The following is a 45,997-nucleotide window of genomic DNA, read 5'->3' on the forward strand; positions in this document are numbered from 1 at the left end:
CAGGCGCGCCGGGCGTACCGGCTTGTGCAGGAACTGCGCGCCTTCGGCCTGGATGCGGGCGAGGGTCTCGGCGGGGGCTGCCGTGCCCAACAGCACGGCTGGGAGCGCCTCGAGGCCGGGGCGGGTGCGGATGTCGGAGACCAGTTGGAGGCCGTTGGCGGCGCCATCGAGGTCGACCAGAAGCAGGTTGGGCCCGACGCCGTCGTTGATGAGGGCGTGTGCGTCGTCCGCGCGGCGTGCGGTGATCATGTCGCAGCCCCAGTGCGTCAGCAGATCGGTCAGGGTGCGCTCGGCGGGGACGTCCTCACTCACGAGCAGCACGACAAGGCCGTCGAGGCGGCCGAGTGCGCGGGCGTCGTCATGCGCCCGGGTGGCTTCCGCTGCGGTGCCCGCAGGGACCTCGATGGCGAATACCGATCCGCGGCCGGGGGCGGAGCGCAATTCGACCACGAGCCCGAGCAGGTCGGTCAGCCGGCGTACGATCGCCAGGCCGAGGCCGAGGCCCTTGTCGCGCGCGCGTTCCGGGTTGTCGAGCTGGACGAACTCCTGAAAGATGATGTGCTGCTCATCCGCTGCGATCCCTCGTCCGCTGTCGCGGATTTCGATGCGCAGGCGGGTGCCGCGTCGGCGGCAGGCGATCAGTACGCTGCCTTGTTCGGTGTAGCGGATGGCATTGCTGACCAGGTTGGAGACGATGCGCTCGAGCAGGTGGGGGTCGGTGTGGGCACGGCACGGCGGGCAGTGCAGGCGCAGTCGCAGGCCGCGTGCCTGAGCTGCGGCCGAATAGCCGTGTGCGATGCGTTCGAGGCAGGCATGGAGGTCGAAGTGCGTGGGGGCGGGGTTGAGCACCCCGGCGTCGAGGCGGGAAATGTCGAGCAGGCTGTCGAGCAGGCTTTCCATGGCCTCTGCCGACGCCGAGATGCGCTCGGTGATCCGCCGGCTGCGTTGATCCAGGCCCTGCTGCTGGAGTTCGGAGAGGAACAGCCCCAGCGCATGCAATGGCTGGCGCAAGTCGTGGCTGGCGGCGGCGAGGAAACGCGACTTCGCGAGGTTGGCGCGCTCGGCCTCTTCCTTGCGTGCGCGCAATTGTGCGGTGGCGTCATCGATGCGCTGTGACATGGATGCATGCACGTTGGCCAGCCGTTCGGCCATCTCATTGACGCCCTCTGCAAGCCTGCGCAGGCTGCCACCGCCCTGTACGGGTACCCGTTCGTGCAGCCGGCCCTGGCCAATGCGCTGCACCGTCTCGGCCACGCTGCGGATTGGCCCGGTGACGCTGCGGCTCATGCTGCGCACGAGGAGCAGGCTGCCGAGGGCAACGACAAGGAGCCAGCCGGCACCGATCCACAGGAGTTCGATCTGGCGCTTCTGCAGGCGTTCGAGCGAGAGGTCGACCACGACCGTGCCCATCGGGGGTGGTTGCCAGCTGCTGGCGTTACCCGGTTCGAGCTCCAGGCTGGTGATGCCACCGGTAGCGGGCAGCGCACTCGAGGCGATCGGTTCTACGATGCGCAGCCAGCGTCCAGCGCCATTGTGATGGATCAAGGGGGCCGGCGCGGCCGGCGCCAGCGGCCATTCGGTGGCCGGTTTGCCCGCTGTGGCCAACAGCCTGCCGTCCGCGGCCAGGATCGCGACGCCGAGCACGTCATCGGCGGTGAGCAGGGCGTTGCCCAGCTGTTGCAGTGATTGCAGGTCGCCCGAGAAGACGGCGTACTCGCTTCCGGCCGCGAGTTGGCGGGCGTGGGCTTGCGCGCGGGCGAGCAGGGCTTCGTCGAGGTCCGCCAGCCGCAGGCTGACGTGGGTGGCGGTCATCAAGGTGGCGAGCACGATCGTCGGCATCAGGGCGACGAAGGTGACGCGGGCGCGTACGCCCCAGTTGCGCATTCGCTTCATCATGGCACATTGCGCGCTTCGATGGCTTTCAGTCCGCGGAGCAGGGCCTCGGCACTTGGCAGGTCGAGCCCCAGGGAGCGTGCGACGGTGGTGTTGACTTCGACTTCGTACAGGCCAGGCCTGGCAGGCGGTGGCAGCGCTGCGCCGGCAAGCGTGTGCAGGGCCAGGGTGGCGGCTTCGGTGCCGACCTGGTCCGGGGTCGTGTACAGGCCAATGACCGCGCCCGCGCGCACGAAGGCAGCCGAGTAGCCGAGTACGGGCGAGCGCAGTCTGAAGGCGGTCAGCAGCACGTTGTGTGCAGTGTGCATGTGATAGATGCGGGGGTCCGGCACGGTGATGAGGACGGCGGGTTCGGCCATCGTCGTGCGCAATGCGGTGTAGAGACCACGGTCGTCCTCGATCACGGCGCTGGATACCGAGAGCGCATGCGCCTGGGCGCCTTGTTCGATAGCCTTCGCGAGTTGTGCGCTGTCGGGGCTGGCGATGAGGGCGATGCGATCGTAGTCGGGGAGTGCGAGCCGGACGAGGCCAAGCTGGCGTTCGACAGGTTGGTCGAGGACGATGGCCGTGCGCGGCAGCATGCTGGGGCGTGCCGGCAAGGCTGCGAATGCCTGCTGGGACAGCAGGACGTGAAGCAGCGGGGCGGGTGGGTCGAGCGCGGTCGCAGTCTGCGCGGCGCGGCTGCCGATCGTGATCACCAGGTCGGCTGGCGGGAGCGCTTCGGCGGGGCTGTCGGCGGTGGAGAGGCGGGTCTCGATGTCGACGGCGGCAGGCGCAGCCGCCAGCGTGCGCCGCAGGGCGGCGAGCGTTTCCGCGTGGATGCCTTCGTTGCCGCTCGAGATCACGAGGATGCGCCCCGCGGCGAAGCCAGGCGCCGATAGCAGCAGGCTGCACACGACAAGCGCGGCAACGACGACGCTCGTCATCAGCGGGCGCCCGACAATGCGAATGGAATCAATGGCGCAGCCGCCTGGAGTTGCGCCTTGCGTCATCGTCGCCCGCCTTCGGAGCCCGCGGCAGGTGTCACGTGCCGCGGGCAGGACGGGGCGTTGAGGCAAACTGTCATGGTGCGGCGACGGCTGTGCAGGTAGGGTGGCAAGCTTTCGATTGTCCTCCGTTTCTCGCGTTCGGCATAGGGTTTGCCGGTATGCGGCGTGCTATCCTCGGCGCCCTTGGCCGTGGCCGGCGTAACGCTTGGTGTGGGGTGGAAAGTGACTGCGATCCTGATTGTGGAAGACCATGCGCTGGTGCGCGAAGCGATGGTGCAGGGATTGGGCAGGCTTGGAGCCGGTGTGCGCTGTATCGAGGCGGGCAGTGCGGACGAGGCGCTCGCGTGCCTGGATGCGGAGGGCAGTGTGGACCTGGCGGTTGTCGACCTGATGCTGCCGGAAATGAGCGGGTTCTCCCTGCTTGCGATCCTCGGCAAGCGCTTTCCGGACATGCCGGCCATCGTCGTGTCGGCGATGGATGACGAGGCGTCCGTCCGTCGCGCCATGAAGGCAGGGGCGTCGGGTTTCGTGTCGAAATCGAGTTCCGGCGACACGCTGCTGCAAGCCGTGCGCGAGGTGCTCGACGGCGGCGTGCCCACGCCGCCCCGGTTCGCGCCGGCGGCGCCGACGCCCAGGCGCGCCCGCCCGCTGGCAGAACAATATGGCCTCACCACGGCTCAGGCGAGGGTGCTCGAGTTGCTCGCGAATGGGTCTACGAACCGGGAGATCGCCGACTCGCTGGGCCTGTCCGAAGGGACGGTCAAGGTGCACATGACAGCCATCTTCCGCGCTCTGGGGGTGGTCAATCGGGCGCAGGCGCTGGTGGCGATCGCCCGCAGCGGAACGCGCCTCTAGCGTCGACTGCGTTCAGTGCGAGCGGCGGTCGCTGTGCGCGAGGCGCAGCGGCATGTCGGCAGCAGGCAGTTGCTCGGATGCTTGTTCGAGATCGTAGAGTCCGGTGTCGTCAACGAAGTCGATTTCCAGGACTTCGAGCACCTGGCGCGCGATTGCGCGGCATGCATTGGCAAGCGGGGTCGGCAACTGCTCGGGGATCTGCTTCTGCAACAGCAGCTTGGATGAAGAGAGCGCGTTGACCGGGCGCAGGATGCGATGCTTGTAGGCGCCCATGAGCTGCGCCACGCTGCGGTCCGCAGCCTCGCGTTGCCAGGCATTGTGCGGCCACTGCGTGGGCACCGCGTAGGCGCGCGGAAACATCTCGAGGTCGCGCGCGACGGTGCGGATGTCCTCGTGCGATTCGCGGAAGGGCAGCAGCACGATGTCGGACAGGGCGTAGAGCTTGCGGTCCATCTCCGTGCGGTTGCCGCCGCCGTCGATGACTCCGATCCAGTCCTCGAGCCCGCGTAGCTTGTCGACGACCTTCGTGAGTGCGTCGCGTGTGCGTGCGTCGGCGATCACATAGCGGCGGCCGGTGGGTACGAGGGGTTCGCGCGATGTGTCTGTAAGCACGCAGGCGGCGCGTTGGCCCAGCAGCCCGAGGCCCTGGCACAGCATGTGCGAAAGCGTGGTCTTGCCTGTGCCGCCCTTGTTGCCGATGACGCAAATGATCTCAGCCATGAATGTCCATCCTGAACTCGGAGTACCCGCGAAGGGATGAGCAGGATTATCGGCCCGCCTGTCAGCCCCCGAGCCCGGAAAAAGCATGCTTTAGTACCCCCATTTCCGCCTAAGAGGCATGTGGGCGGCTGCTGATCCGGTAGGCATGCAGTCGCGTGCGCCGCCGGTCGTCGACGTCGATGACGAAGTCCGCCTCGCAATCGGGCACCGGGAAGCTGTTGCTCACCAGCAGGCTGCCCGGGCGCATCTCGGCGCAGGCCTTGTGCCATACCGCCGCCATCGGAACAGGGGACAGGAAGGCGTACACGACGTCGTAGTGCGCCCATGAGTGTGCGAAGAGGTCGCTGCGTTCAAGCGTGACGTTGGGGATGCCCGCACACAGCGCCCTGCCGAGCAGCCAGGGGGCTGGTGCGAGCTCGACGCCGACGAAGCTGCAGTCGGGTCGTGTACGCGCAAGCGGCCGCAGCAGTGTGCCGGTACCGGCGCCAATGTCGAGCACGCGTGCAGGTTCATCGGGCAGCAGGCGCAGCACGGCCGCTGCGGTGGCGGCATTGCTCAGATAGAGCGGCACCTGCGTCCGGAAGCTGGTCCAGTAGATCAGCAGCAGTGCGACGAATGCGGCGAGATACCAGGCGGGATCGAGGGCGAATCGATGCGCCATGACGGCCATCGGCAGGAAGAGCAGGTGGATGAGCAGCCACCAGCGCGCACTGCCGAGCATGCCCGAGGCCAGCGCGGCGATGCCGGCCTGGGACAGCACCAGCGGCCACAGGCCGGTGACCAGTCCAGTCCGGGCAAGGACGTAGGCACCGGCGCAGCCGGCCAGCTGGGCGACGAGGGCCATTAGGGCTGGTGCGTGTCTGATGGGGAAGGGCACGATCGCAGGCTGGGTGAGCGCCCGGTAGCGGGCGGTGGAGCGCGGATCATAGCCCGCAGAGATCGGGTGGGCTGGCCTGGGGTAAAAAAATTTCAGAAAGTGTTTGACACTTCGTGGGGTGAGCACTATAGTGCGGGGCTTCCCGACGGAGGGATACCCAAGCGGTCAACGGGATCAGACTGTAAATCTGACGGCTCAGCCTTCGAAGGTTCGAATCCTTCTCCCTCCACCAGATGCATCGTGTTGCCAGGTGAAGTTCTGTCCTGATCAACACAAGTGGTTGTAGTGAATCGATTGCAGCTTGCTGCGGCGTGGTAAGTGCGGGTGTAGCTCAATGGTAGAGCAGAAGCCTTCCAAGCTTATGACGAGGGTTCGATTCCCTTCACCCGCTCCAGATGTGCTGCGTTTGTACTGTTTCGGAGCCCTTGTAGCTCAGTGGTAGAGCACTCCCTTGGTAAGGGAGAGGCCACGTGTTCAATCCACGTCAAGGGCACCACTCATTTTCTGCCTGGCCTGGCGCGGCGGCCAATATTGTTGGCTGCCGCACTGGTTTTTCTGGTTCTGATTTTAAGGATAGCGATATGGCTAAGGGTAAGTTTGAGCGGACGAAGCCGCACGTGAACGTTGGCACGATTGGCCACGTTGACCACGGCAAGACCACGCTGACCGCTGCGATCACCACGATTCTGTCGAAGAAGTTCGGTGGTGAGGCGAAGGCCTATGACCAGATCGACGCGGCGCCCGAAGAAAAGGCGCGCGGCATCACCATCAACACCGCGCACGTCGAGTACGAAACCGCTGCTCGCCACTACGCGCACGTTGACTGCCCGGGCCACGCCGACTACGTCAAGAACATGATTACCGGTGCTGCCCAGATGGACGGCGCGATCCTGGTGTGCTCGGCCGCTGACGGCCCGATGCCGCAGACGCGCGAGCACATCCTGCTGGCCCGTCAGGTTGGCGTGCCGTACATCATCGTCTTCCTGAACAAGTGCGACATGGTCGACGACGAAGAGCTGCTCGAGCTGGTCGAGATGGAAGTGCGCGAGCTGCTGTCGAAGTACGACTTCCCGGGCGACGACATTCCCATCGTCAAGGGTTCGGCGCTGAAGGCGCTCGAAGGCGACCAGTCGCCGATCGGCGAGCCGGCAATCCTGGCGCTGGCCGATGCGCTGGACTCGTACATCCCGACGCCCGAGCGCGCCATCGACAAGCCCTTCCTGCTGCCGATCGAAGACGTGTTCTCGATCTCGGGTCGTGGCACCGTGGTGACCGGTCGTGTCGAGCGTGGCATCGTCAAGGTTGGCGAGGAAATCGAGATCGTCGGCATCAAGGCCACGGTCAAGACTACCTGCACCGGCGTTGAAATGTTCCGCAAGCTGCTCGACCAGGGTCAGGCCGGCGACAACGTTGGCGTGCTGCTGCGCGGCACCAAGCGTGAAGACGTCGAGCGTGGCCAGGTGCTGTGCAAGCCGGGTTCGATCAAGCCGCACACGCACTTCACGGGCGAAGTGTATGTGCTGTCGAAGGAAGAGGGTGGTCGTCACACCCCGTTCTTCAACAACTACCGTCCGCAGTTCTACTTCCGTACCACGGACGTGACCGGTTCGATCGAGCTGCCCGAGGGCACCGAGATGGTCATGCCGGGCGACAACGTGTCGATCACCGTCAAGCTGATCGCCCCGATCGCCATGGAAGAAGGTCTGCGCTTCGCCATCCGTGAAGGCGGTCGTACCGTCGGCGCCGGCGTGGTTGCCAAGATCATCGAGTAATTACTCGTAATTGCCAGAAAGCGCACCCGCCTGGGTGCGCTTTGCAGTGTCTGCTGCAGGGGTATAGCTCAACTGGCAGAGCGTCGGTCTCCAAAACCGAAGGTTGGGGGTTCGATTCCCTCTGCCCCTGCCATATTTTCTCGGGTGGTTATCCGCAATGGCCGATAAGTTGAAATTCGCGCTGGCGCTGGCACTGTTGGCAGCCGGCGTGGTCGGCTTCTATCTGCTTTCCGAGCAGCCGCTCGTGCTGCGCGTGCTGTCGGTGCTGGTCGGTTTTGGTGCTGGTGTCGCAGTCGCCTCCTTTTCGGAGCAGGGGCAGCGTTTCATCGGCTTTGCGCGTGAATCGATCACCGAAGTCAAGAAAGTCGTCTGGCCCAGCCGCAAGGAAACCATGCAGACCACTGGTCTGGTGTTTGCCTTCGTGGTGGTCATGGCGATCTTCCTGTGGCTGACCGACAAGACCCTGGAATGGGTTCTCTACGATCTCGTTCTGGGTTGGAAGTGATATGACGAAGCGTTGGTATGTGGTTCACGCCTACTCGGGCTTCGAGAAGTCCGTGCAGCGCGCGCTGATCGAGCGCATCAATCGCGCCGGCATGCAGGATGGCTTTGGCCAGATTCTGGTGCCGGTCGAGGAAGTGATCGAGATGCGCAACGGTCAGAAGACCGTGACCGAACGCAAGTTCTTCCCGGGTTATGTTCTCGTCGAGATGGAAATGAACGACGAGACCTGGCATTTGGTCAAGTCGACGCCGAAAGTCACCGGTTTCGTCGGTGGTACGGCGAACAAGCCTGCGCCGATCTCCGAGAAGGAGGTCGCGAAGATCATGCAGCAGATGCAGGAAGGGGTGGAGAAGCCTCGTCCGAAGGTGCTGTTCGAGATCGGCGAAGTCGTGCGCGTCAAGGAAGGTCCGTTTACCGACTTCCATGGCTCGGTCGAGGATGCCAACTACGAGAAGAACAAGCTGCGTGTGTCAGTGACCATTTTTGGTCGCGCCACGCCAGTCGAGCTGGATTTCGCGCAGGTCGAGAAGACTTGAGCGTAAAGGCGGGCCCGCGGGCCTGCCGTAGCCCGTTCACGCGGGCGATGCGAGGAGCGTCGGGCGGCTGCCCGGTGCGCTAGCACTCATCACAGGAGCAAGCCTCAATGGCAAAGAAAATCATTGGTTACATCAAGCTGCAGGTTCCGGCCGGTAAGGCCAACCCCAGCCCCCCGATCGGTCCGGCGCTTGGTCAGCGCGGCCTGAACATCATGGAGTTCTGCAAGGCGTTCAACGCCAAGACCCAGGGCATGGAGCCCGGTCTGCCGATTCCGGTGGTGATCACTGCCTTCGCCGACAAGTCCTTCACCTTCATCATGAAGACGCCGCCGGCGACGATCCTGATCAAGAAGGCTGCAGGTATCCAGAAGGGCTCGCCGAAGCCGCACACCGACAAGGTGGGCAAGGTGACCCGCGCCCAGGTTGAAGAGATTGCCAAGGCCAAACAGCCCGACCTGACCGCTGGCGACCTCGAAGCTGCCGTGCGCACCATCGCCGGCTCCGCCCGCAGCATGGGCATCACCGTGGAGGGCCTGTAATCATGGCGAAACTGTCCAAGCGAGTTCAGGCGCTGCGCGCGAAGGTTGACCGCAACCAGGCTTATTCGGTGGCCGACGCCCTGCGTCTGGTCAAGGAGTGCGCAACCGCCAAGTTCGACGAGTCGATCGATATCGCCGTGAACCTCGGTGTCGATGCACGTAAGTCGGACCAGGTCGTCCGCGGCTCGGTCGTGCTGCCCGCCGGTACCGGCAAGAGCGTGCGCGTCGCCGTGTTCGCCCAGGGTGACAAGGCCGAGGCTGCGCGCGCAGCCGGTGCCGAAGTCGTCGGTTTTGACGATCTCGCCGAGCAGGTCAAGGCCGGCAACCTCGACTTCGACGTCTGCATCGCGACGCCCGACGCCATGCGCGTGGTCGGTCAGCTCGGTCAGATCCTCGGTCCGCGTGGCCTGATGCCGAACCCGAAGGTTGGCACCGTCACCATGGACGTGGCGACTGCGGTCAAGAACGCCAAGGCCGGTCAGGTTCAGTACCGTACCGACAAGGGTGGCCTGGTGCACGCGACCATCGGTCGTGCGTCCTTCGAGGTCGAAGCGCTGCAGCAGAACCTTGCCGCATTCGTCGAGGCGCTCGTGAAGGCCAAGCCGGCTGCTGCCAAGGGTGTCTACCTGCGTCGTATCGCCGTGTCGAGCACCATGGGTGCCGGCGTGCGTGTCGAGACGGCCAGCGTCACCGCTGCCTGATTGCCGCGAGCGGCTGCACCGGAGTGCAGCCGCTCGCAAGAACTTTGAGCCGTTGCCGCCCGTGGGCGGTTGCGGATCGTCAAAGACCGCAGGTGCGTATGCCGAGAGGCCGCGCTTAAGCATGAAGATGGCCTGCGCAGACGGTGTGCTCAGAACAGGATTTGGCCGGCAAGCCGGCCGTGCTCCTGATCCAGGTCGCCGTGGGTGCGGAGCGCGATGTGCGTTCCGCGTGTGGACTTGAAAGGAGGAAAGGCCTGTGGGTCTCAATCTCGATGACAAGAAAGCCGTAGTGGCTGAGGTGTCGGCACAAGTGGCCAACGCTCAGACGATCGCGGTGGCCGAGTATCGCGGCATTGCGGTGGGTGACCTCACCGTGCTGCGCGCAAAGGCCCGCGAATCTGGCGTTTACCTGCGCGTGCTGAAGAACACCCTGGTGCGTCGTGCCATTGCCGGCACGCCGTTCGAGGGCCTCGCCGACCAGCTGACCGGGCCGTTGATCTACGGCATCTCGCAAGATCCGGTTGCTGCTGCGAAGGTGTTGAACGATTTCGCCAAGGGTAACGACAAGATCGTCCTGAAGGCCGGTTCCTATGCGGGCGACACGCTCGACCAGGCCGGTGTGCAGGCGCTCGCTTCGATCCCGAGCCGCGAAGAGCTGCTCGCCAAGCTGCTGGGTGTCATGCAGGCGCCGGTTTCCGGCTTTGCTGGCGCGCTGGCCGCCCTCGCCAAGAAGCGCGAGGAAGAAGGCGCCGCTGCTTGAGTCGTGTGTTCCGCTACGAAAGTTTTCTGAAAAAAATCGATTCTGGAGTTATTTGAAATGGCAATCAGCAAAGAAGACATCCTGGAAGCCGTTGCCGGCATGACCGTGATGGAACTGAACGACCTGGTCAAGGCGTTCGAAGAGAAGTTCGGCGTGTCCGCTGCCTCGCTGGCCGTCGCTGCCCCGGGTGCCGCCGCCGCTGCCCCGGTTGAAGAGAAGACCGAATTCGACGTCGTTCTGCTCGAAGCCGGCGCCAAGAAGGTTGAGGTCATCAAGGTCGTGCGTGCTGCGACCGGCCTGGGCCTGAAGGAAGCGAAGGATGTGGTCGACGGCGCGCCGAAGACCGTGAAGGAAGGCGCTCCGAAGGCTGACGCCGAAGCGCTGAAGAAGCAGCTGGAAGAAGCTGGCGCCAAGGTCGAGATCAAGTAATACTCGATGACCCAGCGGGGCTGGCACTCTTCGGAGTGCCGGCCCTTTCGTGCTTTGTAATCGAGATCGCGGAATATTCTGCGATCAACGATGCCAGGCCAGAGCGTTTGCCGAATCTCCGCGCACGCGTGCAGTCATACCGCAGCGTGCAGGAAGCAGCCGAACGTTGTGTCCTGTCTTTCCGATGTTAGCCCTCTAGCCGGAGCATCCATGGCGTATTCCTACACCGAAAAGAAACGTATCCGCAAGAGCTTCGCCAAGCGCGCGGCCGTGCTCGATGCGCCTTTCCTGCTCGCCACCCAGATCGAGTCGTTTGCCGAGTTCCTGCAGGCCGACACGCCGCCCGACGTGCGGCGGAACCAGGGTCTGCAGGCCGCATTCACGTCGATCTTCCCGATCTCGAGCCACAGCGGCAACGCCCGTCTCGAGTACGTGCAGTACATGCTCGGCGAGCCCGCCTTCGATGTGACCGAGTGCCAGCAGCGCGGCCTGACCTTCGCGTCGCCGCTGCGCGCGCGCGTGCGCCTGGTGATCATGGATCGCGAAGCGCCCAAGGAGACGATCAAGGAGGTCAAGGAGCAGGAAGTCTACATGGGCGAGATCCCGCTCATGACGGATACCGGCTCCTTCGTGATCAACGGTACCGAACGCGTCATCGTTTCCCAGCTGCACCGCTCGCCCGGCGTGTTCTTCGAGCACGACCGCGGCAAGACGCACTCGTCGGGCAAGCTGCTGTTCTCGGCACGCATCATTCCCTACCGCGGATCGTGGCTGGACTTCGAGTTCGACCCGAAGGACTTCCTGTACTTCCGTGTTGACCGTCGACGCAAGATGCCGGTGACGATCCTGCTGCGGGCGATCGGCATGACGCCCGAAGAGATTCTCGCCACTTTCCACGATACCGATACCTTCCACCTGCAGGGTGAGGGCGCGCAGTTCGAGCTGGTGGCCGAGCGCCTGCGTGGCGAGGTGGCCCGTTTCGATATCACCACTGCCGATGGCCGGATCATCGTCGCGCGTGACAAGCGCATCACTTCCAAGCACATTCGCGAGATCGACCAGGCCGGCGTCAGGACGATGGCGGTGCCGGACGATTTCCTGCTTGGCCGCGTCGTGTCCACGAACGTCGCCGATCCGGAGACCGGAGAGGTGCTCGCGCGCGCCAATGACGAGATCACCGAGGACCTGCTCGACAAGTTCCGCCTGGCTGGCGTCACGGCGCTAAGCACGCTCTACATCAATGATCTCGATCGCGGCGGTTACATTTCGCAGACCCTGCGCATCGACGAGACCGCCGACCAGTGGGCTGCGAAGGTTGCGATCTACCGCATGATGCGCCCGGGCGAGCCGCCCACCGAGGACGCCGTCGAGGGGCTGTTCCAGGGCTTGTTCTATGCCGAGGAGCGCTACGACCTGTCCTCGGTCGGCCGCATGAAGTTCAATCGCCGCGCCTACCCGGAGAAGATCGACGACAAGGCGCCGGGCTGGATCAAGCGCTTCTACGAGCGCGTTGGCGCGCAGGGCGAGGATGGCCCGGGTGTGCTCACCAACGACGACATCCTTGCGGTGGTCGGCGTGCTGGTCGAGCTGCGTAACGGCCGTGGCGAAATCGACGACATCGACCACCTCGGCAACCGCCGCGTGCGTTCGGTGGGCGAGCTGGCCGAGAACCAGTTCCGCGCCGGTCTCGTGCGCGTCGAGCGTGCGGTCAAGGAGCGCCTGTCGCAAGCTGAGTCCGACAATCTGATGCCGCACGACCTGATCAACGCCAAGCCGATTTCGGCGGCGATCAAGGAGTTCTTCGGCTCCAGCCAGCTGTCGCAGTTCATGGACCAGACCAACCCGCTGTCCGAGATCACGCACAAGCGTCGCGTCTCCGCACTCGGCCCCGGCGGTCTGACGCGCGAGCGCGCCGGCTTCGAGGTGCGCGACGTGCACCCGACGCACTATGGCCGCGTGTGCCCGATCGAGACGCCGGAAGGTCCGAACATCGGTCTGATCAACTCGCTCGCCGTGTACGCGCGCACCAACCGCCACGGTTTCCTCGAGACCCCCTACCGCAAGGTCAACGACGGCAAGGTCACGGACCAGATCGATTTCCTGTCGGCGATCGAGGAGGGCCAGTACGTGATCGCGCAGGCGAACGCCGAGATCGACGAAGCCGGCATGCTGGCGGGCGACCTCGTGTCCTGCCGCCACAAGGGCGAGTTCCTGCTTGCGACCTCGGACATGGTGCAGTACATGGACGTGGCGCCGGGGCAGATCGTGTCGGTGGCAGCGTCGCTGATTCCCTTCCTCGAGCACGACGATGCGAACCGCGCGCTGATGGGCGCCAACATGCAGCGCCAGGCCGTGCCCTGCCTGCGCCCGGAGAAGCCGCTGGTCGGCACCGGTATCGAGCGCCGTGTTGCGGTCGACTCGGGTACCGCCGTGCAGGCCCGTCGTGGTGGCGTGGTGGATTATGTCGATGCGAACCGGATCGTGATCCGCGTTCACGATGCCGAGACCCTGCCGGGTGAAGTGGGTGTCGATATCTACAACATGATCAAGTACACCCGTTCCAACCAGAACACCAACATCAACCAGCGTCCGGTGGTGAAGGTGGGCGATGTGCTGGGCAAGGGCGATGTGATCGCCGACGGCGCATCGACCGACCTCGGCGAACTCGCGCTCGGCCAGAACATGCTGGTCGGCTTCATGCCCTGGAACGGCTATAACTTCGAGGACTCGATCCTCATCTCCGAGCGCGTGGTCGCCGACGACCGCTTCACCTCGATCCACGTCGAGGAGCTCACCGTCGTCGCTCGTGACACCAAGCTCGGACCCGAGGAGATCACCCGCGACATCGCGTCGCTGGGCGAGGCGCAACTGTCGCGCCTGGACGAATCGGGCATCGTGTACATCGGCGCCGAGGTCGAGGCCGGTGACGTGCTGGTCGGCAAGGTCACGCCCAAGGGCGAGACCCAGCTGACGCCGGAAGAGAAGCTGCTGCGCGCGATCTTCGGCGAGAAGGCGTCCGACGTGAAGGACACCTCGCTGCGCGTGCCCTCGGGCATGGTCGGCACCGTGATCGACGTTCAGGTCTTCACCCGCGAGGGCATCGAGCGCGACAAGCGCGCGCAGTCGATCATCGACGACCAGCTGCGCAGCTTCAAGACCGATCTCGCCGACCAGATGCGCATCGTCGAGCGTGACGCCTTCGCGCGTATCCGCCGCATGATCCTCGGTCAGGTCGCCAATGGCGGTCCGAAGAAACTGGCCAAGGGCAGCGAGCTCAATGACGCCTATCTCGATGGCCTCGAGCCCTATCACTGGTTCGACATCCGCCTTGCCGACGAGGCGCTGGCGGTGCAGCTCGAAGCAGTGCGCGAGGGTCTCGAGACCACCCGCAAGGACTTCGAGCAGGCCTTCGAGATCAAGAAGAAGAAGCTCACCCAGGGCGATGAGCTGCCCCCGGGCGTGCAGAAGATGGTGAAGGTCTACCTGGCCGTCAAGCGCCGCCTGCAGCCGGGCGACAAGATGGCAGGCCGCCACGGTAACAAGGGCGTGGTGTCGAAGATCGTTCCGGTCGAGGACATGCCGTACATGGAAGACGGCACTCCGCTGGACATCGTGCTCAACCCGCTCGGCGTGCCGTCGCGGATGAACATCGGCCAGATCCTCGAGACCCACCTGGGTTGGGCAGCGAAGGGCCTTGGTCAGCAGATCGACCGCATGCTGCAGGCGCAGGCCTCGGCGACGGAGCTGCGTGGTTTCCTCGAGCAGATCTACAACGACAGCGGTCGTCCCGAGCAGCTCGACGAACTCGACGACGGCGCCGTGCGTGAGCTCGCAACCAACCTGAAGAAGGGTGTGCCCTTCGCGACGCCGGTGTTCGATGGCGCCAAGGAGGAAGAGATCCGCCAGATGCTCGAGCTCGCCGGTCTGCCGACCGGTGGCCAGGTCACCCTGTATGACGGCCGTACCGGCGAAGCCTTCGAGCGTAAGGTGACGGTGGGCTACAAGCACGTGCTCAAGCTGCACCACCTGGTCGACGACAAGATGCACGCACGTTCGACCGGTCCGTACTCGCTCGTTACCCAGCAGCCGCTGGGCGGCAAGGCGCAGTTCGGTGGCCAGCGCTTCGGTGAGATGGAAGTGTGGGCGCTGGAAGCTTACGGCGCGGCCTACACGCTGCAGGAAATGCTGACGGTCAAGTCCGATGACGTGACCGGCCGGACCAAGGTGTACGAAAACATCGTCAAGGGCGAGCACAAGATCGATTCCGGCATGCCGGAGTCCTTCAACGTGCTGGTGAAGGAAATCCGTTCGCTCGCGATCGACATCGATCTCGACCGCAGCTGATCCCTTACCAAACAACCCGCCCGCGATTGAATCCCGGGGACGCAGTCGAGCCGGCTGCGTCCCGGATGGAGTGAACAATGAAGAGCCTGCTCGCTGACCTGTTCAAGCAAACCCTGCCGAACGAGGAAGAGTTCGACGCGATCACCATCGGTCTCGCGTCCCCGGACAAGATCCGGTCCTGGTCCTATGGGGAAGTCAAGAAACCCGAGACCATCAACTACCGTACGTTCAAGCCGGAGCGTGACGGCCTGTTCTGCGCCAAGATCTTTGGCCCGGTCAAGGACTACGAGTGCCTGTGCGGCAAGTACAAGCGGCTCAAGCACCGTGGCGTGATCTGCGAGAAGTGCGGCGTGGAAGTGACCTTGTCCAAGGTCCGCCGTGAGCGCATGGGCCACATCGAACTGGCCTCGCCGGTCGCCCACATCTGGTTCCTGAAGAGCCTGCCGAGCCGTCTCGGCATGGTGCTCGACATGACCCTGCGCGACATCGAGCGCGTGCTCTATTTCGAGGCCTTCGTCGTCGTCGAGCCTGGCATGACCCCGCTCAACCGTGGTCAGCTGCTCACCGAGGACGACTACCTGTCGAAGGTCGAAGAGTACGGTGACGAGTTCGACGCCGTGATGGGCGCCGAGGGTGTGGCCGCGCTGCTGCGCAGCCTGGACATCAACCTCGAGGTCGAGAAGCTGCGCGGCGACCTGGAGACGACCAACTCGGAAGCCAAGATCAAGAAGTTCTCGAAGCGCCTGAAGGTGCTCGAGGCCTTCCAGCAGTCCGGCATCAAGCCCGAGTGGATGGTGCTCGAGGTGCTGCCGGTGCTGCCCCCCGACCTGCGTCCGCTGGTGCCGCTGGACGGTGGTCGCTTCGCCACCTCCGACCTCAACGACCTCTATCGTCGCGTCATCAACCGTAACAACCGTCTCAAGCGTCTGCTCGAGCTCAAGGCGCCCGACATCATCGTGCGCAACGAGAAGCGCATGCTGCAGGAGTCGGTCGACTCGCTGCTCGACAACGGCCGTCGCGGCAAGGCGATGACCGGCGCCAACAAGCGTCCGCTCAAGTCGCTGGCCGACATGATCAAGGGCAAGGGCGGCCGCTTCCGTCAGAACCTGCTCGGCAAGCGTGTCGACTACTCCGGCCGTTCGGTGATTACCGTGGGTCCGCAGCTCAAGCTGCATCAGTGCGGTCTGCCCAAGCTGATGGCGCTCGAGCTGTTCAAGCCCTTCATCTTCAACAAGCTCGAGCTGATGGGGCTGGCCACGACCATCAAGCAGGCCAAGAAGATGGTGGAGTCGCAGGAGCCGGTGGTGTGGGACATCCTCGAAGAGGTGATCCGCGAACACCCGGTCATGCTGAACCGCGCTCCGACGCTGCACCGCCTCGGCATCCAGGCTTTCGAGCCGGTGCTGATCGAAGGCAAGGCGATCCAGCTCCACCCGCTCGTCTGCGTCGCCTTCAACGCCGACTTCGACGGCGACCAGATGGCCGTCCACGTTCCGCTGTCGCTGGAAGCACAGATGGAAGCCCGCACCCTGATGCTGGCCTCCAACAACGTGCTGTCGCCGGCCAACGGCGAGCCGATCATCGTGCCGTCGCAGGACATCGTGCTGGGCCTGTACTACGCGACCCGCGAAGGCGTGAACGTGCCGGGCGAGGGCATGATCTTCACCGACGTGTCGGAAGTGAAGCGTGCCTACGAGTCCGGCCAGATCGCGCTCCATGCGCGCATCACGGTACGCCTGAAGGAAGCCGACCTGGGCCCGAACGGTGAGCGCATCGAGCGGATCGTTCGCCACGACACGACCGCCGGCCGCGCCATCCTGTCCGAGATCCTGCCTGCGGGTCTGCCCTTCAGCGTGATCGACAAGGCGCTCAAGAAGAAGGAGATCTCCAAGCTCATCAACGCCTCGTTCCGCCGTTGCGGCCTGCGTGCCACCGTGATCTTCGCCGACAAGCTGATGCAGTTCGGCTACGGCCTGGCTACCCGCGCCGGCCTGTCGATCGCGGTCAAGGACATGCTTGTGCCCAACGCGAAGCACGACCTGATCCGTGCCGCCGAGGCCGAGGTGAAGGAGATTGCGCAGCAGTACACCTCCGGCCTCGTCACCGATGGCGAGCGCTACAACAAGGTCGTGGATATCTGGGGCCGTTGTGGCGACCAGGTCGCCAAGGCGATGATGGAGCAGCTCGGTTCCGAAGAGGTGGTCAACCGCGAGGGCAAGACCGTCCGCCAGGAGTCGTTCAACTCGATCTACATGATGGCCGACTCGGGTGCCCGTGGTTCCGCTGCCCAGATCCGCCAGCTTGCCGGCATGCGCGGCCTGATGGCCAAGCCGGACGGCTCGATCATCGAGACGCCGATCACGACGAACTTCCGTGAAGGCCTCAACGTTCTGCAGTACTTCATCTCGACGCACGGCGCCCGTAAGGGTCTGGCCGATACCGCGCTGAAGACCGCGAACTCGGGTTACCTTACCCGCCGCCTGGTCGATGTGACCCAGGATCTGGTGGTGATCGAGGACGACTGCGGCACCCGCGAAGGCTTCAACATGAAGGCCCTCATCGAGGGTGGCGAGGTGGTCGAGCCCCTGCGCGAGCGCATCCTCGGCCGCGTGTGCGCCGAGGACGTGGTGAATCCGGAGACGCAGGAGACGGTGATCGAGTCGGGCAGCCTGCTGGACGAGGATGCAGTCGACCTGATCGAGAGCCTTGGCGTCGATGAAGTCAAGGTGCGCACGCCGCTGACCTGCGAGACCCGCTATGGTCTGTGCGCGAAGTGCTACGGTCGCGACCTCGGTCGCGGCAGCATGGTCAACTCCGGCGAGGCGGTCGGCGTCATTGCCGCACAGTCGATCGGCGAGCCCGGCACGCAGCTGACGATGCGGACCTTCCACGTCGGCGGTGCGGCGTCGCGAGCGGCAGCAGCCAGCGGGGTGGAGGCCAAGTCCGCCGGCTCGATCCGATTCGCCGGCAACATGCGCTACGTCGCCAACGCCAAGGGCGAGAAGATCGTCATCGCGCGTTCGGCCGAGCTGGTCGTGGCCGATGACCTCGGTCGTGAGCGCGAACGCCACAAGCTGCCGTACGGTGCCTTGCTGCTGGTCGACGACGGCCAGGCGATCAAGGCCGGCACGCAGCTGGCGAGCTGGGACCCGCACACCCGCCCGATCGTGACCGAATACGCCGGTACGGTGAAGTTCGAGAACGTCGAGGAAGGCGCGACCGTCGCCAAGCAGATCGACGAGGTCACCGGTCTGTCGACTCTGGTGGTCATCGACTCCAAGCGGCGTTCGTCGACAGGCACCGCCAAGGGCGTGCGCCCGCAGGTGAAGCTGCTCGATAGCAATGGCGAAGAAGTGAAGATCGCCGGGACCGAGCATTCGGTGGCGATCACCTTCCAGGTCGGCTCGCTGATCACGGTCAAGGACGGCCAGCAGATCAACGTTGGTGACATTCTTGCCCGTATTCCGCAGGAATCGGCAAAGACCCGCGACATCACCGGTGGTCTGCCGCGCGTTGCCGAACTCTTCGAGGCCCGTGCGCCCAAGGATGCCGGCATGCTCGCCGAGTACACCGGCACGGTGTCCTTCGGCAAGGAGACCAAGGGCAAGCAGCGCCTGGTCATCACCGAGCCGGATGGCACCTCGCACGAGTTCCTGATCCCGAAGGACAAGCACCTCATGGTGCACGACGGTCAGGTGGTGAACAAGGGCGAGCTGATCGTGGACGGTCCGGCGGATCCCCACGACATTCTTCGCCTGCAGGGCATCAACGAACTTGCGCGCTACATCATCGACGAGGTGCAGGACGTTTACCGACTGCAGGGCGTGAAGATCAACGACAAGCACATCGAGGTGATCGTTCGCCAGATGCTGCGCCGCGTGGTCATCACGGATCCGGGCGATAGCCGTTTCATCCGCGAGGAGCAGGTCGAGCGTTCCGAGGTTCTGGACGAGAACGATCGCCTCGAGGCCGAGGGCAAGTTGCCGGCGCACTACGAGAACGTGCTCCTCGGTATCACCAAGGCGTCGCTGTCGACCGACTCGTTCATCTCCGCGGCATCCTTCCAGGAAACCACGCGCGTGCTGACCGAAGCGGCGATCATGGGCAAGCGCGACGAGCTGCGCGGCCTGAAGGAGAACGTCATCGTCGGTCGACTGATCCCGGCAGGTACCGGTCTTGCATACCATCGCAGTCGCAAGGCGCAGGAGCAGGGCATGGATCTGGGTGCCGATCATGCGTGGGCGCCGGCGGAAACCGTTGTGGAAACGCAGCAGGACATCGAGGCTAGTTGACTTATCGGTCTGCCTCGGACTAAACTCCGGCCTCTTTTTTGTGGACTGACCAATCGTAGTCAGTCGCAGCCGGAATAATCCGCCCGCGGCGGCCCATGGTGGGCTGCCGCGGTCTTATGGGAAATTCTTAAGCTATGCCAACAATCAATCAGCTTGTCCGCAAGCCGCGCCAGATGGAAGTTGCGAAGAGCAAGGTCCCGGCGCTCGAGGCCTGCCCGCAAAAGCGTGGTGTTTGCACCCGCGTCTACACCACGACCCCGAAGAAGCCGAACTCGGCGCTTCGTAAGGTCGCCAAGGTGCGTCTCACCAATGGTTTCGAGGTCATCTCGTACATCGGCGGTGAAGGTCACAACCTCCAGGAGCACTCTGTCGTGCTGATCCGTGGCGGTCGTGTCAAGGACTTGCCGGGTGTGCGCTATCACATCGTTCGTGGCTCCCTCGACCTTCAGGGTGTCAAGGATCGTAAGCAGTCGCGCTCGAAGTACGGTGCCAAGCGCCCGAAGAAAGCCTGATTGTTGGCCCAAGAAATTTAGCGAGAGGTTGTCATGCCGCGTCGTCGTGAAGTACCCAAGCGCGAGGTTCTGCCGGATCCGAAGTTCGGAAACCAGGATGTCTCGAAGTTCATCAACGTGATCATGCAGTCGGGCAAGAAGTCCGTTGCTGAGCGCATCGTCTATGGTGCGTTTGATCACATCACCTCCAAGTCAGGCAAGGATCCGCTCGAGGTGTTCTCGACCGCGGTTGCGAACGTGAAGCCGGTTGTCGAAGTCAAGAGCCGCCGCGTCGGTGGTGCCAACTACCAGGTGCCGGTCGAAGTGCGTCCGTCCCGTCGTATGGCGCTGTCGATGCGTTGGTTGCGCGAAGCTGCGCGCAAGCGTGCCGAGAAGTCGATGGCTCAGCGCCTCGCCGGTGAGCTGCTGGAGGCCGCCGAAGGTCGTGGTTCCGCCATGAAGAAGCGTGAAGAAGTTCACCGCATGGCCGAAGCCAACAAGGCGTTCTCGCACTACCGCTTCTGATCCTGGTTGGTGGCGGTAACTCGGGCCCTGTACAGGGCTCGATTGTTTTCTAACGCATGAAATCGTTCATCGCGTCACAGGCGCGCATAACAGAAGGCAGGTAAAACGTGGCCCGCAAGACTCCCATCGAGCGCTACCGCAATATCGGTATCTCCGCTCACATCGACGCCGGCAAGACGACTACGACCGAGCGTATCCTCTTCTACACCGGCGTGAGCCATAAGCTCGGTGAAGTGCATGATGGCGCAGCTACCACCGACTGGATGGTGCAGGAGCAAGAGCGTGGCATCACCATCACCTCCGCGGCGGTGACCTGCTTCTGGAAGGGTATGGATAACTCCTATCCCGAGCACCGCTTCAACATCATCGATACGCCGGGACACGTGGACTTCACCATTGAAGTCGAGCGCTCGATGCGCGTTCTGGACGGTGCGTGCATGGTGTACTGCGCCGTTGGTGGCGTGCAGCCGCAGTCCGAGACCGTGTGGCGCCAGGCGACCAAGTACAAGGTGCCGCGTCTGGCCTTCGTGAACAAGATGGACCGTTCGGGTGCCAACTTCTTCAAGGTCGTCGACCAGATGAAGACCCGTCTCAAGGCCAATCCGGTTCCGGTGGTGGTGCCGATCGGCGCCGAGGATTCCTTCAAGGGCGTGGTCGATCTGCTCAAGATGAAGGCGATCATCTGGGACGAGGCCTCCCAGGGTATGAAGTTCGATTACCAGGAGATCCCGGCTGACGTCGTGGCGACTGCGGAAGAGTGGCGCGCCAACATGGTCGAGGCTGCTGCTGAAGCGAACGAAGACCTGATGAACAAGTACCTCGAGGAAGGCGAGCTTTCCGAAGAGGAGGTCATTGCGGGTCTGCGTGCGCGCACCCTGGCCTGCGAGATCCAGCCGATGCTGTGCGGCACCGCGTTCAAGAACAAGGGTGTCCAGCGCATGCTTGACGCGGTCATCCAGTACCTGCCGTCGCCGATCGACATTCCGCCGGTTGCTGGCGTGGATGACGACGAGAAGGAAGTGGTGCGCTACGCCAAGGACGACGAGAAGTTCTCGGCGCTGGCGTTCAAGCTGATGACCGACCCGTTCGTAGGCCAGCTCACCTTCATTCGCGTCTACTCGGGCGTGCTGGAGTCGGGTTCGACGGTGCTGAACTCGGTCAAGGGCAAGAAGGAGCGCATCGGCCGCATCCTGCAGATGCACGCCAATGATCGTGAAGAGATCAAGGAAGTGCTCGCGGGCGACATCGCCGCTGTGGTCGGCCTCAAGGACGTCACGACCGGCGAAACCCTGTGCGACCTCTCGGCGCCGGTCATCCTCGAGCGCATGGTGTTCCCGGATCCGGTGATCCACGTTGCGGTCGAGCCCAAGACCAAGAGCGACCAGGAAAAGATGGGTCTGGCTCTCGGTCGACTGGCTGCCGAGGATCCGTCCTTCCGCGTCCGTACCGACGAAGAGTCGGGTCAGACCATCATCTCGGGCATGGGCGAGCTGCACCTCGAGATCATCGTCGACCGCATGCGCCGCGAGTTCAACGTCGAGGCGAACGTCGGTGCGCCGCAGGTTGCCTACCGCGAGACCATCCGCAAGGCTGCGATGGACGTCGAAGGCAAGTTCGTCAAGCAGTCCGGCGGTCGTGGTCAGTACGGTCACGTCGTCATCAACCTTGAACCGGCCGAGCAGGGCAAGGGCTACGAGTTCGTCGATGCGGTCAAGGGTGGCGTCGTTCCGCGTGAGTACATCCCGGCGGTCGACAAGGGTATCCAGGACACCCTCAACAGTGGCGTGCTGGCGGGCTTCCCGGTCGTTGATGTCAAGGTGACGCTGCACTTCGGTTCCTACCACGACGTCGACTCGAACGAAAACGCGTTCAAGATGGCCGGCTCGATGGCGTTCAAGGATGCGATGCGCAAGGCCAGTCCCGTGCTGCTCGAGCCGATGATGGCTGTGGTGGTCGAGACGCCGGAAGACTACATGGGCAACGTCATGGGTGACCTGTCGGGTCGCCGCGGTATCGTCCAGGGTATGGATGACATCCCGGGTGGCATGAAGGAAATCAAGGCCGAGGTGCCGCTGGCCGAGATGTTCGGTTACGCTACCCAGCTGCGCTCGCTGACCCAGGGTCGCGCGACCTACTCGATGGAGTTCAAGCACTACGCTGAAGCACCGAAGAGTGTGGCCGAGGCCGTCATCAGCAGCCGCAAGTAATTCCAGCAATTCAGAATTTCAGTAACTTCAACATAAGGACCCGCGAACATGGCGAAGGGTAAGTTCGAACGCACCAAGCCGCACGTGAACGTTGGCACGATTGGCCACGTTGACCATGGCAAGACCACGCTGACCGCTGCGATCACCACGATTCTGTCGAAGAAGTTCGGTGGTGAGGCGAAGGCCTATGACCAGATCGACGCGGCGCCCGAAGAAAAGGCGCGCGGCATCACCATCAACACCGCGCACGTCGAGTACGAAACCGCTGCTCGCCACTACGCGCACGTTGACTGCCCGGGCCACGCCGACTACGTCAAGAACATGATTACCGGTGCTGCCCAGATGGACGGCGCGATCCTGGTGTGCTCGGCCGCTGACGGCCCGATGCCGCAGACGCGCGAGCACATCCTGCTGGCCCGTCAGGTTGGCGTGCCGTACATCATCGTCTTCCTGAACAAGTGCGACATGGTCGACGACGAAGAGCTGCTCGAGCTGGTCGAGATGGAAGTGCGCGAGCTGCTGTCGAAGTACGACTTCCCGGGCGACGACATTCCCATCGTCAAGGGTTCGGCGCTGAAGGCGCTCGAAGGCGACCAGTCGCCGATCGGCGAGCCGGCAATCCTGGCGCTGGCCGATGCGCTGGACTCGTACATCCCGACGCCCGAGCGCGCCATCGACAAGCCCTTCCTGCTGCCGATCGAAGACGTGTTCTCGATCTCGGGTCGTGGCACCGTGGTGACCGGTCGTGTCGAGCGTGGCATCGTCAAGGTTGGCGAGGAAATCGAGATCGTCGGCATCAAGGCCACGGTCAAGACCACCTGCACCGGCGTTGAAATGTTCCGCAAGCTGCTCGACCAGGGTCAGGCCGGCGACAACGTTGGCGTGCTGCTGCGCGGCACCAAGCGTGAAGACGTCGAGCGTGGCCAGGTGCTGTGCAAGCCGGGTTCGATCAAGCCGCACACGCACTTCACGGGCGAAGTGTATGTGCTGTCGAAGGAAGAGGGTGGTCGTCACACCCCGTTCTTCAACAACTACCGTCCGCAGTTCTACTTCCGTACCACGGACGTGACCGGTTCGATCGAGCTGCCCGAGGGCACCGAGATGGTCATGCCGGGCGACAACGTGTCGATCACCGTCAAGCTGATCGCCCCGATCGCCATGGAAGAAGGTCTGCGCTTCGCCATCCGTGAAGGCGGTCGTACCGTCGGCGCCGGCGTGGTTGCCAAGATCATCGAGTAATTTGCTCGATCCGGGGAGGGGCCTGCAGCCTCTCCCCTTGCTCTTTTCGCTCTTTCAGCTCTTTAGGAACAACATCATGCAAAACCAGAAGATCCGCATCCGCCTCAAGGCTTTCGATTACCGTCTGATTGACCAGTCGGCGCTCGAGATCGTCGATACCGCCAAGCGCACCGGTGCGGTTGTTCGTGGTCCGGTTCCGCTGCCGACCCGCATCGAGCGCTTTGACCTGCTGCGCTCGCCGCACGTCAACAAGGCATCGCGCGACCAGATGGAAATTCGTACCCACCAGCGCCTGATGGACATCATCGATCCGACCGACAAGACCGTCGATGCGCTGATGAAGCTGGACCTCCCCGCGGGTGTGGATGTCGAGATCAAGCTCCAGTAAGCGTAATCCGCTTGCGGAAGTTTGGAACGGGCCGGTATAATCCGGCCTTTGTGCCTTTTGGCGCAATAATTTGACCCCCGGTCAATCGCAACCGGGATTCAGGAGAAAAAAATGAGTCTAGGCCTTGTTGGACGCAAGGTCGGCATGACTCGCATCTTTGCCGAGGATGGTCGTACCATCCCGGTTACGGTGCTTGACGTGTCGGATAATCGTGTGTCCCAGATCAAGACGATTGAGACCGATGGCTATGCCGCGGTCCAGGTCGCATACGGCAAGCGTCGCGCGAGCCGCATCACCAAGCCGGTCGCGGGGCATCTCGCGAAGGCGGGCGTCGAGCCCTGCCGCGGCATCAAGGAGTTTCGTGTCGAGGCCAAACAGGCTGGTGGCATGAATGCCGGTGATGCAATCGGTGCGGATCTCTTCCAGGTCGGGCAGAAGGTCGATGTGACCGGCGTGACGATCGGTAAGGGTTTCTCTGGCCCGATCAAGCGTCACAACTTCTCGTCGAACCGTGCGTCGCACGGTAACTCGATCTCGCACAACTCCCCGGGTTCGATCGGTATGGCTCAGGATCCGGGTCGCGTTTTCCCGGGTAAGCGCATGGCTGGTCAGTACGGCAACGTGCAGCGCACCACCCAGGGTCTCGAGATCGTCCGTGTTGATGTCGAGCGCCAGCTCCTTCTCGTGAAGGGTGCGGTGCCGGGTGCCAAGGGTGGCGACGTTGTCGTCCGTCCGGCGGTCAAGGCCTGAGGAGCGCGCAATGGAATTGAAGCTATTGAATGAGCAGGGCCAGGCAGCATCGACGCTCGAGGCGTCGGATGTGCTGTTCGGTCGTGACTACAACGAAGCCCTGGTGCACCAGGTCGTCACCGCCTATCTGGCGAATGCGCGCTCGGGTAACCGCAAGCAGAAGGGCCGTTCGGAGATCGCCAAGTCGACCCGCAAGCCTTTCCGCCAGAAGGGTACGGGCAATGCGCGTGCCGGTATGGCCTCGAGCCCGCTGTGGCGCGGGGGCGGCAAGATCTTCCCGAATTCGCCTGACGAGAACTTCAGTCAGAAGGTCAACCGCAAGATGTACCGCGCTGGCGTTGCTGCGATCCTGTCGCAGCTGGCGCGCGAGGATCGCCTTGCCGTGGTCGAGAGCTTCAGCGTCGAGGCGCCGAAGACGCGACTGCTGTCGCAGAAGCTCAAGGGTATGGGCCTGGATTCCGTCCTGGTCATTACCGACGAAATGGACGAGAACCTGTTCCTCTCTTCGCGCAACCTCCACCAGGTGCTGGTGCTCGAGGTGAGCGAGGCGGATCCGGTGTCGCTCGTGCGTTTCCCGAAGGTGCTGGTCACCAAGGGCGCGCTGGCGAAGATGGAGGAAGCGTGGCAATGAGCGCGATCAGTCAGGAACGTCTGCTGCAGGTGCTGCTCGCCCCGCAGATCTCCGAGAAGGCGACTTTTGTCGCCGACAAGAACGAGCAGGTGGTGTTCAAGGTCGCTTCCGATGCAACCAAGCCCGAAGTGAAGGCGGCTGTCGAGTCGCTCTTCAAGGTCGAGGTGAAGTCGGTGCAGATCCTGAACGTGAAGGGCAAGGCCAAGCGCTTTGGCAAGACCATGGGTCGCCGCAAGGACTGGAAGAAGGCCTTCGTGTGCCTGAAGCCCGGTCAGGAAATCAACTTCGCGGCGGGGGAGTGATAGATCATGGCAATCGTTAAACTCAAGCCTACGTCTGCAGGCCGTCGTGCCCAGGTCAAGGTGGTGAACCCCGACCTGTACAAGGGTCGCCCGGTCGCAGCGCTGGTCGAGAAGCAGAGCAAGAATGCTGGTCGTAACAACAACGGCCGCATCACCGTGCGTCACCAGGGTGGCGGTCACAAGCAGCACTATCGCCTGGTCGATTTCCGTCGCAACAAGGATGGTATCCCGGCGAAGGTCGAGCGCATCGAGTACGACCCGAACCGCTCGGCGCACATTGCGCTGCTTTGCTACGCCGATGGCGAGCGTCGCTACATCATCGCGCCGCGTGGCGTCGAGGTTGGTCAGCAGCTCGTGAGCGGGTCCGAGGCCCCGATCAAGCCCGGTAATGCGCTGCCGATCCGCAACATTCCGGTGGGTTCGACCATTCACTGCATCGAGATGGTTCCTGGCAAGGGCGCACAACTTGCGCGTGCGGCGGGTACCTCGGTTCAGTTGCTGGCCCGCGAAGGCACCTACGCGCAGCTTCGTCTGCGCTCGGGTGAAATTCGTCGAGTGCACGTCGAGTGCCGTGCGACGATCGGTGAGGTCGGCAACGGCGAGCACGGTCTGCGCAAGATCGGCAAGGCTGGTGCGAACCGCTGGCGCGGTATCCGCCCGACCGTTCGTGGTGTGGCGATGAACCCGGTGGATCACCCGCACGGTGGTGGCGAAGGCCGTACCGGCGAAGCGCGCGAGCCGGTGAGCCCGTGGGGTACGCCGAGCAAGGGTTATCGGACGCGTTCGAACAAGCGCACCGACAACATGATCGTGCAGCGTCGTCACAAGCGTTAAGGGGTAAAAGATGGCACGTTCTATCAAGAAAGGCCCGTTCATCGACGCGCACCTGCTCAAGAAGGTCGACGCGGCTCGGACGAGCAACGACAAGCGCCCGATCAAGACCTGGTCGCGCCGTTCCACGGTGCTGCCGGACTTCATCGGTCTGACGATCGCGGTGCACAACGGCAAGCAGCATATTCCGGTGTTCGTGACCGAGAACATGGTTGGTCACAAGCTGGGCGAATTCGCGCTGACGCGTACCTTCAAGGGTCACGCTGCCAGCAAGAAGGCCAAGCGATAAGGGGACGACATGGAAACCAAAGCAATTCTCCGTGGCGTTCGCCTGTCGGCTCAGAAGGGCCGCCTGGTTGCCGACCTGGTCCGCGGCATGCCCGTCGGCCGTGCGCTCGACACGCTCGCCTTCTCGCCCAAGAAGGGCGCGAAGATCATCCGCAAGGTGCTCGAGTCGGCAATTGCCAACGCTGAGCACAACGACGGTGCCGATATCGACGCGCTGAAGGTCAAGACCATTCACGTGGAAGAGGGCATGACGCTCAAGCGCTTCACCGCGCGTGCGAAGGGTCGCGGCAACCGCATCCTGAAGCCCACCTGCCACGTCTACCTGACCGTTGGCGAGTAAGGAGTAAACATGGGTCAGAAAATCCATCCCACTGGCTTCCGTCTCGCCGTCACGCGTGACTGGGGCTCGCGCTGGTTCGCCAACAGCAAGGACTTCTCGGGCATGCTGCACGAGGACTTGAAAGTTCGTGATTACCTGAAGAAGCGTCTCGCGCACGCTTCGGTTGGTCGCGTGACGATCGAGCGTCCGGCCAAGAATGCACGAATCACCCTGTTCAGCGCCCGTCCTGGTGTCGTCATCGGCAAGAAGGGCGAGGATATCGAGGCGCTCAAGCGTGATCTGCAGAAGATCATGGGTGTGCCGGTTCACGTCAACATCGAGGAAGTGCGCAAGCCGGAACTCGATGCCAAGCTCGTGGCCGACTCGATTGCTCAGCAGCTCGAGAAGCGCATCATGTTCCGCCGCGCCATGAAGCGTGCGATGCAGAACGCCATGCGCCTCGGCGCCCAGGGTATCAAGATCATGAGCTCGGGCCGTCTGAATGGTGCGGAAATCGCTCGTACCGAGTGGTACCGTGAAGGTCGTGTGCCGCTGCACACGCTGCGCGCCAACATCGACTACGGTGTTTCGGAAGCGAAGACCACCTACGGCATCATTGGCATCAAGGTCTGGGTGTTCAAGGGCGAGATGCTTGGCCGTAACGAACAGCCCGTGGCTGCAGAGCCCGAAGCCGACAACCGCCGTGGCCGTCGTGGCGCTCCCCGTGACGGCGAGCGTCCGGGTCGCCGCCCCGCCCGTCGTGGCGAAGGCCGGCAAGAAGATAGCAGGAGTGAATGATGCTGCAGCCGACTAGAAGGAAGTATCGGAAGGAGCAGAAAGGCCGTAACACTGGCGTCGCCACGCGTGGCGCCAAGGTGTCGTTCGGCGAGTACGGGCTCAAGGCGGTCGGTCGCGGTCGTCTGACGGCGCGCCAGATCGAGTCGGCACGTCGTGCCATGACGCGTCACATCAAGCGCGGTGGCCGCATCTGGATCCGCATTTTCCCGGACAAGCCGATCTCCAAGAAGCCCGCCGAAGTGCGGATGGGTAACGGCAAGGGTAACCCGGAGTACTGGGTTGCCGAGATCCAGCCGGGCAAGGTGCTCTATGAAATGGATGGCGTGGCCGAAGAGCTCGCTCGTGAAGCTTTCCGGCTTGCCGCCGCCAAGCTGCCGATCGAGACCGTGTTCGTGACCCGTCAGATTGGGGGTTGAACATGAAGGCCAATGAACTCCGCGCCAAGAGCGCTGAAGAGTTGAACAAGGAATTGCTCGAGCTGCTGAAGGCACAGTTCTCGCTGCGCATGCAGCATGCCACCCAGCAACTTGGCAACACGAGTCAGATCGGGAAGGTGCGTCGCGACATCGCGCGTGTCCGTACCATCCTGCGCGAAAAGGCGGGTCAGCAATGAGCGAACAAGTCGAGAAGGTTCGCCGCGCGCTGGTTGGGCGTGTGGTTAGCGACAAGATGCAGAAGACCGTGACGGTCCTCGTCGAACGTCGGGTGAAGCACCCGCTGTACGGCAAGATCATCACCCGTTCGGCGAAGTACCATGCCCACGTGGAAGATGGTATCGCCGCCGAAGGCGATCTGGTCGAGATCGAGGAATGCCGTCCGATCTCGCGCACCAAGACCTGGCGCGTTGCCAAGGTGCTCGAGAAGGCACGCATCATCTGAACTGAGTAACAAGCAAGGTGCAGAAAAACAGCTTGGCGCGACAGCGCCAGGCTGTTATACTTTTGCCTCTTTGCTCCGGGGCTCGCTCGGGGCATCCTACCCTGACGGGTTCCAAGACTGTCCGCACATGCGGGATAAGTTGGAGATACTTTCATGATTCAAATGCAGTCCAAGCTGGACGTCGCCGATAACTCCGGTGCGCGCTCGGTGATGTGCATCAAGGTCCTGGGTGGTTCGAAGCGCCGCTACGCTGGCGTGGGCGACATCATCAAGGTCACCGTGAAGGATGCTGCGCCGCGTGGTCGTGCCAAGAAGGGCGATGTCTATAACGCGGTTGTCGTGCGTACCGCCAAGGGCGTCCGTCGTCCCGATGGTTCGCTGATCAAGTTCGATGGCAACGCGGCCGTGCTTCTGAACAACAAGCTGGAGCCGATCGGCACCCGTATCTTCGGGCCGGTTACTCGTGAGCTGCGTACCGAGCGCTTCATGAAGATCGTCTCGCTCGCGCCCGAAGTGCTCTGAGGAGTCCTTAGATGAACAAGATCCGCAAGGGTGACGAAGTTTTGGTACTGACGGGCAAGGATCGCGGCCGTCGCGGTACCGTGCTGCGCCGCGTCGATGACGAGCGCGTCGTGGTCGAGGGTGTGAATCGGGTGAAGAAGCATGTGCGCCCGAATCCGCTCAAGGGTGAGGTGGGTGGCATTGTCGAAAAGGAAATGCCGATCCACGTGTCGAATGTCGCGCTGTTCAATCCCGCCACCCAGAAGGGTGATCGCGTCGGGATCAAGACGCTTGAAGATGGCCGCAAGGTTCGTTTCTTCAAGTCGAACGGCGAGCTGGTGAACGCCTAAGGAGTGACGATGGCTCGCTTGCAACAGGTTTACAAGGACGAAGTCGCGCCGGCGCTCAAGCAGCAGTTCGGCTACAAGTCCGTGATGGAGATCCCGCGTATCACCAAGATCACCCTGAACATGGGTGTCGGTGAGGCGGTGGGTGACAAGAAGATCCTCGAGAATGCGCTCGGCGACATGACCAAGATTGCCGGTCAGAAGCCGGTGTCGACCAAGGCTCGCAAGTCGATTGCGGGTTTCAAGATCCGTGACGGCTATCCGATCGGTTGCATGGTCACCCTGCGTGGTCCGCGCATGTTCGAGTTTCTCGATCGTCTGATCACTATCGCGCTGCCGCGCGTGCGTGACTTCCGCGGTATCGCAGCGAAGGGTTTTGACGGTCGTGGCAACTACAACCTCGGTGTCAAGGAACAGATCATTTTCCCTGAAATCGAGTACGACAAGATCGATGCGCTGCGCGGGATGAACATCAGCATCACGACGACGGCGAAGACCGACGGGGAGGCGCGCGCGCTCCTCGCTGCGTTCAAGTTCCCGTTCAAGAATTGAGGGTCATATGGCGAAACTCGCTCTGATCAATCGCGAAGTGAAGCGCGCCAAGCTGGTGGAGAAGTTCGCCGCCAAGCGTGCCGCCCTGGTCGCAAAGGTCAAGGACAGCAGCCTGTCCGAAGAAGAACGCATGGCTGCACGCCTGGCCCTGCAGCAACTGCCCCGCAACGCCAACCCGACTCGCCAGCGTAATCGTTGCGCGCTCACCGGGCGTCCGCGTGGTGTTTTCCGCAAGTTCGGTCTGTGCCGCAACAAGCTGCGCGAGATCGCTTTCCGCGGCGAAGTCCCTGGCATGACCAAGGCGAGCTGGTAAGGAGAATTCGAAGATGAGTATGTCCGATCCCATCGCCGACATGCTGACGCGCATCCGCAATGGCCAGCAGGCACAGAAGGCATCGGTGTCGATGCCCTCGTCGAAGCTGAAGGTTGCGATCGCGAAGGTGTTGCAGGATGAAGGTTACATCGACGGCTTCGCCGTCCGCGACGATGCCGGCAAGGCGTCGCTTGACGTTACGCTGAAGTATTACGCCGGTCGTCCGGTCATCGAGCGCCTTGAGCGCGTGAGCCGCCCCGGCCTGCGTATCTACAAGGGCAGCGACGATCTGCCGCGCGTTATGAACGGCCTTGGCGTGGCCATCGTGTCCACCCCGCGTGGTGTGATGACCGACCGTTCGGCGCGTGCAAACCGCGTTGGCGGCGAAGTCATCTGCCTGGTGGCATAAGGAGGAAGCGATGTCTCGTGTAGCCAAGAATCCGGTGGCGATTCCTCAGGGTGTCGAAGTGACGATCTCCGCTGGTGAGGTCGCCGTCAAGGGGCCGCTCGGTACGCTGCGTCAGGCGCTGACCAGCGCCGTCTCGGTCGAGCGCGAAGGTGATGCAGTCGTGTGCAAGGCGCGCGACGGTGTTGCCAACGCCCGTGCGCTTTCGGGTACGACCCGTGCGCTCATCAATAACATGGTGAGCGGTGTCAGCAAGGGTTTCGAGCGCAAGCTCAACCTGGTTGGCGTCGGCTATCGCGCTCAGGCTCAGGGCGACAAGCTCAACCTGTCGCTCGGCTTCTCGCATCCGGTCGTGCATCAGATGCCGGAAGGCGTGAAGGTCGAGACCCCGACCCAGACGGAAATCGTGATCAAGGGTATCGACAAGCAGAAAGTCGGCCAGGTCGCTGCCGAGGTGCGTGCCTACCGCTCCCCCGAGCCCTATAAGGGCAAGGGCGTCCGTTATTCGGACGAGGTGGTGGTGCTCAAGGAAACCAAGAAGAAGTAAGGCGGTTCGTCATGAACAAGAAAGAAACTCGTCTTCGCCGTGCGCGCAAAACTCGCGCCAAGATTGCGGAGCTCAAGGCGGTTCGCCTGACGGTGTTCCGGTCCAACTGCCACATGTACGCCCAGGTCATCGACGGTTCCGGCTCCCGCGTGATTGCGGCCGCCTCGACAGTCGAAGCCGATGTGCGCGCCCAGGTCGCGAACGGCGGCAACAAGGCTGCCGCCGAGCTCGTCGGCAAGCTGATTGCCGAGCGCGCCAAGGCTGCCGGCATCGAGCAGGTCTCGTTTGACCGCTCGGGCTTCCTGTATCACGGCCGCGTCAAGGCGCTGGCCGAGGCTGCCCGCGAAGGCGGCCTCAAGTTCTAAGCGAGGATTCGAATGGCTAAGCAGCAAACCAAACGTGCGCAAGCCTCCGACGAGCGCGATGACGGCCTGAAGGAGAAAATGGTCGCGATCAATCGCGTGACCAAGGTCGTCAAGGGCGGCCGGATCCTCGGCTTCGCCGCGCTGACCGTGGTCGGCGACGGTGACGGTGCGATCGGCATGGGCAAGGGCAAGTCGCGCGAAGTGCCGGTGGCAGTTCAGAAGGCGATGGACGAAGCGCGTCGCAAGATGCGCAAGGTCTCGCTCAAGAACGGCACCCTGCAGCACACTGTTGTCGGCAAGCATGGCGCCGCCTCGGTGCTGATGCAGCCGGCTCCGGCCGGTACCGGCATCATCGCCGGTGGCCCGATGCGCGCAGTGTTCGAAGTGATGGGCGTGACCGATGTGATTTGCAAGTGCATCGGTTCTGCCAATCCCTACAACGTCGTTCGTGCCACGATCAACGGCCTGATGGCGATCAACACCCCGGCGGAGATTGCTGCCAAGCGCGGCAAGTCCGTCGAAGAAATTCTGGGGTAAGCGATGTCGGACAAGAAAATCAAGGTGACGCTCGTCAAGAGCGTGATCGGCACCAAGCAGTCGCACCGCGCCACCGTGCGCGGGCTCGGTCTGCGTCGACTCAACCATACGGTCGAGCTGGCGGATACCCCCGAGGTTCGCGGCATGGTCAACAAGGTGTCCTACCTGGTCAAGTGTGAGGGTTGATATGCGCCTGAATACCATCAAGCCGGGCGAAGGCTCGAAGAAGGCTGCGCGCCGTGTCGGTCGCGGCATGGGTAGCGGCCTCGGCAAGACCTGCGGTCGCGGCCACAAGGGGCAGAAGTCCCGTGCCGGCGGCTTCCACAAGGTCGGCTTCGAGGGCGGTCAGATGCCCTTGCAGCGTCGTCTGCCGAAGCGCGGTTTCGTTTCGCTGACGCGTGCGCGCAATGTCGAGGTGCGTCTGTCCGAACTGGACAAGCTGCCCATCGATGAAGTCGATCTGCTGACGCTCAAGCAGGCGGGCGTGATCGCGGCTGACGCACTGTCGGCGAAGGTCGTGCTTTCCGGCGCCATCAACCGCAAGGTTGTGCTGCGCGGTGTCGGTGCTACCCAGGGTGCCAAGGCGGCGATCGAAGCCGCTGGTGGTTCCGTGGCGGCCGAGTAAACAGGGAAAACGATTGTGGCGAATACTGCTGCCACGCTCGGAAAGCCGGGGCGGTTCGGCGACCTGAAGCGGCGCCTGCTGTTTCTGCTGGGCGCGCTGATCGTCTACCGCATCGGCGCGCACATTCCTGTCCCGGGTATCGATCCCGAGCGTCTGGCTGAGTTGTTCCAGTCGCAGGCGGGCGGCATCCTCGGGGTGTTCAACCTGTTCTCCGGCGGCGCGCTGTCGCGTTTCACCATCTTCGCGCTGGGCATCATGCCCTACATTTCCGCGTCGATCATCATGCAGTTGATGACGGTGGCGGTACCGTATCTCGAGGCGTTGAAGAAGGAAGGCGAGGCTGGGCGACGCAAGATCACGCAGTACACCCGCTACGGCACGCTCGTCCTTGCTTTTGCTCAGGCGCTCGGTATTTCGATTGCGCTCGAGGGGCAGCCGGGCCTGGTGCTGGATCCGGGGCTGATGTTCCGTTTCGTTACCGTGGCGACGCTGGTGACTGGCACGATGTTCCTGATGTGGATGGGTGAGCAGATCACCGAGCGCGGTATCGGAAACGGTATTTCGTTGATCATCTTCGCGGGGATCGTGGCTGGATTGCCGAGTGCGATCGGTGGGCTGTTCGAGCTGGTTCGTACTGGCGCGATGCATCCCTTCACGGCGCTCTTCATCTGCGTGCTGGTTGTGCTGGTGACCGGGTTCGTGGTGTTCGTGGAGCGGGGGCAGCGCAAGATTCTGGTGAACTACGCCAAGCGGCAGGTCGGCAACAAGGTGTATGGCGGGCAAAGCTCCCACCTGCCCCTGAAGCTGAACATGTCGGGTGTGATTCCGCCGATTTTTGCGTCGAGCATCATCCTGTTCCCGGCGACCTTGGGTCAGTGGTTTGGCTCGTCTGAGGGTATGTACTGGTTGCGGGATATCGCATCCACACTGTCTCCAGGACAGCCGATCTACGTGATGCTGTACGCGCTGGCAATCGTGTTCTTCTGTTTCTTCTACACCGCGCTCGTGTTCAACGCGCGTGAGACGGCGGACAACCTGAAGAAGAGTGGTGCGTTCGTGCCTGGCATTCGTCCGGGTGACCAGACGGCGCGCTACATTGACAAGATTCTCATGCGGCTGACGTTGGCCGGGGCGGTGTATATCACCCTGGTCTGCCTGCTGCCGGAGTTCCTGATCCTGAAGTGGAACGTTCCGTTCTATTTCGGCGGCACCTCGCTGCTGATCATCGTGGTGGTCACGATGGACTTCATGGCCCAGGTACAGGCGTTTGCGATGTCGCACCAGTACGAGAGTCTGCTGAAGAAGGCGAATTTCAAGGGGGCGGGCTTCCCGGGCAGGTAGAACCATGGCGAAGGAAGATGTCATTGAGATGCAAGGTGAGGTTACTGAGAACCTCCCGAATGCAACATTCCGCGTCAGGCTCGAGAACGGTCACATGGTGCTTGGGCACATCTCCGGAAAGATGCGGATGCACTACATCCGCATCCTCCCTGGGGATAAGGTGACCGTCCAGCTCACCCCCTACGACCTGACCAAGGGCCGGATCGTGTTCCGGACCAAGTGAAGATAAGAGAAACAGGAGCAAGACCATGAGAGTCCAGGCATCGGTAAAGCGGCTCTGCCGCAACTGCAAGATCATCCGCCGCAAGGGTGTGGTTCGCGTCATTTGTAGCGATCCGCGGCACAAGCAACGCCAGGGTTGATTAGATCAACTTAAGGCTTTAGAATTTAACGTTTTTCGCTTTGGGGTATACGGATGGCCCGTATTGCTGGGGTAAACATTCCCAATCACAAGCATGCCGAGATCGCGCTGACCGCCATCTATGGGATCGGCCGTTCGCGTGCTCAGAAGGTTTGCGACGCTGCCGGTATCCAGCGTTCGGTCAAGGTCAAGGACCTGACTGAATCGGATATGGAGAAGCTGCGTGACGAAGTCGCTCGGTTCGTTGTCGAGGGTGACCTGCGTCGTGAAGTGACGATGAACATCAAGCGACTGATGGACCTGGGCTGCTATCGCGGCGTGCGTCATCGTCGCGGCCTGCCGATGCGTGGTCAGCGTACCCGCACGAACGCCCGCACCCGCAAGGGCCCGCGCAAGGCGATCGCCGGCAAGAAGTAATAGGAACCGATAATGGCTAAGACTGGAACGAAGGTTCGTAAGAAGGTCAAGAAGAACGTCGCGGAAGGTATCGCGCACGTTCACGCGAGCTTCAACAATACGATCATCACCATCACCGACCGTCAGGGCAACGCGCTGTCGTGGGCGACCTCGGGTGGCGCTGGCTTCAAGGGTTCGCGCAAGAGTACCCCGTTCGCTGCCCAGGTGGCTGCAGAAGCAGCTGGCAAGGTGGCACAGGAGTGCGGTATCAAGAACCTCGAGGTTCGCATCAAGGGCCCGGGCCCGGGTCGCGAGTCTTCGGTTCGTGCGCTCAACGCGCTGGGGATCAAGATTTCCAGCATCACGGACATCACCCCCATTCCGCACAACGGCTGCCGTCCGCCGAAGAAGCGTCGTATCTGACAAGGAGTTGATAAGTGGCTCGTAATCTCGATCCCAAGTGCCGTCAGTGCCGTCGCGAAGGCGAAAAGCTGTTTCTGAAGGGCGAAAAGTGTTTTACCGACAAGTGCGCGATTGAGCGCCGTGCCTACGCGCCTGGCCAACACGGTCAGCGCTCGGGGCAGCGTCTGTCGGGTTACGGTGTGCAACTGCGCGAGAAGCAGAAGATCCGTCGTCTGTACGGTGTGCTCGAGCGTCAGTTCCGCCGTGTGTATTCCGAAGCTGACCGTCGTCGTGGCCAGACCGGCGAGAACCTGCTTCAGTTGCTCGAAGGTCGTCTGGATTCGGTGGCCTACCGCATGGGTTTTGGCGCTTCGCGTGCCGAGGCTCGTCAGGTTGTGCGCCACAACGGCGTTCTGGTCAATGGCAAGCGCGTCAACATCCCGTCGTATGTCGTTCGTCCGGGCGATGTCGTGGAGCTGACCGAGCGCGCCCGTGGGCACCTGCGTGTCAAGGCTGCGCTCGAAGCGGCTGAGTCGCGCGGGTTCCCGGAGTGGCTGGAAGTCGACGCCAAGGCTGGCAAGGGTACGTTCAAGGCCTATCCGGTGCGCAGCGAACTGCCGGCAACGATCAACGAAGGCCTGGTTGTGGAACTGTACTCCCGTTGATCGGGAGTCTGAGCCTCTTCTAGTTCCGAGGGAATGCTGATGCAAAGCAATGCACTGCTGAAACCGCGCATCATCGACGTCCAGAGCACCTCGCCTGTCCAGGCGCGGGTGACTATGGAGCCGTTCGAGCGCGGGTTCGGTCACACGCTGGGGAATGCGCTGCGGCGCATCCTCCTGTCGTCGCTGCCGGGCCATGCGGCCACGGAAGTGACGATCGAAGGTGTGCTCCATGAGTACTCGACGCTTGACGGCGTGCGCGAGGACATCGTCGACCTGCTGCTCAACCTCAAGGGCGTGGTGTTCAAACTGAATGGCCGTGCCGATGTAACCGTGCGGCTGGCGAAGTCCGGCGAGGGCGTTGTCACCGCGGCCGACATCGAGCTCGGTCACGACGTCGAGATCATCAATCCGGATCACGTGATCGCCCACCTTGCTCCGGGCGGAAAGCTCGACATGCAGATCAAGGTCGAGCAGGGCCGTGGCTATGTGCCGGGTAATGCACGTCCGCAGAGCGCCGAGAGCAAGAGCATCGGGCACATCGTGCTTGACGCTTCGTTCGGGCCGGTGCGTCGCGTCAGCTATCTCGTCGAGAGCGCTCGCGTCGAGCAGCGTACCGATCTGGACCGGCTGATCATCGATATCGAGACCAATGGTGCGGTCGACCCCGAAGAGGCCATCCGCTACGCCGCGCGCGTGCTGATGGACCAGCTCTCGGTGTTTGCCGACCTCGAGGGTACTCAGCCCGAGCGCGAGGTGGCGCCGTCGGTGACCATTGATCCGGTGCTCATGCGCCCGGTCGATGATCTGGAATTGACGGTGCGTTCGGCGAACTGCCTGAAGGCCGAGAACATCTACTACATCGGTGACCTGATCCAGCGCACCGAGACCGAGCTGCTCAAGACCCCGAACCTGGGTCGCAAGTCGCTCAACGAGATCAAGGAAGTACTGGCCTCCCGCGGGCTTACCCTTGGCATGAAACTGGAAAACTGGCCGCCGGCCGGGCTTGAAAAGCTCGGTTGAGACGCCGGGCAAGTGAGGAATTGAAATGCGTCACCGTAATGGTCTTCGCAAGCTGAATCGTACCAGCAGCCACCGCCAGGCGATGTTCCGCAACATGGCCAACTCGCTGCTGCAACACGAAGTCATCAAGACGACCCTGCCGAAGGCGAAGGAACTTCGCCGTGTGGTCGAGCCGATGATCACCCTGGGCAAGAAGCCCAGTCTCGCCAACCGCCGTCTGGCTTTCGACCGCCTGCGCGACCGTGACATGGTCGTCAAGCTGTTCGACGAGCTGGGTCCGCGCTACGCCGCCCGCAACGGTGGTTACCTGCGCATCCTGAAGTGCGGTTTCCGTGACGGCGACAATGCACCGATGGCTTACGTCGAGCTGCTGGATCGCCCCGACGTGGAAGCGGTCGAGGTCGAGGGCGCCGAGGCGGCTTGAGCCGTCGCGAGCAACCGAGTAAAAAACCGGGCAGCGCCCGGTTTTTTTTCGTGATCAGCAATCACGACTGTAACAACGGGCTTTGCTGAAGGGGCGAGCGTATGGGCGTGACATTGGTGACGGGTGGGGCGGGTTACATTGGGTCCCATACCTGCGTGGAATTGCTCGCGGCCGGGCGTGACGTGGTCGTGATCGATGATCTCTCGAACTCTTCGCCCGAAGCGTTGCGGCGTATCGAGGAGCTTGGCGGGCGCCCCTTGGCTGGGTTTGTCGAAGCAGACGTGCGCGATCGCCGCGCGTTGGAGGGCATTTTTGCCGCACACGAGGTGGAGGCGGTTATCCACTTTGCGGCGCGGAAGGCGGTCGGAGAGTCGGTAGCACAGCCGCTCGCCTACTATGACAACAATCTTCAGGGCTTGCTGAGTGTGCTGCAGGCGATGGATGCCGCGGACTGCCGGAGGATGGTGTTCAGTTCTTCAGCGACGGTGTATGGCGATCCCGCAAGCGTGCCTATCCGCGAGGATTTTCCCACTACGGCGACCAATCCTTACGGCTGGACGAAGCTGATGGGAGAGCAGATCCTGCGCGATCTGGCGAATGCAGATGGACGCTGGAACGTGGTTCTGCTGCGCTACTTCAATCCAGTAGGGGCCCACTCGAGCGGGAGAATCGGCGAAGACCCGGAGGGCTTGCCGAACAACCTGATGCCTTTTGTAAGTCAGGTAGCGGTGGGCCGACTCGAACGCCTGCGGGTGTTCGGTGACGACTATCCGACGCCTGACGGTACCGGCGTGCGCGACTACATTCACGTTGTCGACCTCGCGCTCGGGCACCTGCGGGCACTCGAGCGTATCGACACGCTGGCCGGTGTCACGACGCTCAATCTCGGCACTGGGCGCGGCTACAGCGTACTCGAGATGGTGCGCGCGTTCGAGCTTGCGTGCGGTCGGCCGGTGCCATACGACGTCGTGGCGCGTCGGCCGGGTGACATCGCCGCATGCTGGGCCGATCCAGCGCGAGCCCAGGCGATGCTGGGCTGGAAGGCCGAGCGGGGGTTGGCGGCGATGTGCGAGGATGCGTGGCGCTGGCAGCGCATGAACCCGCTGGGGTATCGAGGCTGAGTCAGGCGGATCTGGGCGTCGCGAGCAGGCGTGCGAGGTAACGCCCGGTGTGGCTCGAGGGGTGGGCTGCAACTGCTTCCGGCGGGCCTGCGCAGACAACGGTGCCGCCCCCTCCGCCGCCTTCCGGGCCCATGTCGATCAGCCAATCGGCAGTCTTGATGACATCGAGATTGTGTTCGATGACGACAACCGTATTGCCATGGTCGCGCAGACGGTGCAGGACCGTGAGCAGCATCTCGATGTCCTGGAAATGCAGGCCGGTGGTGGGTTCGTCGAGGATGTACAGGGTGCGGCCGGTGTCGCGCTTCGAGAGTTCTAGGGCGAGCTTGACACGTTGCGCTTCGCCGCCCGACAAGGTGGTAGCGCTCTGGCCCAGACGGATGTAGCCGAGGCCGACATCCTTCAGGGTCTCGAGCTTGCGCGCGACGGCGGGCACGGCAGCGAAGAAATCGAAGGCCTGTTCCACCGTCATGTCGAGCACTTCGTAGATCGTTCGCCCCTTGTAGCGGATCTCCAGGGTCTCGCGGTTGTATCGCTTACCGTGACAGACGTCGCAAGGCACGTACATGTCGGGCAGGAAGTGCATCTCGACCTTGATCATGCCGTCGCCCTGGCAAGCCTCGCAGCGGCCTCCACGCACGTTGAAGGAGAACCTCCCAGGTCCGTAGCCACGCGCGCGGGCCTCGGGCACGCCCGCGAACAGCTCGCGTATCGGTGTCAGCAGGCCGGTGTAGGTGGCCGGGTTCGACCGCGGTGTGCGACCAATTGGTGACTGGTCGACATTGATGATCTTGTCCAGGGCGTCCAGCCCTTGGATGCTCCGGTGGGGAGCGGCCTCGACGCTGGCACCATTGAGGTGGCGCGCTGCTGCGGCGGCCAGGGTGTCGTTGATCAAGGTCGACTTGCCCGATCCGGACACGCCTGTGATGCAGGTGAACAGGCCGATCGGTAGCGCTGCATCGACCTGCTTGAGGTTGTTACCGGTCGCGCCGAGGATGTGCAGCATGCGCTCCGGGTCGATCTGCCGGCGGGTGTGCGGCACCGCGATGCTGCGGCGGCCGGCGAGATAGTCGCCGGTGATGGAGGCTGGGTCGTCGATGACTTGCTGGGGTGTGCCGCGGGCGACGATCTGACCGCCGTGCTCCCCTGCGCCCGGGCCCATGTCGATCAGGTAGTCGGCGCTGCGGATTGCGTCCTCGTCGTGCTCGACAACGATCACCGTATTGCCGAGATCGCGGAGTTGGCGCAGGGTGCCGAGCAGGCGGTCGTTGTCGCGCTGGTGCAGGCCGATCGAAGGCTCGTCGAGCACGTACATGACACCAGTCAAGCCTGAGCCGATCTGGCTGGCGAGGCGGATGCGCTGAGCTTCGCCGCCGGACAGGGTGTCTGCAGCGCGGTCGAGTGAAAGATAGTCGAGGCCGACGTTGATGAGAAAGCTGAGGCGGTCGGCGACCTCCTTGATGATGCGCTCGGCGACCTGGGCGCGCGCGCCGGTAAGCTGCAGCTGGGTGAAGAAGTGCTGGCACTCGGCGAGCGGCAGGCGAGCGATGTCGTGCAGCGCACGGCCACCGATCAGCACGTGGCGTGCCTCGCTGCGCAATCTGCTGCCCTCGCAGGCCGGGCAGACCCGGCTGGCACGATATTTCGTCAGTTCTTCTCGCACCGCCTGTGAGTCGGTCTCGCGCAGGCGGCGCTCGAGATTCGGGATAATGCCTTCGAACGGGTGCTCCTTGAGCACCATGCGGCCATTGTCGGCCATGTAGCGAAAGGCGATGCGGGTGCGTCCGGAGCCATGCAGGACGGTCTCACGTACTGTGTCGGGTAGATCGATGAACGGTGTCTCGATGTCGAAGCCGTAGTGTGCTGCGAGGCTGGCGAGCATCTGGAAGTAGAACTGGTTGCGCCGATCCCAGCCCCGGATCGCGCCTGCGGCGAGCGAAAGTTCGGGGTGTGCGACGACGCGTGCGGGGTCGAAGAACGCGATGGCGCCCAGTCCATCGCAGCGCGGGCACGCGCCTGCCGGGTTGTTGAACGAGAACAGGCGTGGTTCGAGCTCGGCGAGTGCGAAGCTGCACACCGGGCAGGCGAAGCGCGCCGAGAACAGGTGAGCGGTGCCGCTGTCCATTTCCACGGCGAGCGCACGTCCGTCGGCATGCTGGAGCGCGGTCTCGAAGGACTCGGCGATGCGGCCACGCTGGTCGGCGCGGACCTTCAGGCGGTCGATCACCACCTCGACGTCGTGGCGGCGGCTCTTGTCGAGCGCCGGCATCGCATCGAGTTCCATGACCTCGCCGTCGACCCGCACGCGCACGAAGCCCTGGGCACGCAGCTCGGCGAACAGGTCCTGTTGCTCGCCCTTGCGCCCGCTCACCACCGGGGCGAGGATCATCAGCCTTGTCTCGGGCGGCAGCGCCAGAACGTGGTCGACCATCTGTGCCACACTTTGGGCCTCGAGGGCGTGCTCGGGGTGCTCCGGGCAATGGGGCGTGCCGGCACGGGCGTAGAGCAGGCGCAGGTAGTCGTGGATCTCGGTAACCGTACCCACCGTGGAGCGCGGGTTGTGGCTGGTGGCTTTCTGTTCGATCGAGATCGCGGGCGACAGGCCCTCAATGAGATCTACATCCGGTTTTTCCATGAGCTGCAGGAACTGGCGCGCGTAGGCCGACAGCGACTCGACGTAGCGGCGCTGGCCCTCGGCGTACAGCGTGTCGAAGGCGAGCGAGGATTTGCCGGATCCGGACAGGCCGGTGATGACCGTGAGCCGGTTTCGCGGCAGGTCGGCACTGATGTTCTTCAGGTTGTGCGTGCGCGCACCGCGGATGCGGATCTCGTCCATGGCAGATGCCTAGCGTGGGCCAGCCCGAAACTATACGAGAGAAGGGCGGCACCGGCCAGGCGGCCGGAGTGCTAAAATGCTCGGCTTTGACGACGCCGGTTTCCTCTGATGACCGTTCCTGCTCGCGATCCGATGACGCGCGACGAACGCCGCGCCGGCATGAGCCTGGCTGCGATCTTTGCGCTGCGCATGCTGGGGCTGTTCCTGATCCTGCCTGTGTTCGCAGTTCATGCCGCGACCATCCCGGGCGGCGACAACCTGACCCTGGTGGGGCTGGCGATAGGCGCCTACGGCCTCACCCAGGCCTGCCTGCAGATCGCCTACGGTGCCGCGTCCGATCGTTTCGGCCGCAAGCCGGTGATCGTGTTCGGACTCGTGCTGTTCGTGATCGGCAGCGTGGTCGCCGCGCTAGCAGACGACATCACGATGATCATCGCCGGCCGTATCCTGCAGGGGGCGGGCGCGATCTCGGCGGCAGTCACGGCGCTTGCTGCCGACCTCACCCGCGACCAGCACCGTACCAAGGTGATGGCCATGATCGGCTCGTCGATCGGGCTCGTGTTTGCGCTGTCCATGGTCGCTGCGCCGCTGTTGTATGCCGCGGTCGGCATGGATGGGATCTTCTGGCTGACCGCGGTGCTCGCCTTCGTCGCCATCGGCGTGGTGCTGTGGGTGGTGCCTGCGGCGCCGCCCGTGCCGCGCGCGACGGGGCGCCTGATCGACGTGCTCCGCGACGGCCAGCTCATGCGGCTCAACTTCGGCGTATTCGCGCTCCATCTCATTCAGACCACGATGTGGGTGATGGTGCCCTCGGCCCTGGTGGCGAGCGGCGGGCTGCCCATGCCCGAGCACTGGAAGGTCTATCTGCCAGCCGTGCTGTTGTCCTTCGTCGTGATGGTGCCAGCGGTGATCGTCGCCGAGCGCCATGACAAGCTTAAGCCCGTTTTCAATGCGGCGATCGTGCTGCTGGCGGTGGTCCAGCTGGGGCTGTGGCTGATTGGTGACGGTCTGATACCATTGGCATTGCTGCTGACGCTTTTCTTCATTGCGTTCAATGTGCTCGAGGCAACCCAGCCGTCGTGGATTTCGCGCATCGCAGCGCCCGGCGCAAAGGGCACAGCGCTGGGGGTGTATAACACCTTGCAGTCGATCGGCCTGTTCCTCGGCGGCGTGCTCGGCGGCTGGCTGGGCCAGGTCCATGGGCCGGGTGCGGTGAGCCTGTTCTGTGCCTTGCTCGCCCTTGCCTGGCTTGGTCTTGCGGCGTCCATGCGGCCGCCGCCGCTGCGCGCGCAGCCGGCAGCGGGCTGAAGCACCCGGGCCTGGCCTGGGGTCTGTCGTATTTCACGCGGGTGCAGCGCTTACATCGCCGCGCCCGGATGCACACTCAAAGGAGAACCGGATGGCATCCGTCAATAAAGTCATCCTGGTCGGCAACCTCGGTGCCGACCCGGAAAGCCGTTTCGCCCCGTCGGGCGACGCGATCTGCAATATCCGTCTCGCCACCACCGAGAACTGGCGCGACAAAGCCACCGGCGAGCGCCGTGAAGCGACCGAATGGCATCGGGTGTCCTTCTACGGCAAGCTGGCAGAGATCGCTGGCCAGTATCTGCGCAAGGGCAGCCAGGTGTACATCGAGGGCAGCCTGCGGACCCGCAAGTGGCAGGATCAGAGCGGCCAGGACCGCTACACCACCGAGATCCGCGCTGACGAGATGAAGATGCTGGGCGGCCGTCGCGAAGGTGGTGACGCACCGATGCGCGCAAGCGAGGGTGGCTGGGACGCGCCCGCGCCGGCCGCTGCCGCGCCGCGCGCACCCGCACAGCGCCCTCAGCCGGCAGCACAACCGCAGCAGCAGCCGGGCGGCTTTGGTGATTTCGACGACGACATCCCGTTCTGAAGCGGGAGGATGCGGATGCGCGCGCGTGATGTGCGTCCGCGACACTGCCGGAGCGCGAGGCTAGAGTCGGGTCGCCGATGCTGGCCTGCCGCGCGGCAGTGCGAGGAGGGAGTGCAATGTTGGACCTGATCAGTCACGCCGACGGCGTTCATGCGGTGGATTCCGGCTATGGCCGGCCGCAGCTTGCGGCCATCCATATCATCGTGCAGGACGGTCGCGCCGCGATCGTCGATACCGGCAGCAACGCCTCGGTGCCGCGCGTGCTCGGCGCGCTCGCCGCGCTCGGTATCGCGCCCGAAGCAGTGGATTGGGTGTTGTTGACCCACATCCATCTCGACCACGCCGGCGGTGCGGGCAGCCTGATGTGTGCGCTGCCGCACGCCAGGCTTGTCGTGCATCCGCGTGGCGTGCGCCACATGACTGATCCGAGCCGGTTGTGGGACGCCACCTGCGCCGTTTACGGGCCGGAGCGCGCGTTCGCGCTCTACGGACGCTTGGTGCCTGTCGCGGCCGAGCGCATCGTGCCGGCCACCGACGGTCTCGAACTCAAGCTGGGCGGTCGCTGCCTGCGCATCTTCGATACCCCGGGGCATGCGCGCCACCACGTCTGCATCTGGGACGACAGTGCGCGCGCCTTCTTCACGGGCGACACCTTTGGCCTGTCCTATCGCGAGCTTGATGTCGATGGCCGTGCCTTCATCATGCCGACGACGACGCCGACCCAGTTCGAGCCCGAGGCGATGCACGCCTCCATCGACCGCATGCTGGCGATGCAGCCGCAGGCCATGTACCTGACGCACTACAGCCGGATCACCGAAGTCGATCGCCTGGGCGCTGACCTCCACCGTCTGATCGACACCATGGTGGCGGTGGCGCAGGCTGCGCGCGGCGATGGCGTGGCCCGCCATGTCGAGATCCTTGCCGGCCTCGAGCAGATCATGCGCGAGGAGGCCGCACGCCAGAACTGGGCGCTCAACGAGGACGAGACGCTCGACCTGCTGCGCATGGACCTCGAGCTCAACGCCCAGGGTCTGGGCGTATGGCTCGACAGCCAGCGCGTCACCGCGGCCGAGACGGCCTGAGCGGGGCGCGATGCAAGGCGCAGGCGTCGATGTTGCCCGCCGCTTCGGCGGTATCGACCGGCTCTACGGCGATGGCGCAGTCGCCCGTCTGCAGGCCGCACATGCCTGCGTGATCGGTGTCGGCGGCGTTGGCTCGTGGGCGGCCGAGGCGCTGGCACGCAGTGGGGTGGGCCGACTCACCCTGATCGACCTCGACCACGTTGCCGAGTCGAACATCAACCGCCAGGTACATGCGCTCGAATCTACGCTCGGCATGGCCAAGGTCGGCGCGATGGCCGCGCGCATTGCGGGCATCAACCCGCTGTGCGCGGTCGAGCAGGTCGAGGACTTCCTGACGGCCGAGAACGCCGAGGACCTGCTGCAGTGCTTCGATGTCGTCATCGACGCCATCGACAACGTGCGCGCCAAGGTAGCGATCGCGGCCGTGTGCCGGCGCCGCCGAATCAGGCTGGTGATGGCGGGCGGGGCAGGGGGCAAGACCGATCCGGGCCGGCTGGTGGTCGATGATCTGGCGCGTACGGTGCAAGACCCTCTGCTGTCCAAGGTGCGCGCCCGCTTGCGCAAGGAACACGGTTTCAGCCGCGACCCGCGGCGCAAGTTCGGCATCGATGCGGTGTTCTCCACCGAGCCGGTGCGCTACCCCGAAGCGCGGGCCTGCTTGGGTACGGGCGCGGCTACCGCGCTCGCTCCGCAGGGGTTGGCCTGTGCCGGATATGGCTCGAGCATGGCAGTGACCGCCAGTGCGGGCCTGTTCTGCGCCGCACGCGCGCTCGATCATCTGCTGCAGGCGCGGGTAGCCTGCGCTACCCTTGGCGCAGCGGACCCAGACAACCCGGAGAGCTGTTCATGAATTCAAGTGTTGCGCGTGACACCGCCGTCGTCTTGTTCGGGCATGGTGCCCGTAATCCCGACTGGGCGGGGCCCATGCGCCGCATCCGTGAGGCGTTGCTGGCACGCCCCGATGCGCCGAGCGTGGAGCTTGCCTTCCTCGAGTTCATGACGCCGACGCTGCCGGAGGCGGTGGCCGCGCTGACTGCCGCGGGTGCGCGCAAGGTGGCGGTAGTGCCGATCTTCCTCGCCCAGGCGGGGCATCTCACGCGTGACCTGCCGATCCTGGTCGATGAGGTGCGCGCGGCCCACCCAGACTGCGAGATCGTGCTCGCCACCGCAGCGGGCGAGTCCGCCAGGGTGGTCGCTGCGATGGCGGACTACGCGGCTTCCTGTATCGACTGATTCCCCCGCACGCTTCAGCGTGCGCATGGCCTGCTGCAAGGCCATCGCATCAAGCGAGCGATCTTGCGGATGCAGCGGCATGATCGCCTTCACGAGCTCGCGGCTGGCGCCGCTCCTACGGCGGGTCTGCGGCGCTTGGGACCAAGGTAGGAGCGGCGCCAGCCGCG

Annotated in this window: 54 protein-coding genes and 4 tRNA genes; 53 read left to right on the forward strand and 5 right to left on the reverse strand. The window is 63.6% G+C overall.

The window, feature by feature from the left end:
* Window positions 1-1,896 (reverse strand): hybrid sensor histidine kinase/response regulator (locus C662_RS16390; RefSeq protein WP_232433298.1); only part of this gene is annotated, 1,896 nt, incomplete at its 3' end.
* Window positions 1,893-2,819, reverse strand: coding sequence for an ABC transporter substrate-binding protein (locus C662_RS16395; protein WP_232433299.1), 927 nt, complete (start codon window positions 2,817-2,819; stop codon window positions 1,893-1,895). The genes C662_RS16395 and C662_RS16390, both read right to left, overlap by 4 nt.
* A gap of 285 nt (window positions 2,820-3,104) precedes the next feature.
* Here C662_RS16395 and C662_RS16400 point away from each other — a divergent pair, with 285 nt between their 5' ends.
* A complete protein-coding gene (locus C662_RS16400) occupies window positions 3,105-3,737 on the forward strand; it encodes a response regulator transcription factor (protein WP_002931542.1) in 633 nt (210 codons plus the stop codon).
* 12 nt (window positions 3,738-3,749) lie between these two features.
* Here the strand turns inward: C662_RS16400 and C662_RS16405 are convergent, their stop codons facing one another.
* Together C662_RS16405 and C662_RS16410 are read right to left on the reverse strand one after the other, a co-directional pair.
* Window positions 3,750-4,457, reverse strand: a complete 708-nt coding sequence (locus C662_RS16405) for a hypothetical protein (RefSeq protein WP_002931545.1) — start codon at window positions 4,455-4,457, stop codon at window positions 3,750-3,752.
* A 109-nt stretch (window positions 4,458-4,566) separates the two neighbouring features.
* Window positions 4,567-5,301 carry a class I SAM-dependent methyltransferase gene (locus C662_RS16410; protein WP_002931547.1) on the reverse strand — a complete coding sequence of 245 codons (735 nt, stop codon included), beginning with the start codon at window positions 5,299-5,301 and terminating at the stop codon, window positions 4,567-4,569.
* A 180-nt stretch (window positions 5,302-5,481) separates the two neighbouring features.
* Between C662_RS16410 and C662_RS16415 the strand changes: the two genes are divergently transcribed.
* The 47 genes from C662_RS16415 (at window position 5,482) to galE (ending at window position 38,782) form a co-directional block, all read left to right on the forward strand.
* Window positions 5,482-5,566 (forward strand) — tRNA-Tyr (locus tag C662_RS16415).
* An 88-nt stretch (window positions 5,567-5,654) separates the two neighbouring features.
* Window positions 5,655-5,728: transfer RNA gene (locus C662_RS16420), tRNA-Gly, on the forward strand.
* A gap of 27 nt (window positions 5,729-5,755) precedes the next feature.
* Window positions 5,756-5,830, forward strand: a tRNA-Thr gene (locus C662_RS16425).
* A gap of 85 nt (window positions 5,831-5,915) precedes the next feature.
* Window positions 5,916-7,106: an elongation factor Tu gene (gene tuf, locus C662_RS16430; protein ID WP_002931549.1), complete on the forward strand. Its 1,191-nt coding sequence runs from the start codon at window positions 5,916-5,918 to the stop codon at window positions 7,104-7,106.
* Window positions 7,107-7,163: 57 nt separating this feature from the next.
* A tRNA-Trp gene (locus C662_RS16435) sits at window positions 7,164-7,239 on the forward strand.
* A 24-nt stretch (window positions 7,240-7,263) separates the two neighbouring features.
* The gene (gene secE, locus C662_RS16440; protein WP_002931551.1) at window positions 7,264-7,611 is read left to right on the forward strand and encodes a preprotein translocase subunit SecE; all 348 of its coding nucleotides are present in this window, start codon (window positions 7,264-7,266) and stop codon (window positions 7,609-7,611) included.
* A 1-nt stretch (window position 7,612) separates the two neighbouring features.
* Window positions 7,613-8,146, forward strand: a complete 534-nt coding sequence (gene nusG, locus C662_RS16445; RefSeq protein ID WP_002931553.1) for a transcription termination/antitermination protein NusG — start codon at window positions 7,613-7,615, stop codon at window positions 8,144-8,146.
* 107 nt (window positions 8,147-8,253) lie between these two features.
* On the forward strand, window positions 8,254-8,685 hold the full coding sequence (gene rplK / locus C662_RS16450) for a 50S ribosomal protein L11 (RefSeq protein ID WP_002931554.1): 432 nt from the start codon (window positions 8,254-8,256) through the stop codon (window positions 8,683-8,685).
* Window positions 8,686-8,687: 2 nt separating this feature from the next.
* Window positions 8,688-9,386 (forward strand): 50S ribosomal protein L1, encoded by a 699-nt coding sequence (gene rplA, locus C662_RS16455; protein ID WP_002931559.1) that lies wholly within the window; start codon window positions 8,688-8,690, stop codon window positions 9,384-9,386.
* Window positions 9,387-9,642: 256 nt separating this feature from the next.
* Window positions 9,643-10,146, forward strand: coding sequence for a 50S ribosomal protein L10 (gene rplJ, locus C662_RS16460; RefSeq protein ID WP_002931561.1), 504 nt, complete (start codon window positions 9,643-9,645; stop codon window positions 10,144-10,146).
* A gap of 57 nt (window positions 10,147-10,203) precedes the next feature.
* Window positions 10,204-10,575, forward strand: coding sequence for a 50S ribosomal protein L7/L12 (gene rplL, locus C662_RS16465; RefSeq protein ID WP_002931563.1), 372 nt, complete (start codon window positions 10,204-10,206; stop codon window positions 10,573-10,575).
* Window positions 10,576-10,785: 210 nt separating this feature from the next.
* Window positions 10,786-14,919 carry a DNA-directed RNA polymerase subunit beta gene (gene rpoB, locus C662_RS16470; protein ID WP_002931565.1) on the forward strand — a complete coding sequence of 1,378 codons (4,134 nt, stop codon included), beginning with the start codon at window positions 10,786-10,788 and terminating at the stop codon, window positions 14,917-14,919.
* Window positions 14,920-14,996: 77 nt separating this feature from the next.
* Window positions 14,997-19,211, forward strand: a complete 4,215-nt coding sequence (gene rpoC, locus C662_RS16475; RefSeq protein WP_002931567.1) for a DNA-directed RNA polymerase subunit beta' — start codon at window positions 14,997-14,999, stop codon at window positions 19,209-19,211.
* Between the two features lie 134 nt (window positions 19,212-19,345).
* Entirely contained in the window at window positions 19,346-19,723 is a 378-nt protein-coding gene (gene rpsL / locus C662_RS16480) for a 30S ribosomal protein S12 (protein WP_002931569.1), read from the forward strand.
* A 33-nt stretch (window positions 19,724-19,756) separates the two neighbouring features.
* Entirely contained in the window at window positions 19,757-20,227 is a 471-nt protein-coding gene (gene rpsG / locus C662_RS16485) for a 30S ribosomal protein S7 (RefSeq protein ID WP_002931571.1), read from the forward strand.
* A gap of 107 nt (window positions 20,228-20,334) precedes the next feature.
* Window positions 20,335-22,434, forward strand: coding sequence for an elongation factor G (fusA, locus tag C662_RS16490; RefSeq protein WP_002931574.1), 2,100 nt, complete (start codon window positions 20,335-20,337; stop codon window positions 22,432-22,434).
* A 48-nt stretch (window positions 22,435-22,482) separates the two neighbouring features.
* The gene (tuf, locus tag C662_RS16495) at window positions 22,483-23,673 is read left to right on the forward strand and encodes an elongation factor Tu (protein WP_002931549.1); all 1,191 of its coding nucleotides are present in this window, start codon (window positions 22,483-22,485) and stop codon (window positions 23,671-23,673) included.
* 76 nt (window positions 23,674-23,749) lie between these two features.
* On the forward strand, window positions 23,750-24,061 hold the full coding sequence (gene rpsJ / locus C662_RS16500) for a 30S ribosomal protein S10 (RefSeq protein ID WP_002931577.1): 312 nt from the start codon (window positions 23,750-23,752) through the stop codon (window positions 24,059-24,061).
* A gap of 111 nt (window positions 24,062-24,172) precedes the next feature.
* The gene (rplC, locus tag C662_RS16505; protein ID WP_002931578.1) at window positions 24,173-24,811 is read left to right on the forward strand and encodes a 50S ribosomal protein L3; all 639 of its coding nucleotides are present in this window, start codon (window positions 24,173-24,175) and stop codon (window positions 24,809-24,811) included.
* A 10-nt stretch (window positions 24,812-24,821) separates the two neighbouring features.
* On the forward strand, window positions 24,822-25,442 hold the full coding sequence (gene rplD, locus C662_RS16510; protein WP_002931579.1) for a 50S ribosomal protein L4: 621 nt from the start codon (window positions 24,822-24,824) through the stop codon (window positions 25,440-25,442).
* A complete protein-coding gene (rplW, locus tag C662_RS16515; protein WP_002931584.1) occupies window positions 25,439-25,744 on the forward strand; it encodes a 50S ribosomal protein L23 in 306 nt (101 codons plus the stop codon). Before rplD ends, rplW begins: the two co-directional genes overlap by 4 nt.
* Window positions 25,745-25,750: 6 nt before the next feature.
* Window positions 25,751-26,578: a 50S ribosomal protein L2 gene (gene rplB, locus C662_RS16520; RefSeq protein WP_002931586.1), complete on the forward strand. Its 828-nt coding sequence runs from the start codon at window positions 25,751-25,753 to the stop codon at window positions 26,576-26,578.
* A gap of 10 nt (window positions 26,579-26,588) precedes the next feature.
* Window positions 26,589-26,864, forward strand: a complete 276-nt coding sequence (gene rpsS / locus C662_RS16525) for a 30S ribosomal protein S19 (protein WP_002931587.1) — start codon at window positions 26,589-26,591, stop codon at window positions 26,862-26,864.
* A gap of 9 nt (window positions 26,865-26,873) precedes the next feature.
* Window positions 26,874-27,203, forward strand: a complete 330-nt coding sequence (rplV, locus tag C662_RS16530) for a 50S ribosomal protein L22 (RefSeq protein ID WP_002931589.1) — start codon at window positions 26,874-26,876, stop codon at window positions 27,201-27,203.
* A gap of 9 nt (window positions 27,204-27,212) precedes the next feature.
* Entirely contained in the window at window positions 27,213-27,980 is a 768-nt protein-coding gene (rpsC, locus tag C662_RS16535; RefSeq protein WP_002931590.1) for a 30S ribosomal protein S3, read from the forward strand.
* Window positions 27,980-28,396, forward strand: coding sequence for a 50S ribosomal protein L16 (gene rplP, locus C662_RS16540; protein ID WP_002931592.1), 417 nt, complete (start codon window positions 27,980-27,982; stop codon window positions 28,394-28,396). The genes rpsC and rplP overlap by 1 nt, the downstream gene beginning before the upstream one ends.
* A 2-nt stretch (window positions 28,397-28,398) precedes the next feature.
* Window positions 28,399-28,593 carry a 50S ribosomal protein L29 gene (gene rpmC, locus C662_RS16545; protein ID WP_002931593.1) on the forward strand — a complete coding sequence of 65 codons (195 nt, stop codon included), beginning with the start codon at window positions 28,399-28,401 and terminating at the stop codon, window positions 28,591-28,593.
* The gene (gene rpsQ / locus C662_RS16550) at window positions 28,590-28,859 is read left to right on the forward strand and encodes a 30S ribosomal protein S17 (RefSeq protein WP_002931595.1); all 270 of its coding nucleotides are present in this window, start codon (window positions 28,590-28,592) and stop codon (window positions 28,857-28,859) included. The genes rpmC and rpsQ overlap by 4 nt, the downstream gene beginning before the upstream one ends.
* Before the next feature lie 153 nt (window positions 28,860-29,012).
* The gene (gene rplN / locus C662_RS16555) at window positions 29,013-29,381 is read left to right on the forward strand and encodes a 50S ribosomal protein L14 (RefSeq protein ID WP_002931596.1); all 369 of its coding nucleotides are present in this window, start codon (window positions 29,013-29,015) and stop codon (window positions 29,379-29,381) included.
* 11 nt (window positions 29,382-29,392) lie between these two features.
* Window positions 29,393-29,710: a 50S ribosomal protein L24 gene (gene rplX, locus C662_RS16560; RefSeq protein ID WP_002931597.1), complete on the forward strand. Its 318-nt coding sequence runs from the start codon at window positions 29,393-29,395 to the stop codon at window positions 29,708-29,710.
* 9 nt (window positions 29,711-29,719) lie between these two features.
* Window positions 29,720-30,259 carry a 50S ribosomal protein L5 gene (gene rplE / locus C662_RS16565; RefSeq protein ID WP_002931598.1) on the forward strand — a complete coding sequence of 180 codons (540 nt, stop codon included), beginning with the start codon at window positions 29,720-29,722 and terminating at the stop codon, window positions 30,257-30,259.
* Window positions 30,260-30,266: 7 nt separating this feature from the next.
* Complete coding sequence (rpsN, locus tag C662_RS16570; RefSeq protein WP_002931601.1) at window positions 30,267-30,572, forward strand: 30S ribosomal protein S14; 306 nt, start codon at window positions 30,267-30,269, stop codon at window positions 30,570-30,572.
* Between the two features lie 13 nt (window positions 30,573-30,585).
* Window positions 30,586-30,981, forward strand: coding sequence for a 30S ribosomal protein S8 (gene rpsH / locus C662_RS16575; RefSeq protein WP_002931603.1), 396 nt, complete (start codon window positions 30,586-30,588; stop codon window positions 30,979-30,981).
* 10 nt (window positions 30,982-30,991) lie between these two features.
* Window positions 30,992-31,525 carry a 50S ribosomal protein L6 gene (gene rplF / locus C662_RS16580; protein ID WP_002931604.1) on the forward strand — a complete coding sequence of 178 codons (534 nt, stop codon included), beginning with the start codon at window positions 30,992-30,994 and terminating at the stop codon, window positions 31,523-31,525.
* A gap of 11 nt (window positions 31,526-31,536) precedes the next feature.
* A complete protein-coding gene (gene rplR / locus C662_RS16585; RefSeq protein ID WP_002931606.1) occupies window positions 31,537-31,890 on the forward strand; it encodes a 50S ribosomal protein L18 in 354 nt (117 codons plus the stop codon).
* Between the two features lie 12 nt (window positions 31,891-31,902).
* Entirely contained in the window at window positions 31,903-32,427 is a 525-nt protein-coding gene (gene rpsE, locus C662_RS16590; protein ID WP_002931609.1) for a 30S ribosomal protein S5, read from the forward strand.
* Between the two features lie 3 nt (window positions 32,428-32,430).
* Entirely contained in the window at window positions 32,431-32,613 is a 183-nt protein-coding gene (rpmD, locus tag C662_RS16595; protein WP_002931611.1) for a 50S ribosomal protein L30, read from the forward strand.
* 1 nt (window position 32,614) lies between these two features.
* Entirely contained in the window at window positions 32,615-33,052 is a 438-nt protein-coding gene (rplO, locus tag C662_RS16600) for a 50S ribosomal protein L15 (RefSeq protein WP_002931612.1), read from the forward strand.
* Window positions 33,053-33,067: 15 nt separating this feature from the next.
* A complete protein-coding gene (secY, locus tag C662_RS16605; protein WP_002931614.1) occupies window positions 33,068-34,393 on the forward strand; it encodes a preprotein translocase subunit SecY in 1,326 nt (441 codons plus the stop codon).
* 4 nt (window positions 34,394-34,397) lie between these two features.
* Window positions 34,398-34,616: a translation initiation factor IF-1 gene (gene infA / locus C662_RS16610; RefSeq protein WP_002931617.1), complete on the forward strand. Its 219-nt coding sequence runs from the start codon at window positions 34,398-34,400 to the stop codon at window positions 34,614-34,616.
* A 25-nt stretch (window positions 34,617-34,641) separates the two neighbouring features.
* Window positions 34,642-34,755 (forward strand): 50S ribosomal protein L36, encoded by a 114-nt coding sequence (gene rpmJ / locus C662_RS20095; RefSeq protein WP_002931619.1) that lies wholly within the window; start codon window positions 34,642-34,644, stop codon window positions 34,753-34,755.
* A 53-nt stretch (window positions 34,756-34,808) separates the two neighbouring features.
* Window positions 34,809-35,171, forward strand: coding sequence for a 30S ribosomal protein S13 (gene rpsM / locus C662_RS16615; RefSeq protein ID WP_002931620.1), 363 nt, complete (start codon window positions 34,809-34,811; stop codon window positions 35,169-35,171).
* A 12-nt stretch (window positions 35,172-35,183) separates the two neighbouring features.
* Window positions 35,184-35,573: a 30S ribosomal protein S11 gene (gene rpsK, locus C662_RS16620; RefSeq protein ID WP_002931621.1), complete on the forward strand. Its 390-nt coding sequence runs from the start codon at window positions 35,184-35,186 to the stop codon at window positions 35,571-35,573.
* Between the two features lie 14 nt (window positions 35,574-35,587).
* The gene (rpsD, locus tag C662_RS16625; protein WP_002931624.1) at window positions 35,588-36,217 is read left to right on the forward strand and encodes a 30S ribosomal protein S4; all 630 of its coding nucleotides are present in this window, start codon (window positions 35,588-35,590) and stop codon (window positions 36,215-36,217) included.
* A 39-nt stretch (window positions 36,218-36,256) separates the two neighbouring features.
* Window positions 36,257-37,237, forward strand: coding sequence for a DNA-directed RNA polymerase subunit alpha (locus C662_RS16630; protein ID WP_002931627.1), 981 nt, complete (start codon window positions 36,257-36,259; stop codon window positions 37,235-37,237).
* A gap of 25 nt (window positions 37,238-37,262) precedes the next feature.
* On the forward strand, window positions 37,263-37,661 hold the full coding sequence (rplQ, locus tag C662_RS16635) for a 50S ribosomal protein L17 (RefSeq protein ID WP_002931629.1): 399 nt from the start codon (window positions 37,263-37,265) through the stop codon (window positions 37,659-37,661).
* Between the two features lie 101 nt (window positions 37,662-37,762).
* Window positions 37,763-38,782: a UDP-glucose 4-epimerase GalE gene (galE, locus tag C662_RS16640; protein WP_002931631.1), complete on the forward strand. Its 1,020-nt coding sequence runs from the start codon at window positions 37,763-37,765 to the stop codon at window positions 38,780-38,782.
* Between the two features lies 1 nt (window position 38,783).
* Here the strand turns inward: galE and uvrA are convergent, their stop codons facing one another.
* Window positions 38,784-41,618: an excinuclease ABC subunit UvrA gene (gene uvrA, locus C662_RS16645; RefSeq protein ID WP_002931638.1), complete on the reverse strand. Its 2,835-nt coding sequence runs from the start codon at window positions 41,616-41,618 to the stop codon at window positions 38,784-38,786.
* Window positions 41,619-41,726: 108 nt separating this feature from the next.
* Here uvrA and C662_RS16650 point away from each other — a divergent pair, with 108 nt between their 5' ends.
* The 5 genes from C662_RS16650 (at window position 41,727) to C662_RS16670 (ending at window position 45,830) form a co-directional block, all read left to right on the forward strand.
* Window positions 41,727-42,926 carry an MFS transporter gene (locus C662_RS16650; protein ID WP_232431651.1) on the forward strand — a complete coding sequence of 400 codons (1,200 nt, stop codon included), beginning with the start codon at window positions 41,727-41,729 and terminating at the stop codon, window positions 42,924-42,926.
* A 91-nt stretch (window positions 42,927-43,017) separates the two neighbouring features.
* A complete protein-coding gene (gene ssb / locus C662_RS16655) occupies window positions 43,018-43,515 on the forward strand; it encodes a single-stranded DNA-binding protein (RefSeq protein WP_002931643.1) in 498 nt (165 codons plus the stop codon).
* Window positions 43,516-43,631: 116 nt separating this feature from the next.
* Window positions 43,632-44,597 carry an MBL fold metallo-hydrolase gene (locus C662_RS16660; protein WP_002931646.1) on the forward strand — a complete coding sequence of 322 codons (966 nt, stop codon included), beginning with the start codon at window positions 43,632-43,634 and terminating at the stop codon, window positions 44,595-44,597.
* Window positions 44,598-44,607: 10 nt separating this feature from the next.
* A complete protein-coding gene (locus tag C662_RS16665) occupies window positions 44,608-45,447 on the forward strand; it encodes a tRNA threonylcarbamoyladenosine dehydratase (protein ID WP_002931647.1) in 840 nt (279 codons plus the stop codon).
* A complete protein-coding gene (locus tag C662_RS16670) occupies window positions 45,444-45,830 on the forward strand; it encodes a sirohydrochlorin chelatase (RefSeq protein ID WP_002931648.1) in 387 nt (128 codons plus the stop codon). Before C662_RS16665 ends, C662_RS16670 begins: the two co-directional genes overlap by 4 nt.
* Window positions 45,831-45,997 lie beyond the last annotated feature (167 nt).

Source organism: Thauera sp. 28 (genome assembly GCF_000310145.2).
Lineage (GTDB): Bacteria > Pseudomonadota > Gammaproteobacteria > Burkholderiales > Rhodocyclaceae > Thauera > Thauera mechernichensis.

Coding starts and splice junctions, on each gene's coding strand:
- C662_RS16395 (WP_232433299.1), bottom strand. CDS start 2,819: ATGACGAGCGTCGTCGTTGCCGCGCTTGTCGTGTGCAGCCTGCTGCTA.
- C662_RS16405 (WP_002931545.1), bottom strand. CDS start 4,457: ATGGCTGAGATCATTTGCGTCATCGGCAACAAGGGCGGCACAGGCAAG.
- C662_RS16410 (WP_002931547.1), bottom strand. CDS start 5,301: ATGGCCCTCGTCGCCCAGCTGGCCGGCTGCGCCGGTGCCTACGTCCTT.
- tuf (WP_002931549.1), top strand. CDS start 5,916: ATGGCTAAGGGTAAGTTTGAGCGGACGAAGCCGCACGTGAACGTTGGC.
- secE (WP_002931551.1), top strand. CDS start 7,264: ATGGCCGATAAGTTGAAATTCGCGCTGGCGCTGGCACTGTTGGCAGCC.
- nusG (WP_002931553.1), top strand. CDS start 7,613: ATGACGAAGCGTTGGTATGTGGTTCACGCCTACTCGGGCTTCGAGAAG.
- rplK (WP_002931554.1), top strand. CDS start 8,254: ATGGCAAAGAAAATCATTGGTTACATCAAGCTGCAGGTTCCGGCCGGT.
- rplA (WP_002931559.1), top strand. CDS start 8,688: ATGGCGAAACTGTCCAAGCGAGTTCAGGCGCTGCGCGCGAAGGTTGAC.
- rplL (WP_002931563.1), top strand. CDS start 10,204: ATGGCAATCAGCAAAGAAGACATCCTGGAAGCCGTTGCCGGCATGACC.
- rpoB (WP_002931565.1), top strand. CDS start 10,786: ATGGCGTATTCCTACACCGAAAAGAAACGTATCCGCAAGAGCTTCGCC.
- rpoC (WP_002931567.1), top strand. CDS start 14,997: ATGAAGAGCCTGCTCGCTGACCTGTTCAAGCAAACCCTGCCGAACGAG.
- rpsL (WP_002931569.1), top strand. CDS start 19,346: ATGCCAACAATCAATCAGCTTGTCCGCAAGCCGCGCCAGATGGAAGTT.
- rpsG (WP_002931571.1), top strand. CDS start 19,757: ATGCCGCGTCGTCGTGAAGTACCCAAGCGCGAGGTTCTGCCGGATCCG.
- tuf (WP_002931549.1), top strand. CDS start 22,483: ATGGCGAAGGGTAAGTTCGAACGCACCAAGCCGCACGTGAACGTTGGC.
- rpsJ (WP_002931577.1), top strand. CDS start 23,750: ATGCAAAACCAGAAGATCCGCATCCGCCTCAAGGCTTTCGATTACCGT.
- rplC (WP_002931578.1), top strand. CDS start 24,173: ATGAGTCTAGGCCTTGTTGGACGCAAGGTCGGCATGACTCGCATCTTT.
- rplD (WP_002931579.1), top strand. CDS start 24,822: ATGGAATTGAAGCTATTGAATGAGCAGGGCCAGGCAGCATCGACGCTC.
- rplW (WP_002931584.1), top strand. CDS start 25,439: ATGAGCGCGATCAGTCAGGAACGTCTGCTGCAGGTGCTGCTCGCCCCG.
- rplB (WP_002931586.1), top strand. CDS start 25,751: ATGGCAATCGTTAAACTCAAGCCTACGTCTGCAGGCCGTCGTGCCCAG.
- rpsS (WP_002931587.1), top strand. CDS start 26,589: ATGGCACGTTCTATCAAGAAAGGCCCGTTCATCGACGCGCACCTGCTC.
- rplV (WP_002931589.1), top strand. CDS start 26,874: ATGGAAACCAAAGCAATTCTCCGTGGCGTTCGCCTGTCGGCTCAGAAG.
- rpsC (WP_002931590.1), top strand. CDS start 27,213: ATGGGTCAGAAAATCCATCCCACTGGCTTCCGTCTCGCCGTCACGCGT.
- rplP (WP_002931592.1), top strand. CDS start 27,980: ATGCTGCAGCCGACTAGAAGGAAGTATCGGAAGGAGCAGAAAGGCCGT.
- rpmC (WP_002931593.1), top strand. CDS start 28,399: ATGAAGGCCAATGAACTCCGCGCCAAGAGCGCTGAAGAGTTGAACAAG.
- rpsQ (WP_002931595.1), top strand. CDS start 28,590: ATGAGCGAACAAGTCGAGAAGGTTCGCCGCGCGCTGGTTGGGCGTGTG.
- rplN (WP_002931596.1), top strand. CDS start 29,013: ATGATTCAAATGCAGTCCAAGCTGGACGTCGCCGATAACTCCGGTGCG.
- rplX (WP_002931597.1), top strand. CDS start 29,393: ATGAACAAGATCCGCAAGGGTGACGAAGTTTTGGTACTGACGGGCAAG.
- rplE (WP_002931598.1), top strand. CDS start 29,720: ATGGCTCGCTTGCAACAGGTTTACAAGGACGAAGTCGCGCCGGCGCTC.
- rpsN (WP_002931601.1), top strand. CDS start 30,267: ATGGCGAAACTCGCTCTGATCAATCGCGAAGTGAAGCGCGCCAAGCTG.
- rpsH (WP_002931603.1), top strand. CDS start 30,586: ATGAGTATGTCCGATCCCATCGCCGACATGCTGACGCGCATCCGCAAT.
- rplF (WP_002931604.1), top strand. CDS start 30,992: ATGTCTCGTGTAGCCAAGAATCCGGTGGCGATTCCTCAGGGTGTCGAA.
- rplR (WP_002931606.1), top strand. CDS start 31,537: ATGAACAAGAAAGAAACTCGTCTTCGCCGTGCGCGCAAAACTCGCGCC.
- rpsE (WP_002931609.1), top strand. CDS start 31,903: ATGGCTAAGCAGCAAACCAAACGTGCGCAAGCCTCCGACGAGCGCGAT.
- rpmD (WP_002931611.1), top strand. CDS start 32,431: ATGTCGGACAAGAAAATCAAGGTGACGCTCGTCAAGAGCGTGATCGGC.
- rplO (WP_002931612.1), top strand. CDS start 32,615: ATGCGCCTGAATACCATCAAGCCGGGCGAAGGCTCGAAGAAGGCTGCG.
- infA (WP_002931617.1), top strand. CDS start 34,398: ATGGCGAAGGAAGATGTCATTGAGATGCAAGGTGAGGTTACTGAGAAC.
- rpmJ (WP_002931619.1), top strand. CDS start 34,642: ATGAGAGTCCAGGCATCGGTAAAGCGGCTCTGCCGCAACTGCAAGATC.
- rpsM (WP_002931620.1), top strand. CDS start 34,809: ATGGCCCGTATTGCTGGGGTAAACATTCCCAATCACAAGCATGCCGAG.
- rpsK (WP_002931621.1), top strand. CDS start 35,184: ATGGCTAAGACTGGAACGAAGGTTCGTAAGAAGGTCAAGAAGAACGTC.
- C662_RS16630 (WP_002931627.1), top strand. CDS start 36,257: ATGCAAAGCAATGCACTGCTGAAACCGCGCATCATCGACGTCCAGAGC.
- rplQ (WP_002931629.1), top strand. CDS start 37,263: ATGCGTCACCGTAATGGTCTTCGCAAGCTGAATCGTACCAGCAGCCAC.
- galE (WP_002931631.1), top strand. CDS start 37,763: ATGGGCGTGACATTGGTGACGGGTGGGGCGGGTTACATTGGGTCCCAT.
- uvrA (WP_002931638.1), bottom strand. CDS start 41,618: ATGGACGAGATCCGCATCCGCGGTGCGCGCACGCACAACCTGAAGAAC.
- C662_RS16650 (WP_232431651.1), top strand. CDS start 41,727: ATGACCGTTCCTGCTCGCGATCCGATGACGCGCGACGAACGCCGCGCC.
- ssb (WP_002931643.1), top strand. CDS start 43,018: ATGGCATCCGTCAATAAAGTCATCCTGGTCGGCAACCTCGGTGCCGAC.
- C662_RS16660 (WP_002931646.1), top strand. CDS start 43,632: ATGTTGGACCTGATCAGTCACGCCGACGGCGTTCATGCGGTGGATTCC.
- C662_RS16665 (WP_002931647.1), top strand. CDS start 44,608: ATGCAAGGCGCAGGCGTCGATGTTGCCCGCCGCTTCGGCGGTATCGAC.
- C662_RS16670 (WP_002931648.1), top strand. CDS start 45,444: ATGAATTCAAGTGTTGCGCGTGACACCGCCGTCGTCTTGTTCGGGCAT.